The sequence below is a fragment of the Bradyrhizobium sp. CCGUVB4N genome (assembly GCF_024199945.1).
GTDB lineage: Bacteria > Pseudomonadota > Alphaproteobacteria > Rhizobiales > Xanthobacteraceae > Bradyrhizobium.
In genome coordinates, this window is the sequence record NZ_JANADP010000001.1 from 283,278 (window position 1) to 337,869 (window position 54,592).

Genomic DNA, 54,592 nt, shown 5'->3' on the forward strand with positions numbered 1-54,592 from the left:
GCAGCGCAGGCCCAGAACGTCCTTCGCTCCGGCGCGTTCATGTCGCGATAGAAGGCGAGAAGGCTGGTGTCCTCGATCTCGGCGCGTTCGATGCGCCCAGTCGGATCGGCTGTGGTCATGTGCGTTTCCCCGGCAAATTCGTTTGGCCGGGCGGTGGTAGCACGCGCGGCGGCCGGCGCAAGCCGGCGCGCGCGGTCGTGCCATGCAGGGACGGGGTTGCAGGGGCAGGGTTACTGTCCTGCCGCTTCCGCGCCGCGCGTGCGTGGATCGGGTGCCCCGAAGGGGCCGTTCGGCGTTATCGCAATCGAATTGGCCGAGGTCTGTCCCATCGGCTCGACGATGAGATGATCCATCGCCTTCAGCTCGAACAGCACATCGTCGGGAAAGCCGCGCTCGATGCGCACCTCGTCCGGCAGCCATTGATGATGCAGCCGCGGTGCGGCGACGGCGGCGGCGACGTCCATCTTGTAGTCGAGCACGTTCACGATCACCTGGAGTACGGTCGAGATGATGCGGCTGCCGCCGGGCGAGCCGGTCACCAGCACCGGCTTGCCGTCCTTCAGCACGATGGTCGGCGACATCGAGGACAGCGGCCGCTTGCCGGGCCCGGGCAGATTTGGCTCGTAGCCGACGAGGCCATAGGCGTTGGAGGCGCCGACGGCGGCGGTGAAATCGTCGAGCTCGTTGTTGAGCAGCACGCCGGTGCCATCGGCGACGAGTCCAACGCCGTAGCTGAAGTTGAGCGTGTAGGTGTTGCTGACGGCGTTGCCGCTGCTGTCGACGACGGAGAAATGCGTGGTGTTGCTGCCTTCACGCGGTGCGGGCGGAGCGGAAACGATCTCCTTCGACGGCGTCGCGCGATCGGTCGAAAGGCTCGCACGCAGTTTGGCCGCATAGTTCTTCGCGGTAAGCGTTTCGATCGGTGCATTGACGAAGGCAGGATCGCCGAGATAGCGCGCACGATCGGCATAGGCGCGCTTCATCGCTTCGATCAACAGATGCAGCGATGCCGGCGAGCCCTGTTTCAGATCCGGGAGCTGAAAGCCTTCGAGGATGTTGAGCGATTCCACCAGCACGACGCCGCCTGACGACGGCAGCGGCATCGAGACGATGTCGTAGCCGCGATAAGTGCCGCGCACCGGCGAACGGATCACGGCCTGATAGGCCTTCAGATCGGCTGGGGTCATGATGCCGCCGGCGTCGGACACGGCCTTGGCGAGTTTCTCCGCTACGGGGCCCTCGTAGAAGCCGCGTGGTCCCTGCGCTGCGACACTCGCCAGCGTGTCGGCGAGATCGCTCTGCACCAGCCTGTCGCCTTCGCCAAACGGCTTGCCATCCGGCTTTGCGAAAATTTTCGTTGAGGACGGCCAGCGTGCCAGCCGCGGGTACCAGCCCGGCAGGGTATCGGCGATGTCATCGGTGACGATGAATCCGTCGCGGGCGAGCGCGATCGCGGGTTCGAGCAATTGCGCCAGCGTGAACTTGCCCGAGCCGTACTTCTCGAGCGCCAAAGCGAGGCCGGCGACCGTGCCGGGCACGCCGATGCCAAGTCCGGAGTCGCGCGACTTGGCGGGATCAGGCTTGCCGTCGGCTCCAAGAAAGATCTGCGCCGTGGTCGCCGCCGGCGCGGTCTCGCGGTAGTCGATCGCGATGTCCTCGTTGCGTTCGGCGGAATGGATCACCATGAAGCCGCCGCCGCCGATATTTCCGGCGCGCGGGTAAGTCACCGCCATTGCAAAGCCGGTAGCGACGGCCGCGTCGACGGCATTGCCGCCACGCCGCAGGATGTCGGCGCCGACTTGCGCGGATATCTTCTCCTGCGCCACCACCATGCCGTGTTCGGCGGGAACGGCATGCACCGTGTCGAGCGCGGGCGGGACATAAGCCCGTCGCGCATCCTGCGCGGTCGCCGATGCAAGACCAAACGCCAGAGTGGCGATGACAGCGAAAAACGTCCGGCGTGTCGAAAATAGTGACATCATCAAATTTCCGCGGGGCCTTCAGGCCAATTCAAAGGTGTCGCTGTAATGCTATACGGTTTGCGCTAAGAGAGACAAAACTGTTTGTGATGGGGACTGCTTGATGACGACGATCGCCCCGGGGGCGCGCATGGCCGGCGCCTCGCGGACCTATCCGCCGCGCGCCGCTGTCGTCAGCTGGATCTTCTTCGATTGGGCCGCGCAGCCTTATTTCACGCTGATCACGACCTTCGTGTTCGCACCTTATTTTGCCACCAGCATCGCGCCGGATCCCGCCACGGGTCAATCGCTCTGGGGGTTTGCGATGGCAGCAGCTGGCATGGCGATCGCGCTGCTATCACCCGTGCTTGGTGCCATCGCGGATGCCGCCGGCCGCCGCAAGCCGTGGATCGCCGCGTTCGGCGCAGTGCTCGTGCTGGCCTCCTGCGCGCTGTGGATCGGCAAGCCCGGCAATCACGCCATCATTCCGCCGCTGCTGATCGCGGTCGCGCTGGCCAGTGTCGGCGCGGAGTTCGCCACCGTCTTCAACAATGCGATGATGCCGACCCTGGTGCCGCCGGAGCGCATCGGCCGTCTCTCCGGCACGGGCTGGGCCACGGGCTATATCGGCGGCATCGTCAGCCTGATCATCGTGCTCGGTTTCCTCGCGGCCAATCCGGAGACTGGCCGCACGCTGCTCGGCTTCACGCCGCTGTTCGGGCTCGATCCCGCCACCCACGAGGGCGATCGTGCCGCGGGACCGTTGACCGGGCTGTGGTTCATCGTCTTTGTGACGCCGATGTTCCTGTTCACGCCGGATTATCCGGCGAAGCGCCCGGTGCGCGAGGCGCTGCATGAAGGCCTGGCGGATCTGAAGCGATCGCTGAAGGATCTGCCGAAGCAGAAATCGCTCGCGGCGTTTCTGCTCGCCAACATGATCTATACCGACGGTCTGGTGTCGCTGTTCGCGTTCGGGGGCATCTATGCCGCAGGCACCTTCGGCTGGCACACGATCCAGATCGGCACCTTCGGCATCATCCTCGCCGTTGCCGGCACCTTCGGTGCGTGGCTCGGCGGCAAGCTCGACGACTTCCTCGGGCCGAAGCGCGTCATTGCCGGCAGCTTGCTGATCCTGCTGCTCGCGGTCGCGGCGATCCTGCTGGTCGACAAGGACAGCGTGCTGTTCGTCAAGGTCGCGCCGCCGGTCCCGGGCGGTCCGATGTTCGCCGCCGCCGCCGAGCGTGCCTATATCGTGCTGGGCTGCCTGATCGGCGCAGCCGGCGGCCCGCTTCAGGCGGCGTCACGCACGCTCCTGATCCATCTCGCGCCGAAGGATCGCATCGCGCAGTATTTTGGTCTGTTCGCGCTGACCGGAAAAGTGACGTCCTTCATCGGACCGCTGCTGATCGGCGTGATCACCGCGGCCACCGCGAGCCAGAAGGCCGGCATGGCCGTGCTGGTGGTGTTCTTCGTGACAGGGTTTGCGCTGCTGATGCGGGTGCGGGAGTCCTAGCTCCTCTCTTGCCCCATTCTCCGCTGTCGTCCCGGCGAAGGCCGGGACCCATAGCCACAGTGAGAAGTTTGACGCGAGAGCCCCACTCCGAGTCTTCGCCAAACGCCTCTTCGGGGGTATGGGTCCCGGATCAGCGCTCCGCTTCGCTGCGCTTGTCCGGGACGACGTGTGGCGAGATCAGTATCAGTGCCTGAAATGCCGGGTGCCCGTGAACACCATGGCGATGCCGTGCTCGTCGGCGGCCTTGATCACCTCGTCATCGCGCATCGAACCGCCGGGCTGCACCACGGCGGTGGCGCCGGCTTCGATGCAGGCCAGCATGCCGTCGGCGAACGGGAAGAATGCATCCGACGCGACGACCGAATCCTTGGTCAACGGCTCGGCGAGCTTCAGCTCGTTGGCCGCATCCTGCGCCTTGCGAGCGGCGATCCGCGCGGAATCCACGCGGCTCATCTGGCCCGCGCCGATACCGACGGTGGCGAGATCCTTGGCGTAGATGATGGTGTTCGACTTGACGTGTTTTGCGACCCGGAATGCGAACTTGAGGTCACGCATCTCGGCATCGCTCGGGGCACGCTTGGTCACGACCTTGAAGGTCATGTCGTCGACCACGGCGTTGTCGCGGCTCTGGACGAGCAGACCGCCTGCGACGGTTTTTGCGGTGAGACCGGCGGTGCGCGGATCGGGCAGGCTGCCGGCGAGCAGCAGGCGAAGATTCTTCTTCCCGCCGATGATGGCGATCGCTTCCTCGCTGGCATCAGGCGCGATGATCACCTCGGTGAAGATCTTCGTGATCTCGCGCGCGGTATCGGCATCGAGCGCGCGGTTCATCGCGATGATGCCGCCGAAGGCCGAAGTCGAATCGCAGGCCAGCGCCTTGCGATAGGCGTCGACGAGGTTCGCGCCTTCGGCGACGCCGCAGGGATTGGCGTGCTTGACGATGACGCAGGCCGCAGTGCGCTTGGCGTCGAACTCGCCGATGCATTCATAGGCCGCATCGGTGTCGTTGATGTTGTTGTAGGAGAGCTCCTTGCCCTGCAGCTGCCGCGCGGTCGAAACGCCGGGGCGCTTGTCGGGCGTCGCGTAGAACGCGGCGGTCTGGTGCGGGTTCTCACCGTAGCGCAGCGACTGGATCAGCTTGCCGCCGAAGGCGCGGAAATCGGGCGCGTCGATTTCGAGCTGGCGGTTGAACCAGTTCGAGATCGCAGCATCGTAAGCCGCGGTGCGCGCATAGGCCTTTGCGGCAAGCCGCCGGCGCAGCTTGAGCGTCGTTGTGCCCTTGTTGGCGGCGAGCTCGTCGAGCACGGCCTTGTAATCGTCCGCTTCGACCACGACGGCGACGTCGTCATGATTCTTGGCGGCGGCGCGGATCATCGCGGGGCCACCGATGTCGATGTTCTCGATGCAATCCTCGAAGCCCGCGCCTTTGTCGACGGTCGCTTCGAAAGGATAGAGGTTGACGACGAGCAGGTCGATCGGCGCGATGCCGTGCGCCTTCATCGCCTCGGCATGTTCCTTGTTGTCGCGGATCGCAAGCAGGCCGCCATGCACTTTCGGATGCAGCGTCTTGACGCGGCCGTCCATCATCTCGGGGAAACCGGTGAGGTCGGAGACGTCCTTCACCTTGAGGCCGGCCGCGGCGATCGCTTTCGCCGTGCCGCCGGTCGAGACCAGCTCGACATCATGCGCGGCAAGCGCCTTGGCGAATTCGATCAGGCCGGTCTTGTCGGAGACGGAGAGAAGGGCGCGGGTGACGCGGCGGGGATGGTCAGTCATGAGCAAGATCCTCTGTCTTAAGGAGTGTCTATGCCCAGGCGCGCGGCGGATATGTGTCGCGCTTCCCGATGGTGCTCCATCCAAGGTCGCCAGTCGCGCGAACGAGCGCTCGATAGCAGTTTTCGAGGCCCTTCACAACGATCAGATGGGACCGAATCGTGCCTGTTTACAACGGAAGTTCCGGTTCGCGCCGGGCGTTGCGGCGGGCATTGGTGACCGCCGGCGAGGCCGAGGAACGCACAAAGCTCCAGCGGATCGAGGGCCCCTGGCGCGCATCCTGGCGGATCACGATCTGCGCGGTGCGGCGGGGGCCGTCATTGCCGGCCAGGAACACGCTGTCCTCGAGATCGACCTTGTCGTCGAGCGCTTCGAAGGTCCAGACGTCGCGGTTCGGCAGCACCAGCATGACGCCGCGCGCATCCGACAGCCGGCTCGCCTTCACCGCGGGATGCAGATGGAAGCGCAGCGCGAAATCGGCGTCGGCGCCCTTGAGGCGCGCGCCCTGCGGCGGTGACAGCGTGTCCTCGCCGTCGATCCGCGCGCCGTCATTGGCGACCATCAGCACGCGGCGATGGATCACGCCGAACTTGGCGAGATAGCCGTCATGCGACGTCGTGAGCAGCGTGCCGTCCTGGACGACTTCGCGATAGCTCTCCACCTCACGGGGGCCGCTGATGATCGGTGCGCCGTGCAGCAGCCGCTTCATCGCCGACATCTCGACGAACTGGCAGGACGACGTCTCGTGATAGGTCAGCGTCGAATGCGCCGCGGTGCCGCGCGCGAACGGCCGCCAATTGTCGCGGCCGGTAGTCGGCATGCCGCAATTGGTGACGATGCGGCTGATGCCGGAGGACAGTTCGAACGACAGACAGCCGGCATGCGCGTCGTGGCTGACGCCGGGCGGCGGCGGCGGGCCGGTGTCGATGATCAGCGTGGTCGGGCCGGCGTCGAGCCGCTGGAAGCCGGTGTGCGGCATGTTCGCCATCGGCGCGCCATGGGTGTCGTCATAGGCAAGCAGCGTGGCGAGCAGATCCGACGGCGTCGCGCTCATGCCGTTGAACAACGCGAAATTACCGTCGCCGTGCCGGAAGAAGCGCAGCATCGGCATCATGCGGTCGATCGCATTGAGCAGCGCCGGCGGCGGCGCGATGTTGCGCGCGGCAAACGTCTGCCGCAGCGGCAACAGGTCGATCAGCAGCTCGATCAGCGCGCCCGGGTTGCGCGAGATGTGGCCGCCGTCGGGGAGAATCTGCCGCTGCAATTCGTCGGAGAGCTTTTTCGACGCGCTGCGGATGTGGCGGGCCTGGTTGGCGAGGCAGAGCGTCGTGTAGCACAGCGCGATCTGCACCTGGAGCTTCGGCACCCCGTCCGGGATGTTGACCATGGTGAAGCGCAGGAAGCGGATTTCCCGTGCCAGCGCGCGCAGATAACGGCGGTAGAATTTGTTGTCGGTGTCGTTGAGCACCAGCGGCGCCTGCGACAGTAGCGAGATGACGCGCCGCGCCAGCACATCGGCGCGGCGGGCGACGGGCCGGCGCTTGTTGGCGGGATTGCTGATCCAGTCCTCGACCAGCGCACGCGCATTCGCCCGGGTCAGCGCGGTGTCGGCCGCGCGCAGGTGCCGCAGCCAGCCGAAGCCGAGCAGCGCGACCTCCCAATCCTCCGAGGGCGGATCGAGATCGAAGATCGAGCGGCCGTGGCAGTTGACGATCTTGCCGGCGAAGACGAAGCGCCCGGCATAGATCTCGGCGGCGCGCGTCGCATCCGCGGTGCGCAGATCATGCGGCGCAATGATCAGCCGATCGGTGCGGCCGGGCCAGACCCGCGACAGCGCAACCGGACCGCCGCTCGCGCGCGCGAGCATGTTCCGCGCGAAGCGGTTCATCACCAGCGTCGAGATACGTCTGCGTTGAGCGACCGACACGCCTTGCCTTGAAGGGGGAGAGGATTCCGACGAATCCTTATTAATCCCAAAATCGGACCGCGGACACCACCTTGAATGGCCCCGAATCAGTCCAGTGGTAGCAAAATCCGGTGCAAAATCAGGATTTAACGAGCCGGGCCGCGAAAAATCCGTCGAGCCCGCCGAGCTTCGGGTCGGCGTGCGGCAGGTGGCTCGGCAGGGTCCGCAGATCGCCCTCGGCGGTGATGATCTCGCTGAGCCCGGAGACCTCGCTGGCCTCGATCGGCACGCGGCGAAGCGCAGGCTCGGCGGCGAGAAGCGTGGCGACGGCCCGCTCGCCTTCTTCGGGTTCCAGCGAACAGGTGCAGTAGACCAGCGTCCCGCCGGGCTTGAGCAGCGAAACGGATTTCTTCAGCAGCCGCTGCTGGAGAACCGTCATCGCGGCGACGTCGGATTCCTGCCGCAGCCACGCGACGTCGGGGTGCCGGCGGATCGTCCCGGTCGAGGTGCAGGGCGCGTCGATCAGGATTCCGTCGAGGCCATCCGCCGGGCCGGCCCATTCCACGGCGTCGGCGACGACAGTCTCGGCCTGGAGCGACAACCGGGTCAGGTTTTCGCGCAGGCGTGCCACCCGGGCGGGTGAACGGTCGATCGCTGTGACATGCGCGCCGGCCTGTGCCAGCTGCGCGGTCTTGCCGCCAGGTGCAGCACAGAGATCGGCGATGGATTTGCCTTTGATGTCACCGAACAGCCGGACCGGCAGCGCGGCGGCGGCGTCCTGCACCCACCATTGTCCTTCGGCGAAGCCGGGCAGCATGGTCACCGAGCCATGCAGCAGCGTCCGCACCGATCCCGTCGTCAGCACCTCGCCATGCAGCCGGCTCGCCCATTGTGCAGCGTCGGACTTCACGGTGAGATCGAGCGACGGTTCGTGGCCGAGCGCGAGCGCCATGTCCCGCGCAGTCGCCTCGCCGTAATGCGCACTCCAGCGCGTCAGCAGCCAGGGCGGCAGATCGAGCGATTGCGTCGAGACCTCCTCGACCAGCGCCTGGCCTTCGCGCGCGCAGCGGCGCAGCACGGCGTTGACGAGGCCGGCATAGCGCGCTGCGCGCCGGTCGGATTGCACCAGGCGCACCGAGAGATCGACCGCGGCATGATCCGGCACGTCCATCCAGAGAATCTGGGCAGCGCCGATCAGGAGCGCGCTCTGCGCGCGCGGTGCCTCGGAGGGAATGCCTTTGTCGAGCAGGCGCGACAGCACATGGCCGAGCGTGCCGAGGCGGCGCAGGATGGTTGCGACCAGCCGCCGCATCAGCGCGCGGTCACGGTCGGCGAGCGTCTTCAGTCCGGGATGGGCGCCGGAACCGTCGAGCTGGTCATCGAGCGTGCGGTGCTTGTGCAGGACGCCGTCGACGATGTCGGCAGCGATCCGCCGTGCCGCGAGACCAGGCACTTCGGACGGAGGGGCAAAACGTTGAGATGGCATGCGGAAGTAAGGTTCTGAGCGAGCGGCAGTTCCGCCAATATGGGCGCATGCCTTAAGAACACCAGCTGTGGCATGCGAATATGCCAAATGTAAGAATGGCCTCTGGCGATTTCAGCCCGTCGCGGCCATTTCAGCAATGCGTAATTGGACGTCGCGCATGTCGCGATCCTGCGCTAGGACCCGGATTATGAACGACCAGCCTCCCGCTCCCGATCGCAAACCGTTGCCGCCGGCCGCCCAGCGCGCGCTGGCCGAAGCCGAGGCGCGCCGGCAAGCCGCCGCTGTTCATGCCGAGGCGGCACCGAAGGAGTTGCAGGGGCCGAAGGGACCTGAGCCGACGCGCTACGGCGATTGGGAGCGCAAGGGCATCGCTTCGGATTTCTGAGACGCTGGTCTTTTCAAGCTGACTTGTCGATTTGGCCGACTCAGCCCTAGCGTGCGCGGATGCCGCGCTTCGATCCAGATAGCTCCTATCGGCCGCAGTTCGGCGGTTCGCCGTTTGGCCGTCGCTTCTCCGGGCTGTTGCCCTGGATGTTCGTGGTCGGCATCGTCATGGCGATCGTGCTGACCTTCCGGCACGGCACCGACTGGCGGATTCCGCATCCGGCTGACGAGCGCGCGCAGGATGCCGAGATCATCCTGCAGCAGTCCGGCAATCCCGACAGCCGCCTGCCGATCGACGTCATCCGCACCATCGATGGCGACACTTTTCTCGCGCGCGTGCATCAACGCGACGGGCGCGATCTCGTCGCACGGATTCGTCTGCGCGGCATCGATGCGCCCGAGATGAAGGCGTCCTGCCAGGACGAGCTGGACAAGGCGGAAGCGGCCACCGGGGCGCTGCGCAATCTGCTCGGCCAGGGCGGCGTCACCATCTACAATCTCGGCTCGGAGAAATACGGGCGCGTTCTCGCCGATGTCGCGACCAGACGGACCGCGAACGTTTCGGCGGCGATGCTCGCTGGTGGCTTCGCGCGGAGCTACAATGGCGGTCATCGCGACGGCTGGTGCACGCGCGGCTGGCGGTTCTGGTAACAAAAAAGCCGCGTCGAAACGCGGCTCTTTCAAACTCTGTTTGGGTTGCGACGATCAGCGCGCCACGACCACCGTGGTGCCGACGGAGACGCGGCTGTAGAGATCGGTGATGTCGTCGTTGAGCATGCGGATGCAGCCATAGGAGACGAAGCCGCCGACCGAACCCGGCACGTTGGTGCCGTGGATGGCATATTCACCACCGGCCAGCGTCATCGCCGCAACGCCCATCGGATTGTGCGGCGAGCCGCCCGGGATCACGTCGGGAAGCTGCGGCTTGTCGCGCTTCACCTCGGCGGGCGGCGACCAGGCCGGATTACGGTACTTGCCGTCGATGCGGGTGGTGCCGGCCCACTGCTTGCCGGACTTGCCGACGCCGACCGGATAGCGCACGGCGTGGCCGTCATCGAGAATGAGATAGAGCCGGCGCTCGCTGGTTTTGACCACGATGGTGCCGGGCGAATAGTTGGCGACGTGCGTTCCCACCATTTCCGGCCGCGCCTCGGCAGCCGTCGACATCAAGACCCCTGCCCCGATGGTGGCGGCCAGCGCCACAGCAACCTTCATCGACATCGATATTTCCCATCGTTCAAAATGACGCAAAAACCGGCAATCGCCCGCTCGCCCAGAGATTCTTAACCGCACCTGTTAACCGGATGGTTTCCACGCACGGCCGCCGAGGGCCAGCCAGCAGGGGGAACAAAGGAAATGTTCGAAACAAAGTAAATGACTTGAAAACAACACTCGGCGGCAAAGATGCCGCCGCGCCGGTGTCCGTCCTGACAAGTGCGTGAGGGCGTGAACGGGGGTTTGTTTGGGACGACGTTGGCGCGAAAGGCAGTCTCGTGTCCCGGACGCGCTGCAGCGCTCTTGCGCTGCTGCGCAGAGCCGGGACCCAGCTTCTTCTTTTCGTGGATAGATGGGCCCCGGCTCTGCAGCGCACCGCTGAAGAAGCGCTGCGCTGCGTCCGGGGCACGAGGCCGTTCCTACGCCGACTTCTTGTTCTGCCGGTTCTTCACGAGGTCGTCGACCACCGCGGGATCGGCGAGTGTCGAGGTGTCGCCAAGGCTGCCCGGCTCGTCCTCGGCGATCTTGCGCAGGATGCGGCGCATGATCTTGCCCGAGCGGGTCTTGGGCAGGCCGGGCGAGAACTGGATCTGGTCAGGTGCCGCGATCGGGCCGATTTCCTTGCGGACCCATGTGACGAGTTCCTTGCGCAGTTCGTCGCTCGGCTCGACGCCGGCCATCAGGGTCACATAGGCGTAGATGCCCTGGCCCTTGATGTCGTGCGGATAACCGACCACGGCGGCTTCCGACACCTTCTCATGCGCGACCAGCGCGCTCTCGACTTCCGCGGTGCCCATGCGATGGCCGGAGACGTTGATGACGTCGTCGACGCGGCCGGTGATCCAGTAATAACCATCGGCGTCGCGGCGGCAGCCGTCGCCGGTGAAGTACTTGCCCTTGTAGGTCGAGAAATAGGTTTGCTCGAAGCGTGCGTGGTCGCCATAGACCGTGCGCATCTGGCCCGGCCATGAACGGGTCAGGCAGAGATTGCCTGATGTCTCACCCTCCAGCACCTTGCCGTCGGCGTCGACGATCTCGGGCGCCACGCCGAAGAACGGCTGCGTTGCCGAACCCGGCTTGAGTTTTGTCGCGCCCGGCAGCGGCGTGATCAGAATGCCGCCGGTCTCGGTCTGCCACCAGGTGTCGACGATCGGGCAGCGGTCGTCGCCGACGACGCGGTGATACCACTCCCAGGCTTCCGGATTGATGGGCTCGCCGACCGAGCCGAGCAGGCGCAGGCTCGCGCGCGAGGTCTTCTTCACGGGCTCGTCGCCCGACTGCATCAAGGCGCGGATCGCGGTCGGTGCGGTGTAGAAGATGTTGACCTTGTGCTTGTCGATGACGTTCCAGAATCGCGAATTATCCGGGTAATTCGGCACGCCCTCGAACATCAGCGTGGTCGCGCCGTTGGCGAGCGGCCCGTAGAGAATGTAGCTGTGGCCGGTAACCCAGCCGACGTCGGCGGTGCACCAGTAGATGTCGCCGTCGTGATAGTCGAACACGTATTGATGCGTCATCGACGCGAACACGAGATAGCCGCCCGAGGTGTGCAGCACGCCCTTGGGCTGGCCGGTCGAGCCCGACGTGTAGAGGATGAACAGCGGGTCCTCGGCGTGCATGTGCTCGACCGGGCATTCGGTCGTCACCATGGCGGCCGCCTCGTGGTACCAGAGGTCGCGCGTCGGGTTCATGTCGATCTTGCCGCCGGTGCGCTTGACCACGACGACCCAGTCGACGCCGTCGGCCTTGGCGATCGCCGCGTCGACATTGGCCTTCAGCGGCACCTTCTTGCCGCCGCGCAGGCCTTCGTCCGCGGTAATGATGATCTTGGACTGGCAGTCGTTGATGCGCTGGGCGAGGCTGTCGGGCGAGAAGCCTGCGAACACCACCGAGTGGATCGCGCCGATCCGGGCGCAGGCCAGCATCGCATAGGCGGCCTCCGGGATCATCGGCAGGTAGATGGTGACGCGGTCGCCCTTCTTGACGTTGCGGGTGCGCAGGATGTTGGCCATCCGGCAGACTTCGTCGTGCAGCTCCTTGTAGGTGATGTGCTTGGACTGCGAGGGATCGTCGCCTTCCCAGATGATCGCGGTCTGGTTGCCGCGCTTGGCGAGATGGCGGTCGATGCAGTTATGGGCGACATTGAGGATGCCGTCCTCGAACCATTTGATCGAGATGTTGCCGGGCGCGAAGGAGACGTTCTCGATTTTCGTCGGTGCGTGCATCCAGTCGATGCGCTTGGCCTGCTCGGCCCAGAACGCGTTCGGGTCCGCGATCGAGCGGGCGTACATGTCCTTGTACTTGGCCTGGTCGACCCAGGCCCGTTTGGCCCATTCCGCGGGGACGTCGTAAATCTTCTCGGACATGTTTCCCTCCACATACGGCAAGCCAAACGCTGGCGATGCGCAAGCCGACTTGATCGTTGCACCGATTATGCGTCGGGCTAACCGGACCCGACAAGGAGCACAAGCTGGACCTTCGGTGATCGGCCGGCCATGCGGGAAATCAAGCGGCAAAGGCCGGCTGTCGCAAATCTGAAACAGGCCGGCGGAGGTTTTGGGCTCTTTACCCAGATCTCCGGAACAGGCCTGCGCAGGGCGCCCATGCGTCGCAGGAGGTATTTAGAAACCGCTTTTCACTGATTCGGGACTCGCAATGCGGTTCGGAACACCCTAAGTGGCTAACCCGGGTCCCAAAGAGGCCCCCCAAGCGAGGCTTGGAACAAACATCAGAACAGCGGCATTGAACGGTACCAGACAGGGCCAAGGCGTAAGACTATGATGGATCAGCAGAATCTCGGGACGATGCGGCCTGCCTCGGCCGATCCTGCTGCCATTGCGCTGGCCAAAGCCCTCGGACAATGGCCGAAACCGGCCGGTTCCACCCGTCCCAGCCCCAAAAAGGTGTTCGATTCCGCCTCCCCGGCGGCGGTCGAGGCGCTCGCCAAGGAACTCGGCCTGCGGCTCGGCGACCAGAACGAGCTGACCATCCGCCGCATCCGCCGCGGCAAGGGCTATTCCTTCGTCCGCCCCAACGGCGCCCATATCCGCGACGCCCGCACCATCCGCCGGCTCCACGCCATGGCGGTGCCGCCGGCCTATCGCGAGGTGCGCTACTCGGCCGATCCGAGCTCGCATCTTCAGGCGGTCGGTCGCGATGCCGCGGGCCGGCTGCAATATCGCTATCACGCCGACTGGGAGAAGGTCCGCGAGCACCGCAAGGCGCATCGCCTGGAAAAGCTCGTCGGCGCGCTGCCAAAGATCCGGCGCAAGGTCTCGGCGTTCCTGTCGGGCGACGAGCCGACGCGCGAATTCGCGCTTTCGGCGGTGATCGAGCTGATTGCGCGTACCGCGATCCGTCCCGGCAACGAATCCTATGCCCGCCTCAACGGCACCCGCGGCGCGACCACGATGCTGAAGTCGAACGTCACGCTCGAGGACGATTCTTTCGTGCTGACCTTCAAGGCGAAGGGCGGCAAGGCGGTGCGCAAGGAGTGCGACGCGGCCAAGCTGGTGCGCGCCATCGGCATCCTCAACGGCGTTCCCGGCAAGCGCATGTTCCAGTATCGCGATGCCTACGGCATCGTGCGCGCGGTCAGCACCACGCAGGTGAATGCGTTCCTGCGCGAGATCGCCGGCATCAAGATTTCGCTGAAGGATTTTCGCACGCTGATGGCCTCGGCCGTCGTCGTGGAATCGCTGTCGCGGATCACGCCGGCGACCAGCCAGCGCGGCCGCAAGAAGCAGGTGCTGGATGCGATCCGCGCCGCCGCCGACAAGCTCTCCAATACGCCGGCGATCTGCCGCAAGAGCTACGTGCACGACACCATCGTCACCGCCTTCGAGGACGGCATCCTCGAGCGTTTCGCGGCAACGATGAAGGGCCAGCGCTCGCAGGCCCGGCGCGAGCAGCTGTTGCAGCAGGTGGTCGCGACCGCGGCGGTGTAACCCGCCGCATCGCTACATATTGTCCGAAAGACCCTTGTCCGGACCGGGATCGCGGCCAGCGGCTGCGTTTGTGAGCCGTGCCAGATAATGCGCCCACCCTTTCGCGTGGGCGGCCACCTGTTCCTCGGTCGGCAACCCGCTATGGGTCATGCGCAGCAGCGTGCCGCCGTCGCGTTCGATCAAGTCGATCTCGATCAGGCTCGAGCCGGGCGGCACCTCCTGGCCGCCCTCCCAGCCGAACGTGTAGGCCAGGCGATGCACGGGTACGACCTCGCGGAAGGCGCCGCGGGCGACGCTGGCACGCGGGCCGATGCCTTTGAGCAAATAGAGCCCGCCGGGATGCGGCTCGGTGGTCGCATCCGAGCCCATCCAGCTCAGGATTTTCTCAGGATCGGTCAAATAGGCGAAGACGGTGGCGCGCGGGGCTGCGATCTGCGTCTCGCGTCGCAATACGAACGGCTCGGTCATCGGCGATCATCCCTGGGCAGATACTGGCACATGGCGGCGCCAAAGCAGCCCGTCAAGGATTGCCCGTGACAAACACCGCCGACCTTCGCCATCATCGTCTGATGCAACTTTCTCCGACCCTCGCCTGGCTCGTCGATGCCGCCTCGGATAGTCCCGGCGCCGATCGCCTGCTCGCGGAACTCGGCGCGCATCTGCTTGCCGATGGTGTGCCGCTTGCGGCAGGCAGCCTGACGCTGGAGGTGCCGCACCCGTTGATCGCGAAGCGGACATGGCTGTGGCGGGCGGACAACGGCCGGGTGATCGAGGCGCTTGGCTTTGCGCCCGGCGGGCTCGCGCCCGATTTGCCCAACGATGCCGGCCGCCGCTGGCTGCGCGACATCGCAGGCGGCGAAGTCCATGAAGACGTTGTCGGGCGCGATGGGCCGTTGCTCGGCTGGATCGGGCCGCGTCCGTTCACGGCTGGCGAAATCGAGCAATTGCGCCAGGCCGCGCGCTTTGCCGCGACGCCGCTCGCCGTGCTCGCTGGGCGCGCCACGTTGCGGGCCACGCTGGAGGCCTATCTCGGCAAGCGCAGCGCCGAGCGGGTGCTGGCGGCGCCGCTGCGGCGCGACCTCGGCGAGACCATCCAGGCCGCGCTGCTCTATGCGGATCTGCGCGGCTTCACCACCTTGTCGGAAGCCAGCCTGCCGGCCGATGTCATCGCGGCGCTCGATGCCTGGTTCGATCGCATCGCCGGTGCCGTTCATGCCTTCGGCGGCGAGGTGCTCAAATTCATTGGCGACGGCGTGCTCGCGATCTTTCCTGTGGTCGAGGCGTCACCGCGTCGCGCCTGCGAGGCCGCTCTGCGCGCGGCAGGTGCAGCCGAAGCCGGGATGGCGTATCTCAATGCCGAGCGCGGCGCGCAAGGGTTGCCGCCGCTCGCGTTCGGTGCCGCGCTTCATCTCGGCGAGATGCTCTGGGGCAATATCGGCGCCGCCAATCGGCTCGACTTCACGGCGATCGGTCCCGCCGTCAATCTCGCCAGCCGGCTCGAAGGCCTGTGCAAGCCGCTCGGCCGGACCGTGCTGGTGTCGGGCGCACTCGCCGCCGAGACGGACATGCCCCTGGTCGCGCTCGGGCTGCACAAGCTGCGTGGCATCGCCTCGCCATGCGAGGTGCTCACGCTGCCGGAGACGCACGGACGGACATCGTAACCCGGAGGGCGCAGCTTCTGCAGCCGGTCGTCGCGACCGCGGCGGTCTGAAAATCAGGTCGGCGGCAGCTCGCCGGGATTGCTCTTCGCAGGATCATTGTCTTTCACCTGCCCGCGCAGCCGATCGCGTTCCGACCTGGCGAAATCGTTGTCGGGCGCCAGCGTGACCGCGTTCTCCAGCGCCGTCAGGGCGTCACGCGGCTTGCCCGTGGTCTCGAAGATCACGGCCCGCGCCAGCAGGCCGCGCGGATCTTTCGGGGCGCGCTTGCTGAACTCGTCGAAATCGCGCAGGGCGGCGTCATAGTTCTCCTGAGCCTGTTGGGCCTCGCCGCGCGCCAAATAGTAGTCGGCATTGCCGGCCTGCCGCCTGATCGCTTCGTTCAGGTCGGCGACCGCCTTCGCATAATCTTTCAGCCCCAGGTAAGCAAAGCCCCGATAGTAGTAAGCGACGGCTGCGGTCAGCCAGGCGGTCGAAGGGCTGGCCGTCTTGTTCAGGTCCTGCAGCGCCGCGTCGTACTCTCCGCGAGTCATGTAGATCCAGGCACGGTCGTTGAGCGCCGCGGCGTAATCGGGCTGAATCTTCAGCGCGGCATTGAAGTCGGACATCGCGTTGTCCGGCTCTCTGTCGCGCTGCATGAAGCCCCGCTGGGTGTAGACTGACGCCAGCTTCGCGCCGGATATCTTGCCGCCATTGATCAAATCGGTGCAGGCGGTCTCCGAGGCGGTGCCGCGATTGGCAAAGCAACTCATCATCTCGAGATCGACAGGATTGACCGTCGTTGTCTTGACCGGCGTGGCGGTCGACGTTGCCGCCTTCTGCGCGATCGGCTTGGCCCAAGTACCGGCATTGGTACCGGCGTTGCCCCAGGCACCGGTATTGACCGGCTTGCTGATGAGGATCCAGCCGGTGATCAGCACGGCCATCGCGGCGGGCCATGCGTACCACGACCATCGATACCAGGGATCGATGCTCCACAATGCGCCGTGCAGCGCGACGATGCGGGCCGCGGTCGTCATGTCAGCTGTCCCGGATCGCCGATTGAATGTCGCTGAGCTCGAACTCGGCGACGCTCGCATTGGGGTCTCGCGACGTGCGCAGGGCATGCGCCTCGCGGGTCTTTTCGAGCAGCGTTCGCATCGAGCGCGCGTTGCCCCATTGTGGATCGTCGCGTTGCGAGTCGATCCATGGCGCGAGCGCCGCCTCGAAGCCGATCGGCAGCAGATATTGCTGCTCGGACGCCATGGCGCGGAAGATTTCGCAGAGCTCGATCGCGTCATAGGGCGGGAAGTCGATCGTCTTGGTGAAGCGGCTGGCAAGCCCCGGGTTGCTGGCGATGAACCGGTGCATTTCGGCGGGATAGCCGGCAACGATCACGACCAGGCGATCGCGGTGATCTTCCATGTATTTCAGCAGCGCCTCGATGGCCTCGCGGCCGAAATCACCCTTCCATTCCGCAGCGCTCAGGCTGTAGGCCTCGTCGATGAACAGGACTCCGTCGAGTGCGGAGCGGCAGACGTCGAGCGTCTTCGGCGCGGTCTGGCCGACATAGCTCGCGACGAGCTGGCTGCGATCGGCTTCGATCAGATGGCCTTTGCGCAGCACGCCGAGCGAGCGATAGATGTCGCCGATGGCGCGCGCCACCACGGTCTTGCCGACGCCAGGAGGTCCGGTGAACACCATGTGCCGGCTCGTTGCGAACACCGGCAGGCCCTGCTCGCGCCGCCGACGCTCGACTTCCAGGCTCGCGAGCAACTTGTTGATCTCGGTCTTGACCGAGGCGAGCCCGACCATCATGTCGAGGTCGTCAAGCGCATTGTCTGCGGTGCGCGTCACCATCCGGGTCTCGCCGGTCGCGGAATCGGTCGTCAGCCTGCGGCCGTAGGTGTAGCCGCTTCCGATCGGGACGAAGCCCGATGCCGCGGGGTCGGCTCCGAGGCGGGACGCGATGTAGCCGACGCTGGCCGCGGAGACCATCGTCAGCGCGACGCCGACGAAGCGTAGCGCGGTCATCTCGGAGAAGAGCGAGCCGATCCAGCCGAAAAAGCCGAGCTGCGGATTGAACAGCAGCGCGCTGACCCCTGCCGTCGCCACGCCGATCAGAATGAAGGCGAGAATGAAGCGCGCGTTCAGAAAATTCTGCATTCAAAACTCACTTGGAAATCTCACCTGCACGCAAATCTCACTTGCACGGCGGGCGCGCAGGCCATCGCACCGTGACGGTGCTGGAGCCGCTGACCGGCTCCATCCGTGCCGTCGGATAAAGGGATACGAGCAAACCCTTGGCGTCACCGTCCGCGGTCAGCGGGTCGAGCCCGCCGCTGTCAGGCAGCGGGTTTGGCAGGGCAATTCTCTGCGGCTGATCGGTGACGTGGAAGGAAGGCGAGCGGTACTTGCTGGTGCGAAACGTGACGGTTCCGCCGGCAGGATTGCCCGGCGTCGACACCGTGATGAAGGCGACCGGATAACGGCATTGCCGGCTGTCGGATTGCGCGACCCGCTGGCCATCCGGCGTCAGGGTCGGGATGGCGTCCGCCACCTGCTCCTGCGGCACCAGCGCGATGACGGGTGCGTCGGGCTCCGTGCGCGTCGTCAGGAACCATCCCATGATGGCCCCGATCATTGCCGCGCCAGCCAGCAGCATCGCCAGCATCGATGAAACATTTTGTCGGGGACGGAATGGAAACTCCCCTGTGGGGCCGTTCGTGGACCCTGGCGATTGCTCGCCGCCGTCCCTTTCCTGCATCGCCATGACGCGAGAAGACCCGTTGAACGTCCATTCCTCCGGCCGAATTTAGGAATTCTGTCGGCGGATATCAATGGTTGTGAGGGGATTGTCGCGCTATCACAATGCCGTCACAAGTCGGCCTTCAATCGGAGCGAATTACATCCCGCCCATCTTGCAAACCAGCTTCCATTCCTCGGCCGTCACCGGCTGCACCGAGAGTCGTGAATATTTCACCAGCGCCATGTCGGCGAGTTTTTTCTCGGCCTTGATCGCCGCCATCGTCACCGGTGTCTTCAGGGGCTTGTCGGCCTTGATGTCGACGCAGACGAACTTTTCGGTCTTGTCGGTGGGGTCGGTGTAGGCCTCCTTGATGATCTCCGCGATGCCGACGATCTCCTTGCCCTCGTTGGAATGATAGAAGAACGCCTTGTCGCCCTTCTTCATGTTCACGAGATTGATGCGTGCCGTGTAATTGCGCACGCCGGTCCAGGCCTCGCCCTTGGCGCCCTTCGCGACCTGCTGGTCCCAGGACCACACCGATGGTTCGGATTTCACCAGCCAATAGTTCATCGCAACCTGCCTCATTCCCGGATATGCGCGCCTCTCGTGCCGCGACCATACAGCCACGCGGATGCCTGCGACAAGCGCGGGCATCCGCTATCCATCGCGCGACTTACTCCTTCAGATATCGATCGAAGAATTTTGCGATATCGGTGAATGCCTCCTTCGTCTCCGGCACATTGATGTTGAACTGGTACTGCGCGTGAGACTGGCCTTCATAGACGTTGAGGTCGGCGATCACGCCGGCGCGGCGCAATTTGCGATGGGTGCGAACCGTGTTGCTCAGGAACAGATCGCGCGTGCCCGATGTCAGGATGGTCGGCGGAAAACCTTTGAAGTCGCCGTAGATCGGCGAGATGTAGGGATTCTTCAGATCTGTGCCGTTGGCATAGAGTTTTGCGGCGCGGCCAAGCCAGCCGTCCCAGGTCACCAGCACGTTGTCGACCCACTCGTTGCTGGCATAGGTGTCGCCGATCCTGTCGATATCGGCCCAGGGCGTGCCCGGTGCGATGGCGGCCGGCTTCGGCAGCTTCTCGTCCTTCGCCCGCAGCACCATCGCAAGCGTCATGGCACCGCCCGTCGACGTGCCGAAGATCGCCATCCGGCGGGCATCGTGATCCCTGGTGACTTCCTTCCAGACCGCCATCGCATCGTCCATCGCGGCGGGATAGGGGAAATCGGGCGGCATGCGGTAGTCGACCGAGATCACCTTGAAGCCGCCAAAGCCCGCCATCATGATCGCTTCCGGCAGTGCGGCTTCGCCCGGCCCGAACACATAGCCGCCGCCATGGACATGAACGAGCAGGCGACGCCGGTTTTCGGGCGCGATCCTGTTCGGCGTGACGATGAAGCAATGCACGCCGGCGATCTTGGTCTCCTCGACCTTGACGCCGAGCTTCTCCTTCATCGCGGGGATCCCGGCGATCGCCAGCTTGGCGCGGCGGTCGATCAGCTCCTTCCATTCCGCAGGGGTTTTCGGGTCGGCATTGAAATGCGGCGGAAACGGCGCGCCGATCATGGCCTGCATGTCGGCGCTGACGTCGTTGGAGGGATTGGCGATCGATTTGACGGGTGCGACCCGCTTGCCGTTGTCGGCATTGGCGGCCGCCTCGTTCTTGGCGAGTTCGTTATAGGAGATCGCCGCCTGGGCGTAGGCAGCGACGGGTAATGTCATGGCGGCAAGTGTGGTGATGGCGATCGAAACGATCGCGCGATGCGGTTTGCGCATGCGTTTTCCCCTGGGATCCGTTTCGTTGTTGTTGGACCGGGATCCTGCGGTGTGCCGCCAGGCTAGACCAGCGTGTACAGGCCGTGAAGTGCTACCTGAGATGCCGAGGTCGCCTTACTCCTCGGCCTTGAACGGCCGAGTCAGCAATCCCTCGATCGCGGCGTCGATCGTCAGCTGACCGTTCAGGATGGCAGCGACCGCTTGCGAGACCGGCATGTCGACATTCCCTGCGCCCGCGAGTTCAACTAGCACCGGCGCGGTAAATGCTCCTTCCGCCAGCTTGCCGGCGGGGGCAGCTTCTCCGCGTCCGAGCGCGATACCGAGTGCGAAATTGCGCGACTGCGCGGTCGAGCAACTGAGGAGGAGGTCGCCGAGGCCGGAGAGGCCGGAGAGCGTTTCAGTGCGCGCGCCATAGGCGCGGCCGAGCCGTGCGAGTTCGCTGAAGCCGCGTGTCGTCAAAGCGGCGAGCGCGGAGGCGCCGAGGTTGCGGCCGACCACGATGCCGGCGGCGATCGCGAGCACGTTCTTGGCCGCGCCGCCGATCTCGACGCCGCGGACATCCGTGGTGTGGTAGGGTCGGAAGGTCGCCGAGCCAAGGGCCTGCACCAGGGCGCTCGCCAAGTCCTCGTCCTTTGCCGCCAGCGTCACTGCCGTCGGCAGGCCGCGCGCGACGTCGTCGGCAAAACTGGGGCCCGACAGGATTGCTGGCTGCGCATGCGGTGCGGCCTCCGCAATCACGTCGGTCATGAATTTGTGGGTGCCGTGCTCGATGCCCTTGGCACAGGCGATGATCGGCACCGGCTTCGTGACGTGCGAGGCCAGCATGTTGACCGCGCCGCGCAAATGCTGCGCCGGCGTCGCGATCAGCAGCATGTCCGCGCGCGCCGCCAGGGCGAGCTCGCTCGTCACCACGATCTCGGGCGCCAGTTGCACGCCCGGCAGTCGCGGATTGTTGCGGGTCGATGCGATCCGCGCGGCGTGTTCCGCGTTGCGCGCCCACAATGTCACGTTCCGCCCCGCACGTGCGGCCACCGCCGCCAGCGCCGTACCCCAGGCACCCGCGCCGATCACCGCGACGGACTGGAACGCGGTCATTGCTAGTATCCCGCCCGCGTCTTGCCGTAGCCTGCGGGCGCGGTGGCGTTGGCGTCGAGCAGCCAGCGCGCGCGCGGCTGTGCCTCCATCGTATCGGTGATGCCGAGCGCCAGGCGTTCGGCGCCGGCCCAGGCGATCATCGCGCCATTGTCGGTGCAGAGTGCGGGCGGCGGCATGATCAGCTGCGTCTGCGCTTCGCTGGCGACGTCAAACAGTGCACCGCGGATCGCCTGATTGGCGGCGACACCGCCGGCCGCGACCAGCGCGCGCGGCGCGCCGAATTGGTCGCGAAACAGCCGGAGACCGACCCGCAGCCGGTCGGCCGTGGAATCCAGCACAGCGGCCTGAAAGCTCGCGCAGAGATCGTTGACGTCCTGCGGCGTGATCTCAGCCAGCCGGCTCGCTTCGGTGCGGACGGCCGTCTTCAGTCCTGACAGGGAGAAGTTGGCATCGGGACGTCCCTGCATCGGCCGCGGGAAAGCAAAGCGCCCCGCATCGCCGTTCGCCGCCGCGCGTTCGACCTGCGGACCGCCCGGATAGGGCAGGCCCAGCATCTTCGCGACCTTGTCGAAGGCCTCACCGATCGCGTCATCGACGGTGGTGCCAAGCCGCACATACTGACCGACGCCAGTGACAGCGACGATCTGGGTGTGGCCACCGGAGGCGAGGAACAGACAATAAGGAAATTCGATCGCATCGGTCAGGCGCGGCGTCAGTGCATGCGCCTCGAGATGGTTGACCGCAACCAGAGGCGTGTCGTGCACCATCGCGATCGCCTTCGCGGTGGTGAGCCCGACGATGACGCCACCGATCAAGCCCGGTCCCGCAGCGGCCGCGACGCCGTCGAGCTGGGCGTAGTCGATGCCGGCCTCGTGCATGGCACGGTCGATGATGCCGTCGAGCACGTCGACATGGGCGCGCGCCGCGATCTCCGGCACGACGCCGCCGAAGCGGGCATGCTCCTCGACCTGCGACCGCACGATATTGGACAGGATCCTGCCGCTCCCGTCAGGCGCGCGCTCGATCACGGCCGCGGCGGTCTCGTCGCAGGTGGTCTCGATGCCCAGTACCAGCATTGGCGAATTGTTATCCAATTTGCGCCCTTGCGCTCATCCGTAAAGCAGAGTTCTGGTAACGCGGTAGCATTCCGGGGTCGGCTTGCGCAATCGTCACGCGCAGCCATCCCTCGAATGCGTCACCGCCACGTGGTCCGGGAACACAAGCGATGTCCATTCTTGTCACACGGCCGCATCCCGACAATGAGGCGACGGCGGAAAATTTGCGCGTGCGGGGACATGTGGTGCTGCTTGCGCCAGTGCTCAAGTTCGAGCCGGTGGCTTTCCATGACGAGAGTGAGGCGGGCTACAGCGCCATCATCGTGACGTCGGCCAATGCGATCCGCGCCGTCGCGCCGCAATTGCGGGACCTCGGCCTCGTGGAGCTGCCGCTGTTCGCGGTGGGTGAGCACACGGCTGCGGTGGCGCGCGAAGTCGGCTTTGCGGATGTGATCGTCGCCGGCGGCGACGCCGCGTCCTTGCGCGACAAGGTGATGCAGAGCGCGCGCGACAAGGTGCTGAAGAAAAAGAGTACGCTGCTCTATCTTGCGGGCGCCGACCTGTCGCGGGATCTCGGCGGCGAGCTCGGCGCGGAGGGGTTTAGCGTGGTCACTCAGACGACCTACCGTATGGCCCCGGTCAAGCTTCTGCCGCGCGACGTCTGCGACGGCTTTGCCGCGCATGGTATCGAGGCGGTGCTGCATTACTCCCGGCGCAGCGCGCGGGCCTTCCTGGACGCGGCCCGGGACGAAGGCGTCGAAATCTCGGCACTGGCGATCCCGCAATGCTGCCTGTCCGAGACGGTCGCCAGCGTGCTGCGTGATGCCGGGGCATCGCAGGTCCTGGTGGCCGCGACCCCGGACGAAAATGCCCTGTTTGACGCCTTGGAGCGTGCTTTGCGGACCCGTTTGGCGTAAGAGGACGGGCCGAATCCGAGGCAATCGGGCTCGTCTCTGGTATGAAAGTGTGAGGAACCGTCACGATGGCCGACGACAAGCCGGAAGACGCAGGCAAGCGTGAAAACGTAGGACTCGCCCCCGAGTCCGGCCGTGCCAAGCGCACCCCGCCCACCATCGACCTCGAGGCGACCGAAGTCTCCACCCAGCCGCAGGATGTGGCGGCTGAGCCGGAGGCGCAGCCATCGGCCGAACAGGCAAATGCCGCGCAGACCGCTGCCGAAGACGCAGAAGTCGAGACGGCCAAGGTCGACACGGCCAAGGTTGAGACAGCCAAGACCGAGCCGGAGCCTGGCGAGGCGCAGGCTGCCGTTGCATCGAGCGCCATTTCGCCCTGGATCATCGCGCCATTTTCCGGCGCCGCCGCAGCCGCGGTCGTGATCGCGGTCGGTTGGGCATTGGGCTGGCCCGCGGTGCAAGCGCCGCCGGCCGCGCCGCAAGTGACCAGTGCCACGGTCGATGCGCTGAGCGGTCGCGTCGCCGCAGTCGAAGCCAAGGCGGGCAAGCCCGCCGCCGATCCGGCCATCGTCGCGCGGCTCGACGCGCTGGAGAAATCCGTCGGCACCCTGCGCGGCGACATCGCCGGCTTGCGCGCGCAATCCGACAAGACCGCGAGCGCATTGAACGATGCGAAATCCGCGCCGCGCGATGCAGCAGCCTCGTCCGGCCTCGCCGCCCTCGACGACCGCATCTCCCAGCTCGAGCGCGCCAGCACCACCGCACGCGCCGAGCTCGCGCAGCAGGGCGAAAAGATCGCCGACGCCAAAGCGGCGGACGACAGGCCGTTGCGCTACGTGATCGCCGCCACCCTGCTCGATGTCGCCGTCCGCCACAACGATCCCTATGAGGCACAGCTCACGGCTGCGCGGTCGTTCGCCGCCAAGCCCGAACTGCTGAAGTCGCTCGATGCGTTTGCGGCGTCGGGCATTCCGACGCCGGTCGCGCTGACCCGCGAGCTCCTCAACATCGTGCCGAAATTGGCGCCGCCGCCGGAGACGCCGAGCAGCAATGCCGGCATCGTCGAGCGCCTTCAGGCGGGCGCGTCGAAGCTCGTCCGTATCGAGCGCACCGACGGGGTCGGCAACGACCGCGGCGCCATCGTCGCGCGGATCACGGCCGCAGCGCTGCGCAACGATTTCGTCGAAGCGCGGCGCGAGCTGAAGACGCTGCCGGATGCCGATCGCGCGCCTGCGCAAGCCTGGCTCGACAAGGCCGACGCGCGCGATGCCGCGCTCGCGGCCTCCCGCAAATTCGCCGACGACGCTCTCGCTGGTCTCGCCAAGCCCGCTCAATAAGATTCGCGCAACAATCCGCGCGTATAGGAACAGTCATGCTTCGCATCGTCTTCTTCCTTGTTCTGATTGCGCTCGCAGGCGCAGGCGCGGCCTGGGTTGCCGATCAGCCCGGCGATGTCGTGCTGACCTGGGGCGGTTTCCGGGCCTCGCCGAGCATTCCGGTGTTCGTGCTCTGCCTCGGCATATTCGCCGTCCTGATCGTCTTGCTCTGGAGCATCGTGACGATGATCTGGCGCACGCCGGGGCGCATGCGCCGCCGCCGGCACGAGAAGCGTCACGCCCGTGGCCGCCACGCCATCACCCACGGCCTGCTCGCGATCGGTCATGGCGACACCGCGCTGGCTCGCCGTCACGCCGACGCGGCGCGGCGGCACGCGCCGAACGATCCGCTCGCGCTTCTCCTGCACGCGCAATCGGCCCAGCTCGACGGTAACCGCGACGAGGCCCAGCGCGCCTTCCGCGCCATGGCCGAGCGCGAGGATACGCGGCTGCTCGGCCTGCGCGGCCTGTTCATCGAGGCGCAGCGCGCCGACGATGCGGTCGGCGCCGTGATGATCGCGGAGGAGGCGATCAAGCTGTCGCCGTCCTCGACCTGGGCCTCGCACGCGGTGCTCGGCTTCCGCTGTGCGCGCGGCGACTGGAGCGGCGCGCTCGCGATCCTGGATTCGAATCTGTCCGCCGGCCTGATCGACAAGCAGGGCTATCGCCGGCAGCGCGGCGTGCTGCTGACGGCGCGCGCACTGGAGTTGGAGACGATGGACCGCGATGTCGCGCGCGAGAGCGTGATGGAAGCCGTCAAGCTCGCGCCGACCCTGGTGCCGGCCGCCGTGCTCGCCGCGAAATTCGAGAGCGAGGCGCACCAGGTGCGCCGCGCCATGAAGCTGGTCGAGGCGGCCTGGCTCGCCAATCCGCATCCCGACCTTGCCGATGCCTATGCGCATGTGAAGCTCGGCGATGCCGCGCGGCAGCGCCTGCAGCGGGTCGAGACGCTTGCGGCGAAAACGCCCGCCGACAAGGCCGGGCATGTCGAGGGACAGCTTGCGATCGCGCGTGCCGCGATCGATGCGACCGAGTTCGCCCGTGCGCGCGAGGTGCTGGCGCCTTACGTCAACGATCCGACCCAGCGCGTGGCGCTGCTGATGGCCGAGCTCGAACGCACCGAGCATGGTGACGGCGGCCGTGCCCGTGCCTGGACCTTGCGCGCGGTGCGCGCCCGTCACGACCCGGCCTGGACCGCGGATGGCTATGTCAGCGACCGCTGGCGTCCGGTCTCCCCGGTCACCGGCCGGCTCGATGCCTTCCAGTGGCAGACGCCGGTGGCGAGCCTGCCGTCCGACAAGGGCACCACGATCGAGTCCTCGGCCTTCGAGGAAGCCATGCTCGCCGCCCCGCCCCCGAAGCGGGTGACGGTGGTTAGCGAGGCGCCGGTGGAACCGGCCGTGATCGCAGAGGTCCCAGCCCCAGCCCCTGCCCCTGCTCCGGCCGCGCAGGACAACGCGCCCCCGGCGGCGACGGAAGAACCGGTGGTAGCACCCGCCGAGCCGATCAAGCCGGCCCCTGAGGCCGCCGAATCATCGCCGGTTGCGGCAACCCCGGTGTTCCGGACCCGTGCGGACCTCGGCAAGCCCACCCAGGCACCGATCCAGGCCGTCATCCCGATCGTCCGCGCGCCGGATGATCCCGGCATCGATGACGACGGCCCCAGCGATGAATTTACGGAACAAATCGGCACGCCCAGGGACCATGCGAAGGCCCAGGCCGGCGGTTGGCGCGGATTCTGGTCCCGTTGGGGCGCGTGAGGCCTATTTCGCCTGCCGCTTGTCCTTGCCAATTCGGGCCATGCCCGATATCAGGGGCGCGTGTATCGGGGCCGGCATCGCCCGGGCCCCGCAGGGTTCGCCGCAATAGCTCAGCTGGTAGAGCACGTCATTCGTAATGACGGGGTCGGGGGTTCGAGTCCCTCTTGCGGCACCATTTTCCGTTTTTCGACGCGGCATCTTCCACGCCCATGATCGGCGGTCGCTCGCGCGCCTGTTGCGCCGCGAGGAATTGATCATTTGCGCTGTGATGGTCGTGCCGCCTTGGGAGGATTTTCCTTCCGGCGTTTCGTATAAGCGCGCCGCGCTCGCTCGCGATTTCCGCACACCTCGCTCGAGCACCACAGCCGGGTGCGGTTCGGGCTCTCATCGACATAGAACCAGCCACAGCCGGCCGCTTGGCAGCAACCAATTCGTCCCGCGTCTGTCGACGTCAGAACGGCGCTCAAAGACCACAGCAACGGCCAAAGTGGTTCGCGGACATCACGCCCCGGAAGGTCGTGCAAGAACACTCCGCCGCGGTCAACAAGACCCGGCTGAGGCGGCGCTTGCGAGAGAAGCTCGTTCACGAGACCTAAGTCTGGCTGCCTATTGCCGCGCAGGGCGTCACAAATCTTCCAGATATCCTGACGCAAGGACACCAGTTCTGCCAGTGCCGCCGCCCCGGCGGATGGCTCCCGCTTGTCGGCCGAAATCAAACCCTCGACCGCCGACGCCGACATGATTCCGCGACGCGCGCACCATCCGAGGAACGCGGCGTAATCGGGTATCAGCTCCTGCGGGTCGTCAGATGTTCGCCAGTCAAGCGTGTTCCCGAAATCCAGGCAAACGCGCCCGCCAAAAAACTGCGTTGCTGCTCGGAGGGGATCCCTTGACATGGCTGCTGCGGTCGTGGCTTATCTAATGCCCATGGCCATTATAAACGAAGCCATCCCAGCGGCAAAGGCCCGCTGCTCGCGCGCCGGGTTCAGGCGTGGTTTCGTCAAGGCGTTGCCGTTCCTTCTCAGCAACGGTCTCGCGGGCGTGGTCATGGGTGTCGCCTATCGCGGTGTTGGACTGGGCTTTGTTCCAGCGGTGCTGTTCAGCGTCGTTGTCTACTCCGCCACAGCGCAGGCCGTCACGCTCGGAATGTGGGCTGCGGCCCCACCAATCATACCCATGGTCATCGCGTGCGTGGCGACCAACGCACGCTATCTGGTCATGGGGGCCCACCTCCATCAACTCTTCGGCAGGCTTCGCAAGCGTATCACGCTTCCGATCCTGTTCTTCTTGGCGGATGCGTCATGGCTGATGACGACCGCCGACGCGGAACGCAATGATGCCGATGCTGGCTATCTCCTGGGCGCGAGCGCACCGATGGCAATCGGTTGGGTGGGCGGAACAGCTTTAGGCTACGGCTTGCCTCTGCAACCTGACGGTCCACTCGCGATTGCCGCCGCGCTGTTGCCAGCCGCTTTCATCGCCACGCTGCTTCCAAGCCAGTGGCGTGGCAAGCGCTCTATACTTCCCTGGCTTTTGGCTGCCATCACCGCAGTCCTCGTCAGTCGCTTCATGGCGCCGAACTGGGCCATGCTCATCGGTGGCGCGGTCGGAACAGGATTCAGCATGTTGCGGGGGGATCATGCTTGATTGGCGAACTCTTGCGGCAATCGGCGTGCTCGGCCTCGTCAGTTACGTCATGCGGTCAGGTGGGTTTCTCGCCGCCGGGCTGATGCGCGAAGACAGGACGCTCGTGACATTCTTCCGACTGGCGCCGGGCAACCTTTTCGTCGCTTTCGTCGCGGCGGCCTGCCTCGAGGGCGGTTTTCCAAGCATCCTCGGCTGCGCCAGCGCATTCGGCGTGATGGCGGTGACCCAAAAAGAATGGGCGGCTCTGGCTGCAGGCTTTGCCACTGCCACGCTCGTCGCAATTTTTCATTCGAAGTAATTCTGCTGCGCCTCGCGGCCGACAGCCCCATCGGCGCGGATGCTGAGCTCGGCTTAAGGCGCAGGTCGGCCAGCGTGATTTCCATCACATAACCTCGCGCAGGCCTCCCGTACTGTCCCGGTCACGCAAACACGGGGAGATGTCACATGCGCAAGATCATTCTGGTTGCCGCCATGGTTCTGGTCTCTGCATCGGCTCAGGCAGGTGACCGCAGCCTGTCGCTGTCTGCGGTCACAGCCGCGCCACAAGCCACCACGACCACGCAAATCAGCGAAGTCGCCTCGGCGGTCGAAGCGCCGAAATATGTCGACCGCCCGCCGGCGATCCCGGCGGCGGAGCCCGCCGTGGCGACGGCTCCCGCCGCGACCACGACGACGGCCTCGGCGCCGCTCACGACGAGCAACCCTGCACCGAAGGCGAAGACGACGGCGAAGGCCGAAAAGCCCCGGCACAAGCGGTGGACCGAAGGGCGCATCATCGCCGAGCTGCATCGCCACGGCATCTATTGGTAATCAGCGCGAAGCTCTCGAAATAAAATGGCCGGGCTGAGCCCGGCCATCATGCTTATTGAGACCCGACGCGCCTAGCGCTGCGAGACCGTCTGCACCACGCTCGACACCGGGCGCGCGTTCGTCGCATTGGTCGCCGGCACCTTCAATTCCTTGAGCACGGCTTCGTCATACTCGGGCAGCGAGTCGAACGTCGTCTTCGCCTTGATCTGCACGACCTTGTAGCCGCCGGCCTTGAGACGGGCGAGCAGCGTCGGCAGCGCTTCGCCGGTGCGCTTCTGGAAGTCGTGCATCAGGATGATGCCCTTGCCGAGCTTGTCGAGCTTGGTCATCACGTTGCTGATGATCTTGTCCGGCGTGCTCTCCTTGCGGAAGTCGAAGGAGTCGAGGTCGGTCGAGAAAATCCCGACGTTGCGGCTGCCGAGATAGCTCACCAGCGCCGGATTCTGCTGAAGCTGCGGGAAGCGGAAGAACGGCGACGGGTTGGTGCCGAGCGCCCATTTCACCGCGCTGAAGCCCTTCTCGATCTCGTCCTTGGCCTGCTGCTCCGTCATCTTCTTGCCGTTGAGATTGAGGTGCGACCAGGTGTGCGTGCCCACCGTGTGGCCCTGGGCCAGAACCTGGCGCAGGATCTCCGGATGCCAGGTGGCGTGCTTGCCGACCGAGAAGAACAGGCCCTTGGTGCATTCATCGGCCAGGGCCTTCAGCACGGCCGGCGTGTTGTGCGGCCAGGGACTGTCGTCGAAGGTCAGCACGACCTCCTTGTCGGCCAGGAAATCGAACTGCTTGTACTGCTCGAAGCCGAAGCCCGGACCTCCGGTCGTGTCGATCTCGACCACGCGCGCGACGCCCAAGGCATTCGGATTGGTGCAGGTCGTCGTCTGCTGAACCGGCGCCACGGCCGGTGCCGGCGCAGGTGCGGACGCTGCGGCAGGAGCGGCGGGCTTGCCCGCGAGTGCCGCCGTGGTCTCGACGTCATCCTTGGCGGCGAGCTTGGCCTGTGCCGGGAGCGGATCGGCGGCACGGGCAGCTGTTGTCTTGGGAGCGCCCTGGTCGGCGCGAGAGGAATAAAAATACCAACCCCCGGCGATCACGACCGCCGCAAGGACACTGGCCAGCATCAGGCCCAACGCATTACGCATCGTTACTCTTTCCAAATACGCAACCAAACCGGCGGAATTTCCCGCGCGCCCGGTCATTAATGCGAAGGAACAGTTAACGTGACACCAACACGACAGCGGTTGCGGAGGAATTTCAGGCCGGTGCGCCAAAGTGACCGACCTCACGGAGAGCAGGCCGCCCGTGACGGTCATCACAGTGGAAAGGATTTTCCGGGAGCATGGTCATTCCCATCAACAACGGGCCCGCGTCCCGCGGTGCCAATGGGAGCTTCAAATGACCACCTCTCTGAACACCAAGTCCTTGACCGCCAAGATCCGCGACACCAGCCTGGCTCTGGGCTTTGCCGCCATCGTCTCGATCATCTCGACCACCTCGAGCTTCGCCTTCTCGGCCGAAGCGCAGCAGATGTGCACCGGCGATGCCTTCCGCCTGTGCTCGTCGGAGATCCCCAACATCCCGAAGATCACCGCGTGCATGATGAAGCATCGTTCGGATCTGAGCTCCGGTTGCCGCGCGGTGATGGACAAGGACCTCGCCAAGGGCGCCTCACGCAAGGTCGCTGACGCCCAGGACGGTCAGTAAGCGCGCAACGATCGCGTCGTTGCGTTAGTCAGCTCCCCTCGCGATGCGCCCCGGCGTCAAGCCGGGGCCACGCGGCGGCGCCAATCAGCCTGCAACGTCGGCCTGCCAATAAAGCCGTTGCGGCTAGGGGATCGTCGCACTAGCTTCGCCCGCATATCTACCGGCTACGAGGCATTACGCGATGACCAGATTTCTTTTCATTGTTTCTTTGGTTCTGTGCGCATCCGGCGCCTCGGCGCAGCAGCAGCCCGGCCACGACGCCTGCGCGCGCGACGTCACGCGTCATTGCCGCGCCGTGATGAACAATGGCGATAGCGCCGTGCTCGCCTGCCTGAAGCAGAACCGCACCAAGCTGAGCAAGGCCTGCGACAAGGTGCTGACGGATCACGGGCAGTAAGGCCTACGTGCTGCTTCCTGCCGCGGTCGCGACCACCGGCAGCACCTCGGCACTGGCGCGGTCCGGCGTTTCTTCCTTCCAGCGCACCGAACCGAACGGCCGCTCCAGCATGCGGCGGATCCGCACCGGATCGGGACCGATGTGGAAATCGATCGCTTGCTGATGCAGCGCGCGTTCGGACTGGGTCGAACGGTTGCGCTGGCGCAGATAATCGAACCAGGTCGGGCAGTGATAACGCTCGGTCCACAATTCCGGATCGGCGATGTCGCGCGCGATCGACCAGCCATAGGCGCCGTTGCGCTGCCGCGACAGCTGCACGTCCTGCATCACGTTGTGGAAGCCGCGGGCGTTCTCCTGGGCGACGCGATATTCGATCTCCACCACCAGCGGACCGCTGCGCCCGGTCAGTGACAGCTTGACCTCGGGATCGGCCAGCACATCCGCGTCTTCGTTGCGGGCGCCGACGCGAGGCATCGTCAGCCAGACGCCGAGCAAGGGCGAGACCAGCATCAGGCCCGCCGCGGTCAGCAGCGCAACCTCGACGCCGGCATAGTCGGTGAGATGACCCCAGCCCCACGCGCCGATTGCGATACCGCCGGAGATCGAGGCCTGGAACGCGGCGAGCGAGCGTCCCGCGACCCAGCGCGGCGCCGAAAGCTGCACGCCGATGTTGAACAGCGCCACCGCGGCCATCCAGACCGCGCCGGCCAGCACCAGCGCGGCCGCGGTCAGCACCGGCTCGCTGCTCAAGGCAATCGCCGCCATCGCGAACGCCATCGAGATCGTGCAGGCGCGGATCGCCGCCTCGCCGCTCATGCGCTTGCGCAATTCGTGGATGTTGAGCGCGCCGACCACCGCGCCCATGCCGAAGGCGCCGAGCATGATGCCGTAGGTCTGCGCGCCGCCATGCAGGAGGTCGCGGGCCACCAGCGGCATCAGCGCCATGATGGCGCCGCCGATCAGGCCCATCACCAGCGTGCGCAGCAGCACGATCTTGATCGGCGGCGAGTTGGTGATGTAGCGGAAGCCCGACACCATGGCACGATTGAGCTTCTCCCGCGGCAGTCGCGAGGGTTCGACCACGCGCCGCCAGAGCAGCAGCACCACCAGGAGCGGCAGATAGAGGATCGCGTTGCAGGCAAAGGCCGCAACCGCGCCGAGCGAGGCGACGATGACGCCGCCCACCGCGGGACCGAAGCTGCGCGCGATGTTGTAGCTGATGCCGTTCAGCGCGACCGCCGACGGCAGGGCTTCGGGCGGCACCTGTTCGCTGACCGAGGATTGCCAGGCCGGTCCGAACAGCGCATTGCCGCTGCCGACGACGAAGCAGAAGGCCAGCAGCGCTTCCGGGGTGATGAGCTTGAGCCCGGCCAGGATGGTGAGGGCGGATGCGCCGGTCAGCGCGATCATGAGCGAGACCAGCGTCACGATGCGGCGGTCATACATGTCGGCGATGGCGCCCGCCGGCATCGAGATCAGCATGATCGGGAGCATCAGGGCGGTCTGCACCAGCGCCACCTTGTCGGCGGAAGCCGCCATCTGCGTCATCGCCCAGGCCGCACCCACGCCCTGGATCAGGAGGCCGAGATTGGAGAGCAGGCTCGCGAGCCAGATGCGCCGGAAAATCGTGTACCGCAGGGGTGCGGTGATGCCGTCGGCGGACTGTCTCTGGCGGTTCGTCTGCTCGGTCATATCCTCTTCCAAGTCGTCTGGCAGAAATGGCTTCGATGATTCCGGCGTCGTCAGTGATGCCTGCGAAAGTCCTTCGCTGTCCAGTGGTTAGGCCGCTATAAGCAGTGCAAAGACGGGTTTTGCCGGGGAGGAGAAGATGATGCTGTCACGACGGACGATCCTGCAGGGTGCAGGTGGCCTGGCTTTCGCGGTTGCGAACTTTCGCAGCGATGCGCTGGCGCAAACATCGTCCGCGGCCAAAGATCCCGGCAGCAACCCTGAGGTGCCGCCGATCCTGTTCGTTCACGGCAATGGCGACTACGATGCGCTGTGGATGACGACGCTGTGGCGGATGGAATGCAACGGCATCGCGCGCGACCGGATGATGGCGATCAATTTCACCAATCCCACCGCGCGCGCCGACGATACGGTCGAGCAGGCCAACCGCTCCTCCACCGAGGATCAGCGCCGCGAGCTGGCGGCCGCCATCGCCGAGCTGAAGCGCCGCACCGGCGCGGCGCGTGTGGCGCTGGTCGGTAATTCGCGCGGCGGCAATTCCATCCGCAACGTCATCAAGAACGGCGGCGGTGGCGATGTCAGCCACGCGGTCCTGTGCGGCACGCCCAATCACGGCGTGTTTGCGCTCGATGATCTCCTCGGCAACGAGTTCAACGGACGCGGCCCCTTCCTGAGTGGCCTGAACGGCGGCGACAGCGAGGTGACGCCCGGCACGGCTTTCCTCACCCTGCGCAGCGACGGCATGGACAAATATGCGCAACCCGATGGCCGCTTCATGGGCAAGCCGGGCGTGCCGACCAATGTCACCGCCGAGGGACCGGAGCTGAAGGGCGCGACCAATCTCGTGCTCGGCACGATCGACCATCGCGAGACGGCGTATCACCCGCGCGCCTTCCGCGAGATCTACAAGTTCATCGCCGGCCGTGAGCCTGCACGCATCGCGATCACGCCGGAGCACACCGTCCAGCTCAGCGGACTGGTCACGGGCGCGGTGGACGGCGTGCCGACCAATCGCCCGGTCGCCGGGGCGGTGGTGGAGGTCAACTATGTCGACCGCGAGAGCGGCGAGCGCAGGGGCGTGGTGCATCGCTCGACGACGGGCGCCAACGGCCGCTGGGGGGTGGCCTCGGTCGATTCCACGTCGCCGCTCGAGATCGTCCTGACGTCGCCGGACGCCCCGATCACGCACTTCTACCGTTCGCCGTTCCCGCGCTCTTCCGACGTCGTGCATTTGCGCGCCGCGCGCCCGTTCCTTCCCGCGGACAAGGATGCCGGAGCGGTCGTGATCATGTCGCGCCCGCGCGGCTATTTCGGCCTGCCGCGCGATACCGTCCTGTTCGACGGCAAGGAGCCCGCCGACGTCCATCCGGGCGTGCCCACGGATGCGACAGCGACCTTGCGCCTTCCGGCCAGCGATGGCCGGCGTAACATCGTGGCCCAGTTCAACGAAGAACGAATTGTGGCCCGCGCCTGGCCGGCCGCCGAGAACAGGATTGCGGTTGCCGAGATGACTTATTAGCTAATTGCCTGCGTCGTATCTGCGGGAGAGAGCCATGAACATCGCCAGCGTGCGTCGGCCCATCATCCCCCCGACACCGCCGCGCGCGCCGGACAATCTGTCGTTCTTCGGCCGGCTGGCGGTGATCCGGCAGAACATGATCGCGACCTGGGGGCAGCGCGCCTATGAGGAAGAGATCATCCAGGGCCGCTTCTTCCTGCACAAGAGCTTCATCCTGAACCAGCCGGATGCGATCCGGCACGTTCTGCTCAGCAACTACCAGAACTACACGCGAACGCCGGCCGGCATCCGCATGCTGCGTCCGGTGCTCGGCGAGGGTCTCCTGCTCGCCGAAGGCCACGCCTGGACATTTCAACGGCGCACGCTGTCGCCGGCGTTCACGCCGCGCGCCACCGCCAATCTCGTCCCGCACATGACGGCGGTGCTCGACGAGACCATCGCGAAGCTGGATGTTCGTACCAATGAGCCGATTGATCTGCGCGAGGTCATGCAGCGCATGACGCTGGAGATTGCCGGACGCACGATGTTTTCGTTCGGCATGGACCGGCACGGTCCGACCTTGCGCAACTTCGTCATGGAATATGCCGAGCGGCTCGGGCGGGCCTACTTCCTCGACATGGTGCTGCCGGTCTCCTGGCCGACGCCGATGGATCGGGCTCGCGCCCGTTTCCGCACGCGCTGGACCGAATTCGTCGCGATGCTGATCGCCGAGCGGCGCGCGGCAGGCAAGCAGGACGGCGCGCCGCCACGCGATCTGTTCGATCTCATGGACGAGGCGCGCGACCCTGAAACGGGCAAGGGCTTTTCCGATGCGCAACTCGTCGACGAGGTCGCGACCATGATCCTGGCGGGTCATGAGACGACCGCGACCGCGTTGTTCTGGGCGCTCTATCTGCTGGCGCTCGATCCGGATACGCAGGAGGAGGTCGCCTCCGAGACCCGCGGCGAGCATCTCGACAGCATGGCCGATATCGACCGGCAAAAATTCACCCGCGCCGTGGTCGACGAGACCATGCGGCTCTATCCGCCGGCGTTCCTTGTCGCCCGCGCCGCGCGCGACAAAGACGTTGTGGCCGGCGCCGGGGTCAGCAAGGGCGACATCATCATGATCGCGCCATGGCTGCTGCACCGGCACGAGAAGCTGTGGGATCAGCCCAACGCGTTCATTCCCAAACGGTTCATGACGAAAGAGGCGCCCGATCGCTTCGCCTATCTGCCGTTCGGCGCGGGTCCGCGCGTCTGCATCGGCGCGCCCTTCGCGCAAGCCGAGTCCGTGCTGGCGCTGGCCCGGCTGATCGGCGCGTTCCGCGTCGAACTGGCGGATGCGACACCGGTCATTCCGTGTGGCGTCGTGACGACCCAACCTGACCACTCACCCCTGTTCCGCATCACGCGCCGGTGACAGGTTCTGGCCCTCGGCGTGATCCACCCCAAATAGAGTTGCGTCATGAGCGACATCCAGGCCCAGCTATCCGTTCTGAAGCAGACCGCCGACGCAAAGGTGGTCGATGCGATTGCGCGCCTCATCAAGGATGGTGAGGATCACGAGCTCAACCGCGTCAATGTGCTCGACTTCGCCACGCAGCACGGCGTCGATGAAGAGCACGCGATCTCCACCTTCCTGCATTCGGCGCGGCTCGGGTTGTTCGATCTCGGCTGGAACGTGCTGTGCCCCGGCTGCGGCGGCGTGCTTGGCGCCCATACGACGCTGAAGGCGCTCAAGCCGGACGATTATCACTGCGCGCTCTGCGCCTGCGGCTACAAGGCCTCGGTCGACGATCAGGTCGAGGTTTCCTTCACCGTGAATCCGCGCGTCCGGCGGATCGCCGCGCACGATCCCGATACGCTTCCGGTGTGGGAGTATTTCAAGCAGGTGTTCTGGAGCTCCGGTGTCGACTTCAACAAGGAATCGTTTGCGACACTGGCCAACGAGGTGACGCTGGATACGATGGAGCTGCCGGCCGGGGAGAAGGCGACGATGTCGCTGCAACTCCCGAACGACTTCATCATCATCTTCGAGCCGGTGACCCACGCCGCCCAGTTCATCGACGTCCAGGGCGAGCCGACCAAGGACCGCCAGCAGCTCTCGATCATGTACAACAAGGTGCAGGCGCCGACGGGAACCACGACGATGCGGCCGGGGCCGCTGCGGCTGTCGTTGGAAAACCAGGCCGGCGTGCGCGTGCTACCGTCGGTGTTCATCGCGGCCGAGGCGCTCCATCATCTGATCGGCCAGCGCAAGCCGTTCCTCACCGCCAAGCGCATGCTGTCGAACCAGACGTTTCGCGATGTCTTCAAGGCCGACAATCTCAGTCTCGACCAGCGGCTCCAGATCACCTCGCTGACCTTCCTGTTCACCGACCTGAAGGGCTCGACCGCGCTCTACGAACGCGTCGGCGATCTCGCCGCCTTCGATCTCGTGCGTGCGCATTTCCACGCGCTGCTCGAGATCATCTCGTCCGAGAAGGGTGCGGTGGTGAAGACGATCGGCGATGCCGTGATGGCCACCTTCGTCCGTCCCGAGCATGCCATCGTCGCGGGCCTGCGGATGCGGGCGGCGATGGATGAGCTCAACAAGCAGCGCGGCACCGATGATCTCATCGTCAAGATCGGCATCCATGAGGGCCCCTGCCTCGCGGTGATGCTCAACGAGCGGCAGGATTATTTCGGCCAGACCGTCAACATCGCCGCGCGTGTGCAGAGCCTGTCGACCGCGCAGGAGATCCATATCACCGGCCCAGTGCTGGATGCGCCGGCGGTCGCCGAGGTTCTGCAGCAGCGCGCCATCAAGCCGATCCAGAAGCAGGCGGCGCTGCGCGGCATCGCCGACAAGATGGTGGTGTACGAGATACCGTAGTTGGTCGTCCCGGCGAAGGCCGGGACCCATACCGCGTGATTTCTGAAATGGGCAGGATGGTCGTTGCCAGAGCCTTCGCCACACAGTGGCCTGTGGTTATGGATCCCGGCCTTCGCCGGAATACCGTCATCCAGATTGCCGAAACGTAATCAGCGCGCGGCACTGACGCACGTTGCGCCGGTTGGGTTTCCGCTCATATAAGGCTGGTAGCGGCCTCGCCGCCTCATCGATTTCGGTAGGATCTTATGCTCGACGGCCTGCGCCAGTTCATCGCCGACATTGTTGCACCTCACGCCCAGGACCGCGCCTTCGGCGACAGCGATTATCGGCTGGCGGCCACCGCGCTGCTGGTCCACGTGGTTTCGCTCGACGGCCAGCCGACGCAGGCTGAGCAGAGCAAGCTGCACAATCTGATCGAAAGCCATTTCAAGCTCGATCGGGGCACGGCCGACCGGCTGATTGCGGATGCGACCCAGGTCGAGGGCGAGGCTGTCGATCTCTATCACTTTACCAGCGTGATCATGCGCTCGCTCGACGAAGAGGGCCGCAAGCGCATCGTCCAGATGATGTGGGAGCTGGTCTATGCCGACGGCCAGGTCACCGAGTTCGAGGACAACGTCGTCTGGCGTGCCTCCGACCTGCTCGGGATCTCCCAGCGCGACCGGATCGATCTGAAGCATGCCGTCGCGGAGCGCGCCGGCGGTCAGGTCAAGGACAACGCCGTCGGCGGCTGAACGATCGCCAGCGCGGCATGATTCCTGGTTGTATGGACCACATGACGAAACTTTAATGTGACCACCGGACCTCCCGGTTCCGGAATCCCCTGTAAATCCGCCGTTTTTGCCGCTCCCTGTTGCCCGCTCAGGCCGCCATGCCGCCGGCGCCGCTTGCCTGTCGCGTGTGGCCTATGCTCCAGTTCCGCCATTACGGGGCCAAAAAACTTCAATTCAAGAGACTGCGATCGTGACTGAGCGGGTAACGTTGATCACCGGTGCCTCGGCAGGCATCGGCACGGAGCTGGCGCGTGTGTTTGCCGCGAACGGACACCGGCTCGCGCTGACGGCGCGACGTGCCGACCGGCTTGAGGCGCTCGCAAACGAGCTCACCTCCAAGTGCGGCAAGAAGCCGATCGTGATCGCCTGCGATCTGCAGCAGGCCGATGCCGGCGAAAGGATCGCCGCCGCACTCGCTGCCGAAGAGGTCGAGCTCGACAATCTCGTCAACAATGCCGGATTCGGCGTGTTCGGTGACGCCATCGAGCGCGACCGCGACGAGCAGGTCGGCATTGTCGACGTCAACGTCCGCGCGCTGACCGACCTGTCGCTGCGCTTTGCCGACCAGCTCATCAGGAACAAGGGCGGCCTGCTCAATGTCGGCTCCGTCGCGGGCTTCCTGCCGGGACCCGGCATGGCGGTCTATTACGCGTCCAAGGCCTATGTGATTTCGCTCACCGAGGCCTTGCGGGCGGAGCTCGCGCCGCGCGGCGTTCGCGTCACCGTGCTGTGCCCGGGACCGGTGCAGACCGAATTCCAGGGGCGCGCCGGCGTTGGCGCCGGCCACGATACGGCGATTCTCAATGTCCCGGCCGCCGATGTCGCACAGCAGGCCTATCGTGGCCTGATGGCGAACAAACGGGCAGTGCTGCCCGGTCTCGGTATCAAGATCGTACCGTTCGCGCTGCGCTTCTTCCCGCGCGGCTTCATCCTGTCCGCCACCAGCCGGTTTCAGCGGCAGAGGCATTAGATTCTGATTTTGACGTGTTTTCTTCACGCGAACCGGTGCGCACTTCGCTCGAAAACGCTCTGCAAGCCCCGTAGTGGCCCGGAGCTTGCTTCAATATCGGTGCGCGTGTGCGCAAACTCACACGATGTTAACCGTCGCTTAGCTATGCTGGCGGCTTGAACCGATAGCACTCGCAGAGGCCATGTCGTTTCGGACGGACAGGTTTGGTGGCGCAGAAGTGGTGCCCTTCCCCGGAAGGACGCCGAGCGCGGCCGCCTCCGAACCCCTCCTGCCGGTTCTGATCGTCCTGCACCAGGAATCCTCGACACCCGGCCGCGTCGGCAATGCGCTGCGCGCGCTCGGCCATCGTCTCGATATTCGCCGGCCACGCTTCGGCGATCCCCTGCCCGACACGCTCGACCGGCATGCCGGCGCCGTGGTCTTCGGCGGCCCGATGAGCGCCAATGACCCCGACGACTACGTTCGCCGCGAGATCGACTGGATCGAAATTCCACTTCGCGAACAGCGGCCGTTCCTCGGCATCTGCCTCGGCGCGCAGATGCTCGCGATGCAGCTCGGCGCACGCGTCGCGCCGCATGCGCAGGCGCTGACCCAGATCGGCTACTATCCGATCCGCCCGACCGCGGCCGGCCGCGCGCTCTGCCCGGACTGGCCGGCGCAGGTGTATCACTGGCATCGCGAAGGATTTCAGTTGCCGCGCGGTGCCGAATTGCTGGCGGAAGGCGATGATTTTCCGATCCAGGCGTTCCGCACCGGCAATGCCTTCGGCGTGCAGTTTCATCCCGACGTGACCTACGCGATGATGCATTGCTGGACCACGCGCGGCTATGACGGTCTCAGCGCGCCCGGCGCGCGCGAGCGGCATCATCATTTTGCCGACCGTGCAGTCCATGACGCCGCGGAACGCGCCTGGCTCGATCATTTCATCGATGGCTGGCTGGTGCGCCGCCCGGTGCTGGCGCAAGCCGCCGAGTAGATCGCGCTATTGCGCAGGTCTTTGGCATAAGTCCTTGGCGCAAGTCCTTGCCTCATCCCTTGATATGCTAGGCTCGCTGCCAACGAGCGCGCGAGAACGCGTGCCGGCAAAAAGGAAGAGCGCGATGGCCTATGAGCATATTCTCTACGAGGTGAGCGACAGGATCGCGACCATCACGCTCAATCGCCCCGATCGCATGAATGCGTGGACGCCGGTGATGGAGCGCGACGTACGCCACGCGATGGAAACCGCGAGCGCCGATGACAATGTCCGCGTCATCGTGTTGACAGGTGCGGGCCGCGCCTTCTGCGCCGGCGCCGACATAGACGCGCTGAAAGGGCTCGATCCCAACGACGTCAGGCGCGCCTCGAACCTGCCGCCGTTCGACATGAACCGTCGGCCGGATTGGCAAACGCGCTATGGCTTCTATCCGTCGATCGGCAAGCCGGTCATCGCCATGCTCAACGGCGCCACCGCCGGCATCGGTCTTGTCCACGCACTCTATTGCGATCTGCGTTTTGCCGCCGACAACACCGTGTTCACGACGGCCTTCGCGCGGCGCGGCCTGATTGCCGAGCACGGCATCAGCTGGATGCTGCCGCGCATCGTCGGTCACGCCAATGCGATGGATCTGCTGCTCTCGGCGCGCCGTGTTCCGAGCGAAGAGGCACTGCGAATCGGGTTGGTCAACCGGCTCTGCTCGCCCGAAAAGCTGCGCGAGGAGACTTACGCCTATGCCCGCGACCTCGCCGACATGGTTTCGCCGAGCGCGATGGCCGTGATCAAGCGCCAACTCTACGAGGTACCGTTCCAGACCCTGGCCGAGGCAACCATCGAGGCCAACCGGGAGATGATGGTGGCGCTGAACGGGAGCGATTTTCGCGAGGGCGTCGCGAGCTTCATGGAGAAGCGGCCGCCGAGGTTTACGGGGAAGTAGGGGGAGAGGAGCTGTCGATAGAGCCCGCCTTCGCCCTGCGGGCTTCGGCGCGGCAGCCTTCGCTCACTTCGCTACGAAGCAGCCAAGCTGGCTTGCCGAGCCGTAGCTCGCGAAGCGAGCGAAGGCTGGTGGAGCCAGGCGGGATCGAACCGCCGACCTCGTCATTGCGAACGACGCGCTCTCCCAGCTGAGCTATGGCCCCTTTGCTGGCCGCTCTGGTAAACGCGGCCGACAACCGGGCGCCATTTAAGTCCCCGCCAAGGTCAAGTCAAGGACGGGTGTAACCCGGTTTTAGCCATCCGGGCACCGACTTCCCTTGTTTGGGCCGGGGGGAACCGATATCTAGCCAAGACAACCTAAACACCACCCCAAACGCCGACCAACGACACAGGCCCAGAGAGTGTTTCGCTGATGCGCCCGATAGTCTTCATTCTGATCCAGATCATCAATCTCTACATCTACCTGCTGATCGCATCGGCAATCCTGTCCTGGTTGATCGCGTTCAACGTCGTCAACACGCGCAACCAGTTCGTCGGTGCCGTGTGGGAGTTTCTCTATCGGATTACCGAGCCGGTCTTGGGTCCGATTCGGCGCAGGCTGCCCGCGATGGGCGGGCTCGATCTGTCTCCGATCGTCGCCTTCTTCGTGCTCTGGCTGATCCAGCTCTATCTCGCCGAGTACGTCTATCCGAACGTGCCGTAGCCCGGCGGAACCGTGGCGGAGCCTCGATGGTCCCTTGATGGTTCCTTGGCGTACCTCCACCACGGGCGTCAGCATCGCATTGCGCGTGACGCCGCGTGGCGGGCGTGACGGCATCGACGGGATCGAGCAGCTCTCCGACGGCCGCAGCGTGTTAAAGGTGCGGGTGCGGGCCATCGCCGATGGCGGCGAGGCCAATCGCGCGGTTCTGGCGCTGCTGGCGAAGTCGCTCGGCGTGCCCAAGGCCAGCGTCAGTCTCTTGTCGGGGGCGACGTCGCGGTTGAAGCAAATCGCGGTCGCGGGTGATCCGGCACGGCTTACCGAGGCGTTGCGCGAGCTCGCTTCCGTCAAATCGACAGACCAAGGGAACTGACATGACGGCCAAGATCATCGATGGAAAGGTCATCGCGGCAGACCTTCGCGCCCGCGTCGCGGACGAGGTCGCCCGCGTCAAGCGCGAGCACGATCTGGTGCCGGGCCTCGCGGTGGTTCTGGTCGGCAACGACCCCGCCAGTGAAGTCTATGTCCGCTCCAAGCATACGCAGACGCAAGCCGCCGGCATGGCCTCGTTCGAGCACAGGCTGCCGGCCGACGTTTCGCAGGCCGATCTGCTGGCGGTGGTCGCAAAGCTCAACCGCGATCCCGCCGTGCACGGCATCCTCGTGCAACTGCCGCTGCCCAAGGGCCTGAACACCGAGGCCGTGATCAATGCCATCGATCCCGCCAAGGATGTCGATGGCCTGCATCCGAACAATGCCGGGCGGTTGGCCGGAGGCTTCGAGGCGCTGTCGCCCTGCACGCCGCTCGGCTGCATCATCCTGACCAAGAGCGTGCACCCGTCTCTCGAAGGCATGAATGCCGTCGTGATCGGCCGCTCCAATCTGGTCGGTCGCCCGCTGGTGCAATTGCTGCTGAATGAGAACGCGACGGTGACGATCGCGCATTCGCGCTCACGCGACCTGCCCGGGATCGTCAAGCAGGCCGACCTCGTCTACGCGGCTGTCGGCAGGCCCGAGATGGTGCGCGGCGACTGGCTCAAGCCGGGTGCGACCGTGATCGATATCGGCATCAACCGGATTCCCAAGGATGACGGCAAGACCCGCCTCGTCGGCGATGTCGCCTATCAGGAAGCGCTGGGCGTGGCCGGTGCGGTGACGCCGGTGCCGGGCGGCGTCGGCCAGATGACGGTCGCCTGCCTGCTCGTCAATACGCTGCGCGCGGCTTGCGCGATCGCGGGCCTGCCGAAGCCGGCGGTGTAGCCACCTCGCCCCGCAAGCGGGGCGAGGGAGCAAGGCTTACGCCTTCTTTTTCTTCTCGCGCTCGATGCCTTCGAGGATCAGCTTCTGGGCTTCCTCGGGGCCGCCCCAGCGCGTGATCTTCACCCACTTGCCCTTCTCGAGATCCTTGTAGTGCTCGAAGAAGTGCTGGATCTGCTGCAGCGTGATGTCGGGCAGGTCGGAATACGACTTCACCTTGTCGTAGCGCTGCGTCAGCTTCGACGACGGCACCGCCAGAATCTTCTCGTCGCCGCCGGCCTCGTCTTCCATGAACAGCACGCCGACCGGGCGCACGCTCATGACGGCGCCGGGAATGATGGCGCGGGTGTTGATGATCAGCACGTCGCAGGGATCGCCGTCATCCGACAGCGTGTGCGGGATGAAGCCGTAATTGCCGGGGTAGCGCATCGGCGTGTAGAGGAAGCGGTCGACGACGAGCGTGCCGGCTTCCTTGTCCATCTCGTATTTGATCGGCTCGCCGCCCACGGGGACTTCGATGATGACATTGACGTCCTCGGGGACGTTTTTTCCGATCGAGACCGCATCGATACGCATTAGAAAGGCTCCGTTATTTGCCGAAGTTAAATCTCGCCCGGCAGCGATTTTCGGCGCTGTCATACGCGGGCTTGGCCCGCTGATCCATCGTGTTTTTGTGAAATAATGAATCCAGCGATCACCGGCGCAGCAGGCGGACGGTATCGACGGATGGGTAGCGCTGCCGATTAAGCTTTCAGCAGCTCAATTGGTCCAAGCGAAGGCAACCTTGTCGAGCGACTTCGGCCCGAATCGCTCCGAGGAGCGCGCCACCATGCGGCCACCCAGCGCCCGGTAGAACTCGGTCGCGGGGTCGTTGTCCGAGAGCGCCCACACCACCATGCTCTTCAGATTGCTCTGCATGAGGTCGCGGCGCGCGGCGGTGAACAGGCGGCGGCCGAAGCCGAGGCCCTGGAATTCCGGACGCAGGTAGAGCTCGTAGATCTCGCCGTCGAAATGCAGGCTGCGGGCGCGGTTGCGACCGTAGTTGGCGTAGCCTGCGATCTTGTCGCCGAACACCAGCACGCTGACGCGGCTGCCCTTGCGGATCGCGCTGTCCCACCATTGCGGACCGCGGCGGTTGATCAACTTCTCCAGCTCGGCGCCGGGAATGATGCCCTGATAGGCCGAACGCCAGGCTTCGTCATGGGTGGACGCCACCGCAGTTGCATCTGCAGCTTTGGCCGGCCGGACCTCGATCAGGGTTGTGCTCATGGGCGTGATCAAACCAAGTCGCCGCGCCGGCGGCAAGACCTATCGTTAATTATCGGTTAACGTGTGGACTTTCTGCATCAGTATTTTAACCATGTTGTACCGAAAAAAGACAAGACGCCATTTCGTGCGGCAATGGACTGCCATGCGCCGGTGCAAAACTCCGCGGTCTCAACGAATGAACGCCGATGGCAACGCAGAAAGTCCGCCCAGAGTGATTCGTTCCGATTAGTCTCGCCTGCGTTATCCGTGTTCGCCCTCGGCCATTCATGCGGCTCTTCAACACAACTGCGCTCCTGTCTCTGCTGGTCCTGCTGACGGCGTCGCCTGTGTGCGCGCAGATCACGTTCGGGGCATCGGGCGCGGAGAGCGAGCCGTTTCGCCGCCAGGAATGGCGGGTGCCGTCGCCGGATGCCGAGATTGCCGCGCGCGCGCTGCTGTTTCGTCCCGCAGGCAGCGGGCCGTTCCGGCTTGCGGTGATCGCGCATGCGTCGACGCAGAACGTGCTGCGTCGCGCGCAAATGCCGCAGCCGGAATATCGCGCGCTCGCAGCGTTTCTCGTCGCGCGCGGCTTTGCCGTGCTGGTGCCGGAGCGGCTGGGCCATGGCGCGACCGGTGGCCGCTATGTCGAGGACCAGGGCGGCTGCGACGAAGCGGACTACGCCCGCGCCGGCCGCGCCACCGCGGAGGAAATTTCGCTCGCGCTGGACTATCTGCAGAAGCAGGATTTTATCCGCAAGGATGCAGCCGTCGTGATCGGACATTCCGCAGGCGGCTGGGGCGCGCTGGCGCTTGCCGATGCCGATCCGAAGACCATCTCCGCCATCATTGCGTTTGCGCCCGGACGCGGCGGTCACGCCAATGACGAGCCGAACAAGGTTTGCGCGCCCCATACGCTGCTCGCGGCTGCGGCCGAATTCGGCAAGGCGGCGCGCATTCCCGTCACATCGCTGGTCGCAGCCAATGACAGTTATTTTGCACCGGCCTTTTCGAAAGAGATCGCGAATGTGTTTCGCGGCGGCGGCGGCAAGGACGATGTCCGCATCCTGCCGGCCGTGGGCAGTGAGGGCCATTGGATGATCGAGCTGGATGCCGGCGTCCAGGCCGCAAGCAGCGAGCTCGCGCGCGCGCTGAACCTGCCAAAGCCTGTGGCGTCCAAGAAGCCATGACGCTGTATTTCCTGGTCAAATATCTGCACGTGCTCGGCGCCATCGTCATCCTCGGCACCGGAACCGGCATCGCCTTCTTCATGCTGATGGCCCATCGCTCCAACGACGCGGCGTTCATCGCACGCACGGCGTCCGTGGTGGTGATTGCGGACGCGATCTTCACGCTGTCGGCCGTGGTCCTGCAGCCGGTCACGGGCGGCCTGCTGATGATGCTCTCGGCGACGCCGATCACCGAGCGCTGGCTGCTGGCCTCGCTCGCGCTGTACATCTTTGCAGGCTTGTTCTGGATCCCCGTCGTCTTCATGCAGATCGAGATGCGCGATCTCGCGCGCAAGGCCGCCGAGCAGCGCATGGCGCTGCCGCAGCGCTATTTCAGCCTGTTCCGCCGCTGGTTCGCGTTCGGCTTCCCCGGCTTCGGCGCCACGATGGCGATCCTCTGGCTGATGATCGCAAAACCGTTTTGAAGGACGCGATGAACCAGCGAACCATTTTGGTGCTCGGCGCCTCCGGCCTGATCGGCCGCTTCGTCACCGACGATCTGCGCGCGCGAGGGTTTCGCGTGGTCGGTCTGGCGCGCAGCCTGTCGTCCGCGCAGGCAATGAGTGCGCTCGATATCGCGCTGCCGATCCTCAACATCGACGCCTCCGCGCTGACACGCCTGCTGAGTGAGTACGCAGTGGATGTGGTCGTGAACTGCCTCGGCGTGCTCCAGGATGGCCCCGGCAGCGATACCAGTGCCGTGCATCGCGATTTCGTCGCGCGCCTGCTTCAGGCCATCGCCGGCAGCGGTCGTGCGATCCGGCTGGTGCACATCTCGATTCCCGGAACGGCCGAAGCGGATCGCACCGCCTTCGCGACGACCAAGCGCGAGGCCGAGCGGCTGATTGCGACGTCCCACATTCCCCACGCCATCCTGCGGCCCGGCTTCGTGGTTGCGCCGTCTGCCTATGGCGGCAGCGCCATGCTGCGCGCCCTCGCCGCCTTTCCGCTCGATCTGCCGGATAGCGAGATGGCAACACGATTCCAGTCGGTCGCGGTCGAGGATATTTCGGCCACCATCGCCTGGCTCGCCGTGCGCGAGATCGACGATGCATCCGTGAAAGCGGTGAGCTGGGACCTGATGCAATCCGAGCCGATCACGATGGCCGGCGTCGTCAAGCAGTTCCGGCATGCGTTCGGCACGGCCGGCTGGCCGCATGTCGCGATGCCGTCCTTCATGCTCGATCTCGGCGCGAGGCTTGGCGATCTCGCCAATTACCTCGGCTGGATGCCGCCGATGCGCTCCACCGCCATCGCCGAGCTGCGCCGCGGCGTGAGCGGTGATCCCTCGGCGTGGATCGCCGCGACCGGCATCGTGCCGAAGACGCTGGCCGAGACGATCGGGCGTCATCCCGCCACCATCCAGGATAAGTGGTTCGCGCGGCTGTTCCTGGTCAAGGCGCTAATTGTAGCGAGCCTGGTCGTGTTCTGGATCGCCTCCGGCTTCATTGCGCTGTTCGTGTCGTATCGCGCCGCCGCCGGGATTCTCACCGCGCACGGCTTCCCGCCGGCGCTGGTCGCTCCCGTCACCATCGGCACCAGCCTGATGGACATGAGCATCGGCGTGCTGATCGCTTTCCGCCGCACGGCTGCGGTCGGGCTCGTTGTAGGCATCGTCGCCTCGCTCGGCTACATGTTCGGCGCAGCGATCCTGACGCCCGACCTCTGGATCGAGCCGCTCGGCGCGCTGGTGAAAACAGGGCCTGCTATCGTGCTCATGCTGGTCGCACTTCTGATGCTGGATAATCGCTGATGCCGAAATGGCCTGACGACGACGTGATCCTGTTCGACGGCGTCTGCATCTTCTGCTCGCGCTGGGTCCGCTTTGTCGCGCAGCGCGATAAAGCGAAGCGGTTTCGATTCACGCCGATCCAGTCGGATTATGGCGCGAAGCTCGCGCGGACGTTCAGCATCGATCCGGATGATCCTGATACCAATGCGGTCGTCCATGGTGGCGAGGCGTTCATGCAGTCCGATGCCGCGCTGACGGTGCTGTCGCTGCTTCCCGGCTGGGGCTGGGTGCGCGTGCTGTTCGCCGTGCCGAAGACGCTACGGAATGCGGCCTACAGCCTCATCGCGCACAACCGTTATCGCATCTTTGGCAAGTACGAGGTGTGTTTCGTGCCGGATGCAGATTTACGGGCAAGGGTGATCGAGTGACTCGATAGCGGCGCCACAAACTCGATGTCGTCCCGGCGAAGGCCGGGACCCATAACCACAGGCCCGAGTTTGGCGAAGGCTAGAAGTTAAGGCATCAATCCGCGGTACTGCGATCGAGGTTCATCCAGAGATCACGCGGTATGGGTCCCGGCCTTCGCCGGGACGACGCTGGGGATGGGCTAGCGCTTCGCAGCTAAAACTTCCTTCGCCGCCCGCTCCCCGCTATCCCGCGCGCCATGCGCCGTCGTGAAGAAATTCGGCGAGGTCGCCTCCCCGGCGAAGAACAACCGCCCATCCACCGGTGCGGCCAGCACCGCGCGGTCCCCCGCATGCCCCGGCAGCGCGTGCGAATAGGAGCCGCGCGCGAACGGATCATGCCCCCAGCGCGACTCGTACAGCGGCTTCAGCTTGCGGCGGATGTCGTTGCCGAGGAAGCCCGCGATCTCGTCGATGCTGTGCGCGGCGATGGCGCCATCGCCGGCGGCTTCCAGCTGGCGGGCAAAGCTGCCGCCGAAAAAGCCTTCGATGCAGGGCTGGCCGAACGGGCGGATGTGGTAGGTGCCCATCTCGGTGCGCATGGTGGCGCCGCGCAGATTGCCTTCTTTCGGGAAGGCTTCGGCATCGTCGAGTGCCAGTGTCACCTTGTCGTCGACGCCGAGCGGCAGGCCGCGCGCTGCATCGACTTTGACCGGCAGGGGCGGCGAGAAGCGGATCGCCTCATCGGCGATGAGGTTGGTCGGCACGGTGACGATCACCTTGGCTGCGGTCAGCGTGCCCTGTGATGTCTCGATGCGGATGCGCTTGCTCGAATGATCGATCAGCGTGACGTTGCAGTTCAGCGCGACGGGACATGGTGCGCCATAGGCTGCGACCAGCGCACCATAGCCGCGGCGGACGCGCCAGTTGAGCTCGCTGTCCTCGTAGGCGTCCCAGTCGAGCGTCGACATGTCCTTGAGTTCGCAGCCGTTGATATAGGTCGAGATCGCGTCGATCATCGGATTCCAGCGATTGCCGGGCTCGAGGCTCAGGCTCGCGGGCTGGTCCATGCCCTTCTGCGCGGCCTGCCAGAGCCGCTCGTAGAACGCGTCCATCGCGCGCATGAAATCGTCGCGGTCGCTTTGCGGAAACGCATTGCCATAGGCGCGCTCGCGCCAGGGCGGCAGGTCCTTGTTGAGCTCGAAGCCGAGCGCGCGTGCGATGGGAGCGAAGGAGTTCTTGTCGGCTGAGTGCAGCCAGCCGCAGCCGACGTCGAAAGTGACCTCAGGCGAGGCCTGCACGGTCCAGGCGCGGCCGCCGAGCCGGTCGCGCGCCTCCAGCACGATCACGGAGCGGCCGGAGCCTGCCAGCGCGTGTGCTGCGCCGAGGCCGGCGGCACCGGCGCCGATGATCGCGACGTCGACGGAGGAGGGGAAGGACATGGGTGGGCTCTAGCACGTTCGCTGGATGTGCTGAAGCCGGCCAGATATGCCGTTCTCGTGTCCCGGACGCGACGCAGCGCGCAGCGGTGCGGCGCAGAGCCGGGACCCAGGACGATGTCGAGGCGATGTGTGGGTGGTGAAGTAACTGGGCCCCGGCTCAGCAGCGCACCACTGGCGTGCTGCGCTGCGTCCGGGGCACGAGAGAGCGAAAGCCTTACGCCACCGCTTCCTTGGCCTTTTCGGCGCGCTTGCGCTCGTTCGGATCGAGATGCTTCTTGCGCAGGCGGATCGACTTCGGGGTGACCTCGACGAGCTCGTCGTCCTCGATATAGGCCAGCGCCTTTTCGAGGGTCATGCGGATCGGCGGGGTCAGGCGCACGGCTTCGTCCTTCGACGTCGTGCGGATGTTGGTGAGCTGCTTGCCCTTGAGCACGTTGATCTCGAGATCGTTGTCGCGGGTGTGCTCGCCGACGATCATGCCCTTGTAGACCTTCCAGCCGGGCTCGATCATCATCGGGCCGCGGTCTTCCAGCTTGAACATGGCGTAGGCCACCGCCTCGCCCTGGTCGTTGGAGATCAGCACGCCGTTGCGGCGGCCCTGGATCTCGCCCTTGTAGGGGGCGTAGCCGTGGAACAGGCGGTTCATGATCGCGGTGCCGCGGGTGTCGGTGAGCAGTTCGCCCTGGTAGCCGATCAGGCCACGGGTCGGCGCGTAGAACACCAGGCGCTGACGGTTGCCGCCCGAGGGCTTCATCTCGATCAGCTCGGACTTGCGCTCGCTCATCTTCTGCACGACGACGCCGGAATGCTCCTCGTCGACGTCGATCACGACCTCCTCGATCGGCTCCAAGGCGCCGCCGGTGGCTTCGTCCTTCTGGAACACGACACGCGGGCGCGACACCGAGAGCTCAAAGCCCTCGCGGCGCATGGTCTCGATCAGGATCGCGAGCTGCAATTCGCCGCGGCCCGAGACTTCCATCGCGTCCTTGTCGGCGGCCTCGACCACGCGCAACGCGACGTTACCCTCGGCTTCGCGCAGCAGACGATCGCGGATCATGCGGCTCGTCACCTTGTCGCCTTCGGTGCCGGCGAGCGGGGAGTTGTTGACGATGAATGACATCGACACGGTCGGCGGATCGATCGGCTGCGCCGGCAGCGGCACCTCGACGGTCGGATCGCAGAAGGTGTCGGCGACGGTGCCCTTGGTCAGGCCGGCAATCGCGACGATGTCGCCGGCTTCGGCTTCATCGAGCGGCGTGCGCTCGAGACCGCGGAATGCCAGGATCTTGGTGATACGCCCGGACTCGACCAGCTTGCCTTCGGCGTTCAGCACCTTGACCGCCTGGTTCGGCTTGAGCTGACCGGAGGAGATGCGGCCGGTGATGATGCGGCCGAGATAGGGGTTGGCCTCGAGAATGGTGCCGATCATCCTGAACGGACCTTCCTCGACCTTCGGCGGCGCGACGTGGCGCAGGATCAGGTCGAACAGCGGCTCCATGCCCTTGTCCTGAGGACCCTCCGGGCTCTCGGCCATCCAGCCCTGCTTGGCCGACCCGTAGAGGATCGGGAAGTCGAGCTGCTCCTCGCTGGCGTCGAGCGCCGCGAACAGGTCGAACACTTCGTTGATGACTTCGGTCGGGCGCGCGTCCGGACGGTCGACCTTGTTGATGACGACGATCGGCTTGAGGCCGACCTTGAGCGCCTTGGAGACCACGAACTTGGTCTGCGGCAGCGGGCCTTCGGCGGCGTCGACCAGCACCAGCGCGCCGTCGACCATGTTCAGGATGCGCTCGACCTCACCGCCGAAATCGGCGTGGCCTGGGGTGTCGACGATGTTGACGCGGGTGTCCTTCCACTGCACCGAGGCCGCCTTGGCCAGAATGGTGATACCGCGCTCGCGCTCCAGATCGTTGGAGTCCATGGCGCGATCCGTGACCTTCTGGTTCTCGCGGAACGTACCGGACTGCTGGAGGAGCTTGTCGACGAGGGTCGTCTTGCCGTGGTCGACGTGGGCGATGATGGCGACGTTACGAAGATTCATGAGTGAGCTTCTTTGCGGTCGGACAATGGGTTAAGCGCGATCTCGCCGGTCAAGCCGGGACCTCTTCTCGGACAACGCTGAAACGTGAAAAACGGGGCCTGCTACGCCCTAAAAGGAAACCCGGCCATATCGACCGGGTAGCCTATGCGTTTGCGGCGCAATATAGGGAAAAAACGCCAAAAAACAATGCGTTCTTTCGGGGTTGGTTGATTGAATTTTGTCCGGGAATCCCCGGAGCTTGGGCGATAGTGGGCCAAATCGGCCCTTTATTCGCGGGACGGCCGCCCCGGCTAGCCCTGGGGGGAGCTGCTGTTCGTCTCCTCGGTCGGATAGACCCCGCGCAGCACCTCCTCGAAGTGCATCTTCACGGCGTCGTTGCAGAGGCAGGCACGCAGGCGCAGGCCGTCATGGTTGCGGACCAGGATCGCGCCGCGCCTTGTGTCGAGCACGCCTTCGGCCTTGAACGATTGCAGCACGCGGCTCGCATAGCTGCGCCCGACCCCGAGCAAGGTGGCGAGTTGCTCATGCGTCAGCGGCACGCTGCTCTCGTCGCCGGTCCGCTCCATCGCCGCGATGATCCATTTGGCCGTGCGCTGCTCGATCGAGTGGATGGCGTTGCAGGCGGTCGACTGGAAAATCTGCGCCAGCATGCAGTCGGCGTAGCGTGCGAAGATATTGCGCAGCGACGGCGAGCGCGCCTTGGCCGCCTCCAGCTTGCCGACGTGAATGCGTGCAAACGGGCCGCCGAATTTCACGCAGATGCGGGTATAGGCCGGCAGAAATCCCTCGCTGACGATGCCGCCCACCGCGCCTTCGCGGCCAACCAGAATGGTCTCGACATCGCGGCCGTCTTCGTTCGGGACGAGGAACGTCGCAAGCGACGGCCCGCAGGGAAAGTGCACGACCTGGACATCGTCGCCGGGACTGTAGAGCAAATGGTTCGCGCCGACGTTGTCAACGCCAACATGCGGCGCGAGCAGCGCATAATCCGCCGGATTGAGGCGGCGTAGCAGATTGTTGGCAGGGCGGCTGTCGATCTCGTTTGTCTTGCTGATCCGCACGTCCATCGCAAATCCCCTGCTCTCCTTCCCAACTCTAGTCAGTTCCGTCCGTCCGTTGTGTGCACATGTGGACAGACGTCAAAACTGTTCTGTGGTGAGTTTCGTTCCGGGAACCCTCCGATGCGCTGGGCGCAGGCGTCGGTATGAGGCTGTCCAGATCGGTAGAAAAATGCAGCCCTCGATAGCAGCCAGGATCATGATACCTGTTTCCCCCGACGGCGCGGCCGCCATCCCTGCCGACGTCTTGATCGTCGAGGATGATCCGATCATCGCGATCGATTTCGAGGATCGACTGCTCGGCTTTGGCGTGACCAACGTGCGCACCGTGGGTTCGGTGGCGCAGGCGCTGAATGCGATCACGACGCGCGCGCCCGACTTCGCACTGCTCGACGTCGAATTGATCCGCGAGAAGAGCTTTGCGATCGCCGAGCGGCTCGCAGCCCTCGAGATTCCCTTCGTCTTCGTCACCGGCTACGGCGCGGAGACCAGCATCCCGGCGCAATTTGCCGCGCGTCCGCGGCTGCAAAAGCCGTGCTCCAGCGATGCGCTGGAGGCGGCGTTGCAGGCGCGCGGCGCGTGACGGCGCGGTAGTCTCAGGCGAACTTCGGATCGAGCGTAGTCGACCACAGCGCGACGTCGGCGCGGTCGCGCAGCGTCACCGTCATCTGGCCGGAGGCGCCGTCGATCTTGACGTGACCGAAGAACTGCATGCCGGCGGACGGCGGCAGGTTCTGCTTGTCGAGGCCCGGCGCCTTGATGAAACGCACCTCGGGTCCGAACGTGTTGTCGAGCTCGTTCGGACCGAACGTGCCGGCGTGCAGCGGGCCCGAGACGAATTCCCAGAACGGCTCGAAATCCTGGAATTGCGCCTTGTTCGGATCGTAGTAGTGCGCGGCGGCGTAGTGCACGTCCGCCGTCAGCCATACCGTGTTCCTGATCGGCGCCATCTTGATGAAGCGCAGGATGTCGGCGATCTCCAACTCGCGACCGCGTGCCGGGCCGTCGCCTTGCGCGAACGCTTCCGAACCCTTCTTGTTGGTGGCATCGTCATAGACGATCAGGCTGAGCGGCATGTCGGAGGCGATCACCTTCCACGTCGCGCGCGAGTTGAGCAGCTCGCGCTTCAGCCAGGCCATCTGCTCCGGCCCGAGGAAATAGCTGGCCGGGCCGTACTCCGTCTCGAGATTGGCGCCGTTGCCGCCGCGATAGCTGCGCTCGTCGAGCACGAACACGTCGAGATGCGGCCCGTAGGAAATCTTGCGATAGACCCGGCCCGGTTCGACGATGCTCTCGCGCATCGGATACATCTCGTGGAACGCGCGCCCCGCGCGCGCGGCGAGCAGCGAGATGTCGCGCACCTTGTAGGTCGAGGGCAGATCCTTCGACAGCGACCAGTTGTTGGTCACCTCGTGATCGTCCCACTGCACGAAGATCGGCACCTCGGCATTGAAGGCGCGGACATTGTCGTCGGTGAAATTGTATTTGTGCGCGGCGCGGTACTCGTCCAGCGTCTCGGCGACCTTGGCCTTCTCGGGGATGGTGACGTTCTTCCAGACCTTGCCGTCGGCAAGCTTGACCTCGGAGGGGATCACGCCGTCGGCGTAGATGGTGTCACCGGAATGCAGCAGGAAATCCGGCCGGTGCTTGCGCATGGCTGCGAACGTGACCATGCCGCCGTCATCGGGATTGATGCCCCAGCCCTGGCCGGCGACGTCGCCGCCCCAGACGAAGCTGACGTCGCGGCGGTCGGCCGGCGCGGTCCGGAAGCGGCCGACCACCGGCTCGCCTTCGATGGCGGTGTGGGAGAGATCGCGGAAGCGGACGCGATAGAAGATGTCCTGGCTGGCAGGAAGATTGTCCACCAGCATCTTCGCGGTGAAGTCGGTCTCCGGCAGCGCCGCGATCGGCGGCAGTGCGCGGGCATCCTTGAAGGTATCCGTCGTCGCCACCTCGACCAGCATCTGCGCGGGCCGGTCGGTGCGCGCCCAGACCACGCCGCCGTCGACGGTGACGTCGCCGGATTGCACGCCGTGGGTGACCGCAGGCCGGTCGGCCGCGCGCGACAGATGCGGCATCGCGATCGCGCCGAGCGCACCGGCGCTGGTGGTGAGGAAACGACGGCGGGAGAATTTGATCTTCATGGCGATGCTCTCGATATCGCGCGGCGGGCCCGCCGAGACGGCGGTGGCCAGGATGAAGTCCGACGCTATATTGAGACAATGTGACGCGGCAATTACGCGCGCAAGCGCTTATGCGTTGCCGGCGGCGCGGAATTGCGCGCCGGTGCGCTGCAGGTTCTGCGGCAGGCTGAACAGCACCGCCTTGCGGTCGGCGACCGCGGCGTGGAATTGGTCGAGCACGATGTTGAAGGCGGTCAGTGCGCCTTCCTCGATGGCGCCGTGGTCGTAACAGCGCAGCGTGTCGCGCAGGATCTCGTCGGCCTCGGCCTGCATCTGGTCGAGCTCGTCGGCCGTCTCGCTCTTGCGCGCGGCGGCGAGCATGTCGAGCAGGCGTTCGCGCAGATGGCTGTTGTTGTCGCGCTCGTCCTTTTTCAGATAGCCCGCGAACCAGGCGCCGATCGAGCCCGTGGCCGAAAGCGCCATCAGGCTCCACCAGATGTAGTCGCTGTACTTGTCGAGGAAGGTCTTCT

General features: G+C 65.4%; 53 protein-coding genes, 2 tRNA genes and 1 riboswitch (2 of these 56 only partly in view). Of the genes, 29 read left to right on the forward strand and 26 right to left on the reverse strand.

What is annotated here, in order from left to right:
- Together NLM31_RS01320 and ggt are read right to left on the reverse strand one after the other, a co-directional pair.
- Positions 1 to 119 carry the beginning of an MFS transporter gene (locus NLM31_RS01320; protein WP_254127462.1) on the reverse strand. It extends 1,177 nt beyond the left edge of the window, so the window shows 119 of its 1,296 coding nt (coding positions 1–119); its start codon is at positions 117 to 119; the stop codon falls past the left edge of the window.
- A 111-nt stretch (positions 120 to 230) separates the two neighbouring features.
- Positions 231 to 1,982, reverse strand: coding sequence for a gamma-glutamyltransferase (gene ggt, locus NLM31_RS01325; protein ID WP_254127463.1), 1,752 nt, complete (start codon positions 1,980 to 1,982; stop codon positions 231 to 233).
- 100 nt (positions 1,983 to 2,082) lie between these two features.
- Between ggt and NLM31_RS01330 the strand changes: the two genes are divergently transcribed.
- The gene (locus NLM31_RS01330) at positions 2,083 to 3,471 is read left to right on the forward strand and encodes an MFS transporter (protein ID WP_254191236.1); all 1,389 of its coding nucleotides are present in this window, start codon (positions 2,083 to 2,085) and stop codon (positions 3,469 to 3,471) included.
- Positions 3,472 to 3,654: 183 nt separating this feature from the next.
- Here NLM31_RS01330 and purH read toward each other — a convergent pair whose 3' ends face one another.
- From purH to NLM31_RS01345, 3 genes are all read right to left on the reverse strand, one after another.
- Positions 3,655 to 5,247, reverse strand: coding sequence for a bifunctional phosphoribosylaminoimidazolecarboxamide formyltransferase/IMP cyclohydrolase (gene purH / locus NLM31_RS01335; protein ID WP_254127465.1), 1,593 nt, complete (start codon positions 5,245 to 5,247; stop codon positions 3,655 to 3,657).
- 25 nt (positions 5,248 to 5,272) lie between these two features.
- A riboswitch (ZMP/ZTP riboswitch) is annotated at positions 5,273 to 5,354 on the reverse strand.
- Positions 5,355 to 5,413: 59 nt separating this feature from the next.
- On the reverse strand, positions 5,414 to 7,132 hold the full coding sequence (locus NLM31_RS01340; RefSeq protein WP_254135180.1) for a heparinase II/III family protein: 1,719 nt from the start codon (positions 7,130 to 7,132) through the stop codon (positions 5,414 to 5,416).
- A 157-nt stretch (positions 7,133 to 7,289) separates the two neighbouring features.
- A complete protein-coding gene (locus NLM31_RS01345) occupies positions 7,290 to 8,636 on the reverse strand; it encodes an RsmB/NOP family class I SAM-dependent RNA methyltransferase (protein ID WP_254127466.1) in 1,347 nt (448 codons plus the stop codon).
- Between the two features lie 187 nt (positions 8,637 to 8,823).
- On the opposite strand from NLM31_RS01345, the gene NLM31_RS01350 reads away from it, so the two are divergent.
- Positions 8,824 to 9,021, forward strand: coding sequence for a DUF1674 domain-containing protein (locus NLM31_RS01350; RefSeq protein ID WP_254127468.1), 198 nt, complete (start codon positions 8,824 to 8,826; stop codon positions 9,019 to 9,021).
- Between the two features lie 59 nt (positions 9,022 to 9,080).
- On the forward strand, positions 9,081 to 9,671 hold the full coding sequence (locus NLM31_RS01355) for a thermonuclease family protein (RefSeq protein WP_254127469.1): 591 nt from the start codon (positions 9,081 to 9,083) through the stop codon (positions 9,669 to 9,671).
- Positions 9,672 to 9,725: 54 nt separating this feature from the next.
- Here the strand turns inward: NLM31_RS01355 and NLM31_RS01360 are convergent, their stop codons facing one another.
- Positions 9,726 to 10,241 carry a L,D-transpeptidase gene (locus NLM31_RS01360; RefSeq protein ID WP_254127471.1) on the reverse strand — a complete coding sequence of 172 codons (516 nt, stop codon included), beginning with the start codon at positions 10,239 to 10,241 and terminating at the stop codon, positions 9,726 to 9,728.
- A gap of 413 nt (positions 10,242 to 10,654) precedes the next feature.
- The gene (acs, locus tag NLM31_RS01365; protein ID WP_254191237.1) at positions 10,655 to 12,601 is read right to left on the reverse strand and encodes an acetate--CoA ligase; all 1,947 of its coding nucleotides are present in this window, start codon (positions 12,599 to 12,601) and stop codon (positions 10,655 to 10,657) included.
- 411 nt (positions 12,602 to 13,012) lie between these two features.
- Here acs and NLM31_RS01370 point away from each other — a divergent pair, with 411 nt between their 5' ends.
- The gene (locus NLM31_RS01370; protein WP_254191238.1) at positions 13,013 to 14,182 is read left to right on the forward strand and encodes a DNA topoisomerase IB; all 1,170 of its coding nucleotides are present in this window, start codon (positions 13,013 to 13,015) and stop codon (positions 14,180 to 14,182) included.
- A 12-nt stretch (positions 14,183 to 14,194) separates the two neighbouring features.
- On the opposite strand, the gene NLM31_RS01375 is transcribed toward NLM31_RS01370, so the two are convergent.
- On the reverse strand, positions 14,195 to 14,650 hold the full coding sequence (locus NLM31_RS01375; protein ID WP_254127477.1) for an SRPBCC domain-containing protein: 456 nt from the start codon (positions 14,648 to 14,650) through the stop codon (positions 14,195 to 14,197).
- Between the two features lie 101 nt (positions 14,651 to 14,751).
- Between NLM31_RS01375 and NLM31_RS01380 the strand changes: the two genes are divergently transcribed.
- Positions 14,752 to 15,843: an adenylate/guanylate cyclase domain-containing protein gene (locus tag NLM31_RS01380; RefSeq protein WP_254196119.1), complete on the forward strand. Its 1,092-nt coding sequence runs from the start codon at positions 14,752 to 14,754 to the stop codon at positions 15,841 to 15,843.
- Between the two features lie 53 nt (positions 15,844 to 15,896).
- On the opposite strand, the gene NLM31_RS01385 is transcribed toward NLM31_RS01380, so the two are convergent.
- The 7 genes from NLM31_RS01385 to tsaD form a co-directional block, all read right to left on the reverse strand.
- Entirely contained in the window at positions 15,897 to 16,859 is a 963-nt protein-coding gene (locus tag NLM31_RS01385) for a tetratricopeptide repeat protein (RefSeq protein ID WP_254191239.1), read from the reverse strand.
- Between the two features lies 1 nt (position 16,860).
- The gene (locus NLM31_RS01390; protein WP_254191240.1) at positions 16,861 to 17,985 is read right to left on the reverse strand and encodes an AAA family ATPase; all 1,125 of its coding nucleotides are present in this window, start codon (positions 17,983 to 17,985) and stop codon (positions 16,861 to 16,863) included.
- Between the two features lie 37 nt (positions 17,986 to 18,022).
- Positions 18,023 to 18,493, reverse strand: a complete 471-nt coding sequence (locus NLM31_RS01395; protein ID WP_254191241.1) for a hypothetical protein — start codon at positions 18,491 to 18,493, stop codon at positions 18,023 to 18,025.
- A 231-nt stretch (positions 18,494 to 18,724) separates the two neighbouring features.
- Positions 18,725 to 19,138 carry an EVE domain-containing protein gene (locus NLM31_RS01400; RefSeq protein ID WP_254135182.1) on the reverse strand — a complete coding sequence of 138 codons (414 nt, stop codon included), beginning with the start codon at positions 19,136 to 19,138 and terminating at the stop codon, positions 18,725 to 18,727.
- 103 nt (positions 19,139 to 19,241) lie between these two features.
- Positions 19,242 to 20,357 carry an alpha/beta hydrolase gene (locus NLM31_RS01405; protein ID WP_254127479.1) on the reverse strand — a complete coding sequence of 372 codons (1,116 nt, stop codon included), beginning with the start codon at positions 20,355 to 20,357 and terminating at the stop codon, positions 19,242 to 19,244.
- 114 nt (positions 20,358 to 20,471) lie between these two features.
- Positions 20,472 to 21,452 carry an NAD(P)H-dependent glycerol-3-phosphate dehydrogenase gene (locus NLM31_RS01410; RefSeq protein ID WP_254127481.1) on the reverse strand — a complete coding sequence of 327 codons (981 nt, stop codon included), beginning with the start codon at positions 21,450 to 21,452 and terminating at the stop codon, positions 20,472 to 20,474.
- A 2-nt stretch (positions 21,453 to 21,454) separates the two neighbouring features.
- Positions 21,455 to 22,528: a tRNA (adenosine(37)-N6)-threonylcarbamoyltransferase complex transferase subunit TsaD gene (tsaD, locus tag NLM31_RS01415; protein WP_254191242.1), complete on the reverse strand. Its 1,074-nt coding sequence runs from the start codon at positions 22,526 to 22,528 to the stop codon at positions 21,455 to 21,457.
- 149 nt (positions 22,529 to 22,677) lie between these two features.
- On the opposite strand from tsaD, the gene NLM31_RS01420 reads away from it, so the two are divergent.
- From NLM31_RS01420 to NLM31_RS01435, 4 genes are all read left to right on the forward strand, one after another.
- Entirely contained in the window at positions 22,678 to 23,424 is a 747-nt protein-coding gene (locus tag NLM31_RS01420) for a uroporphyrinogen-III synthase (RefSeq protein ID WP_254191243.1), read from the forward strand.
- 65 nt (positions 23,425 to 23,489) lie between these two features.
- On the forward strand, positions 23,490 to 24,758 hold the full coding sequence (locus NLM31_RS01425; RefSeq protein WP_254191244.1) for a COG4223 family protein: 1,269 nt from the start codon (positions 23,490 to 23,492) through the stop codon (positions 24,756 to 24,758).
- 35 nt (positions 24,759 to 24,793) lie between these two features.
- Complete coding sequence (locus tag NLM31_RS01430; protein WP_254191245.1) at positions 24,794 to 26,557, forward strand: heme biosynthesis protein HemY; 1,764 nt, start codon at positions 24,794 to 24,796, stop codon at positions 26,555 to 26,557.
- A gap of 99 nt (positions 26,558 to 26,656) precedes the next feature.
- Positions 26,657 to 26,732 (forward strand) — tRNA-Thr (locus tag NLM31_RS01435).
- 79 nt (positions 26,733 to 26,811) lie between these two features.
- On the opposite strand, the gene NLM31_RS01440 is transcribed toward NLM31_RS01435, so the two are convergent.
- Positions 26,812 to 27,453: an ABATE domain-containing protein gene (locus NLM31_RS01440; protein WP_254191246.1), complete on the reverse strand. Its 642-nt coding sequence runs from the start codon at positions 27,451 to 27,453 to the stop codon at positions 26,812 to 26,814.
- On the opposite strand from NLM31_RS01440, the gene NLM31_RS01445 reads away from it, so the two are divergent.
- From NLM31_RS01445 to NLM31_RS01455, 3 genes are all read left to right on the forward strand, one after another.
- Positions 27,452 to 28,204, forward strand: coding sequence for an AzlC family ABC transporter permease (locus NLM31_RS01445; RefSeq protein ID WP_254191247.1), 753 nt, complete (start codon positions 27,452 to 27,454; stop codon positions 28,202 to 28,204). The genes NLM31_RS01440 and NLM31_RS01445 overlap by 2 nt on opposite strands.
- Positions 28,197 to 28,502: an AzlD domain-containing protein gene (locus NLM31_RS01450; RefSeq protein WP_375143513.1), complete on the forward strand. Its 306-nt coding sequence runs from the start codon at positions 28,197 to 28,199 to the stop codon at positions 28,500 to 28,502. Before NLM31_RS01445 ends, NLM31_RS01450 begins: the two co-directional genes overlap by 8 nt.
- Before the next feature lie 146 nt (positions 28,503 to 28,648).
- Positions 28,649 to 29,014, forward strand: coding sequence for a hypothetical protein (locus NLM31_RS01455; RefSeq protein ID WP_254191248.1), 366 nt, complete (start codon positions 28,649 to 28,651; stop codon positions 29,012 to 29,014).
- Positions 29,015 to 29,085: 71 nt separating this feature from the next.
- Here NLM31_RS01455 and NLM31_RS01460 read toward each other — a convergent pair whose 3' ends face one another.
- Positions 29,086 to 30,153, reverse strand: coding sequence for a polysaccharide deacetylase family protein (locus NLM31_RS01460; RefSeq protein WP_254127496.1), 1,068 nt, complete (start codon positions 30,151 to 30,153; stop codon positions 29,086 to 29,088).
- Between the two features lie 253 nt (positions 30,154 to 30,406).
- On the opposite strand from NLM31_RS01460, the gene NLM31_RS01465 reads away from it, so the two are divergent.
- Together NLM31_RS01465 and NLM31_RS01470 are read left to right on the forward strand one after the other, a co-directional pair.
- Positions 30,407 to 30,715, forward strand: coding sequence for a hypothetical protein (locus NLM31_RS01465; protein WP_254191249.1), 309 nt, complete (start codon positions 30,407 to 30,409; stop codon positions 30,713 to 30,715).
- 181 nt (positions 30,716 to 30,896) lie between these two features.
- Positions 30,897 to 31,112 carry a hypothetical protein gene (locus NLM31_RS01470; RefSeq protein ID WP_148775584.1) on the forward strand — a complete coding sequence of 72 codons (216 nt, stop codon included), beginning with the start codon at positions 30,897 to 30,899 and terminating at the stop codon, positions 31,110 to 31,112.
- 3 nt (positions 31,113 to 31,115) lie between these two features.
- Here the strand turns inward: NLM31_RS01470 and NLM31_RS01475 are convergent, their stop codons facing one another.
- Positions 31,116 to 32,804 carry an MFS transporter gene (locus tag NLM31_RS01475; protein WP_254191250.1) on the reverse strand — a complete coding sequence of 563 codons (1,689 nt, stop codon included), beginning with the start codon at positions 32,802 to 32,804 and terminating at the stop codon, positions 31,116 to 31,118.
- A 136-nt stretch (positions 32,805 to 32,940) separates the two neighbouring features.
- Between NLM31_RS01475 and NLM31_RS01480 the strand changes: the two genes are divergently transcribed.
- From NLM31_RS01480 to NLM31_RS01510, 7 genes are all read left to right on the forward strand, one after another.
- Positions 32,941 to 34,320 carry a hydrolase gene (locus tag NLM31_RS01480; RefSeq protein WP_254191251.1) on the forward strand — a complete coding sequence of 460 codons (1,380 nt, stop codon included), beginning with the start codon at positions 32,941 to 32,943 and terminating at the stop codon, positions 34,318 to 34,320.
- 34 nt (positions 34,321 to 34,354) lie between these two features.
- Positions 34,355 to 35,722: a cytochrome P450 gene (locus NLM31_RS01485; protein ID WP_254127504.1), complete on the forward strand. Its 1,368-nt coding sequence runs from the start codon at positions 34,355 to 34,357 to the stop codon at positions 35,720 to 35,722.
- A gap of 45 nt (positions 35,723 to 35,767) precedes the next feature.
- Complete coding sequence (locus NLM31_RS01490) at positions 35,768 to 37,177, forward strand: adenylate/guanylate cyclase domain-containing protein (protein ID WP_254127506.1); 1,410 nt, start codon at positions 35,768 to 35,770, stop codon at positions 37,175 to 37,177.
- Between the two features lie 245 nt (positions 37,178 to 37,422).
- Positions 37,423 to 37,911, forward strand: a complete 489-nt coding sequence (locus NLM31_RS01495) for a TerB family tellurite resistance protein (protein WP_254127508.1) — start codon at positions 37,423 to 37,425, stop codon at positions 37,909 to 37,911.
- A 229-nt stretch (positions 37,912 to 38,140) separates the two neighbouring features.
- Positions 38,141 to 38,920, forward strand: coding sequence for an SDR family oxidoreductase (locus NLM31_RS01500; RefSeq protein ID WP_254127510.1), 780 nt, complete (start codon positions 38,141 to 38,143; stop codon positions 38,918 to 38,920).
- Positions 38,921 to 39,101: 181 nt separating this feature from the next.
- Positions 39,102 to 39,896 carry a glutamine amidotransferase gene (locus tag NLM31_RS01505; RefSeq protein ID WP_254191252.1) on the forward strand — a complete coding sequence of 265 codons (795 nt, stop codon included), beginning with the start codon at positions 39,102 to 39,104 and terminating at the stop codon, positions 39,894 to 39,896.
- 124 nt (positions 39,897 to 40,020) lie between these two features.
- Positions 40,021 to 40,833, forward strand: coding sequence for an enoyl-CoA hydratase (locus NLM31_RS01510; RefSeq protein ID WP_254191253.1), 813 nt, complete (start codon positions 40,021 to 40,023; stop codon positions 40,831 to 40,833).
- Positions 40,834 to 40,959: 126 nt separating this feature from the next.
- On the opposite strand, the gene NLM31_RS01515 is transcribed toward NLM31_RS01510, so the two are convergent.
- Positions 40,960 to 41,035 (reverse strand) — tRNA-Ala (locus tag NLM31_RS01515).
- Between the two features lie 209 nt (positions 41,036 to 41,244).
- Between NLM31_RS01515 and NLM31_RS01520 the strand changes: the two genes are divergently transcribed.
- The 3 genes from NLM31_RS01520 to folD are packed head-to-tail and all read left to right on the forward strand — an operon-like array spanning position 41,245 to position 42,791.
- Positions 41,245 to 41,535 (forward strand): YggT family protein, encoded by a 291-nt coding sequence (locus NLM31_RS01520; protein WP_148752825.1) that lies wholly within the window; start codon positions 41,245 to 41,247, stop codon positions 41,533 to 41,535.
- Between the two features lie 37 nt (positions 41,536 to 41,572).
- A complete protein-coding gene (locus tag NLM31_RS01525; protein WP_254191254.1) occupies positions 41,573 to 41,905 on the forward strand; it encodes a DUF167 domain-containing protein in 333 nt (110 codons plus the stop codon).
- Position 41,906: 1 nt separating this feature from the next.
- The gene (gene folD / locus NLM31_RS01530) at positions 41,907 to 42,791 is read left to right on the forward strand and encodes a bifunctional methylenetetrahydrofolate dehydrogenase/methenyltetrahydrofolate cyclohydrolase FolD (protein WP_254127518.1); all 885 of its coding nucleotides are present in this window, start codon (positions 41,907 to 41,909) and stop codon (positions 42,789 to 42,791) included.
- Positions 42,792 to 42,827: 36 nt separating this feature from the next.
- Here the strand turns inward: folD and ppa are convergent, their stop codons facing one another.
- Both ppa and NLM31_RS01540 read right to left on the reverse strand, forming a co-directional pair.
- Complete coding sequence (gene ppa / locus NLM31_RS01535) at positions 42,828 to 43,364, reverse strand: inorganic diphosphatase (RefSeq protein WP_254127520.1); 537 nt, start codon at positions 43,362 to 43,364, stop codon at positions 42,828 to 42,830.
- A gap of 183 nt (positions 43,365 to 43,547) precedes the next feature.
- Positions 43,548 to 44,057: a GNAT family N-acetyltransferase gene (locus NLM31_RS01540; protein WP_027533231.1), complete on the reverse strand. Its 510-nt coding sequence runs from the start codon at positions 44,055 to 44,057 to the stop codon at positions 43,548 to 43,550.
- Positions 44,058 to 44,323: 266 nt separating this feature from the next.
- On the opposite strand from NLM31_RS01540, the gene NLM31_RS01545 reads away from it, so the two are divergent.
- Genes NLM31_RS01545 through NLM31_RS01560 form a run of 4 tightly spaced genes read left to right on the forward strand, consistent with a single transcriptional unit; the run spans position 44,324 to position 47,422 of the window.
- Positions 44,324 to 45,223, forward strand: coding sequence for a dienelactone hydrolase family protein (locus NLM31_RS01545; protein ID WP_254191255.1), 900 nt, complete (start codon positions 44,324 to 44,326; stop codon positions 45,221 to 45,223).
- Positions 45,220 to 45,687, forward strand: coding sequence for a DUF2269 domain-containing protein (locus NLM31_RS01550; RefSeq protein WP_254191256.1), 468 nt, complete (start codon positions 45,220 to 45,222; stop codon positions 45,685 to 45,687). The genes NLM31_RS01545 and NLM31_RS01550 overlap by 4 nt, the downstream gene beginning before the upstream one ends.
- An 8-nt stretch (positions 45,688 to 45,695) precedes the next feature.
- Positions 45,696 to 47,015, forward strand: coding sequence for an SDR family oxidoreductase (locus NLM31_RS01555; protein WP_254191257.1), 1,320 nt, complete (start codon positions 45,696 to 45,698; stop codon positions 47,013 to 47,015).
- Positions 47,015 to 47,422 (forward strand): thiol-disulfide oxidoreductase DCC family protein, encoded by a 408-nt coding sequence (locus NLM31_RS01560; RefSeq protein ID WP_254191258.1) that lies wholly within the window; start codon positions 47,015 to 47,017, stop codon positions 47,420 to 47,422. Before NLM31_RS01555 ends, NLM31_RS01560 begins: the two co-directional genes overlap by 1 nt.
- Before the next feature lie 179 nt (positions 47,423 to 47,601).
- On the opposite strand, the gene NLM31_RS01565 is transcribed toward NLM31_RS01560, so the two are convergent.
- The 3 genes from NLM31_RS01565 to NLM31_RS01575 form a co-directional block, all read right to left on the reverse strand.
- Positions 47,602 to 48,840, reverse strand: a complete 1,239-nt coding sequence (locus tag NLM31_RS01565; RefSeq protein ID WP_254191259.1) for an NAD(P)/FAD-dependent oxidoreductase — start codon at positions 48,838 to 48,840, stop codon at positions 47,602 to 47,604.
- A gap of 214 nt (positions 48,841 to 49,054) precedes the next feature.
- The gene (typA, locus tag NLM31_RS01570) at positions 49,055 to 50,881 is read right to left on the reverse strand and encodes a translational GTPase TypA (protein WP_254191260.1); all 1,827 of its coding nucleotides are present in this window, start codon (positions 50,879 to 50,881) and stop codon (positions 49,055 to 49,057) included.
- A 290-nt stretch (positions 50,882 to 51,171) separates the two neighbouring features.
- Positions 51,172 to 51,948: a Crp/Fnr family transcriptional regulator gene (locus tag NLM31_RS01575; RefSeq protein WP_254191261.1), complete on the reverse strand. Its 777-nt coding sequence runs from the start codon at positions 51,946 to 51,948 to the stop codon at positions 51,172 to 51,174.
- 190 nt (positions 51,949 to 52,138) lie between these two features.
- On the opposite strand from NLM31_RS01575, the gene NLM31_RS01580 reads away from it, so the two are divergent.
- Positions 52,139 to 52,522: a response regulator gene (locus NLM31_RS01580; RefSeq protein WP_254191262.1), complete on the forward strand. Its 384-nt coding sequence runs from the start codon at positions 52,139 to 52,141 to the stop codon at positions 52,520 to 52,522.
- A 13-nt stretch (positions 52,523 to 52,535) separates the two neighbouring features.
- Here the strand turns inward: NLM31_RS01580 and NLM31_RS01585 are convergent, their stop codons facing one another.
- Together NLM31_RS01585 and NLM31_RS01590 are read right to left on the reverse strand one after the other, a co-directional pair.
- On the reverse strand, positions 52,536 to 54,083 hold the full coding sequence (locus NLM31_RS01585) for an alkaline phosphatase (RefSeq protein WP_254191263.1): 1,548 nt from the start codon (positions 54,081 to 54,083) through the stop codon (positions 52,536 to 52,538).
- Positions 54,084 to 54,191: 108 nt separating this feature from the next.
- Positions 54,192 to 54,592, reverse strand: the 3' end of a protein-coding gene (locus NLM31_RS01590) for a TAXI family TRAP transporter solute-binding subunit (RefSeq protein WP_254191264.1). The gene runs 1,045 nt beyond the window's last position; only the last 401 of its 1,446 coding nucleotides appear in the window; its start codon lies beyond the right edge, outside the window; its stop codon occupies positions 54,192 to 54,194.

Excerpts from the sequence above, each read along its gene's own strand:
- NLM31_RS01545 (WP_254191255.1), top strand. The coding sequence starts at position 44,324 with ATGCGGCTCTTCAACACAACTGCGCTCCTGTCTCTGCTGGTCCTGCTG.
- NLM31_RS01430 (WP_254191245.1), top strand. The coding sequence starts at position 24,794 with ATGCTTCGCATCGTCTTCTTCCTTGTTCTGATTGCGCTCGCAGGCGCA.
- NLM31_RS01405 (WP_254127479.1), bottom strand. The coding sequence starts at position 20,357 with ATGCGCAAACCGCATCGCGCGATCGTTTCGATCGCCATCACCACACTT.
- NLM31_RS01370 (WP_254191238.1), top strand. The coding sequence starts at position 13,013 with ATGATGGATCAGCAGAATCTCGGGACGATGCGGCCTGCCTCGGCCGAT.
- NLM31_RS01525 (WP_254191254.1), top strand. The coding sequence starts at position 41,573 with ATGGTTCCTTGGCGTACCTCCACCACGGGCGTCAGCATCGCATTGCGC.
- NLM31_RS01445 (WP_254191247.1), top strand. The coding sequence starts at position 27,452 with ATGGCTGCTGCGGTCGTGGCTTATCTAATGCCCATGGCCATTATAAAC.
- tsaD (WP_254191242.1), bottom strand. The coding sequence starts at position 22,528 with ATGCTGGTACTGGGCATCGAGACCACCTGCGACGAGACCGCCGCGGCC.
- NLM31_RS01490 (WP_254127506.1), top strand. The coding sequence starts at position 35,768 with ATGAGCGACATCCAGGCCCAGCTATCCGTTCTGAAGCAGACCGCCGAC.
- NLM31_RS01410 (WP_254127481.1), bottom strand. The coding sequence starts at position 21,452 with ATGACCGCGTTCCAGTCCGTCGCGGTGATCGGCGCGGGTGCCTGGGGT.
- typA (WP_254191260.1), bottom strand. The coding sequence starts at position 50,881 with ATGAATCTTCGTAACGTCGCCATCATCGCCCACGTCGACCACGGCAAG.
- ggt (WP_254127463.1), bottom strand. The coding sequence starts at position 1,982 with ATGATGTCACTATTTTCGACACGCCGGACGTTTTTCGCTGTCATCGCC.
- NLM31_RS01340 (WP_254135180.1), bottom strand. The coding sequence starts at position 7,132 with ATGAACCGCTTCGCGCGGAACATGCTCGCGCGCGCGAGCGGCGGTCCG.
- NLM31_RS01575 (WP_254191261.1), bottom strand. The coding sequence starts at position 51,948 with ATGGACGTGCGGATCAGCAAGACAAACGAGATCGACAGCCGCCCTGCC.
- NLM31_RS01465 (WP_254191249.1), top strand. The coding sequence starts at position 30,407 with ATGACCACCTCTCTGAACACCAAGTCCTTGACCGCCAAGATCCGCGAC.
- NLM31_RS01380 (WP_254196119.1), top strand. The coding sequence starts at position 14,752 with ATGCAACTTTCTCCGACCCTCGCCTGGCTCGTCGATGCCGCCTCGGAT.
- NLM31_RS01385 (WP_254191239.1), bottom strand. The coding sequence starts at position 16,859 with ATGACGACCGCGGCCCGCATCGTCGCGCTGCACGGCGCATTGTGGAGC.
- NLM31_RS01560 (WP_254191258.1), top strand. The coding sequence starts at position 47,015 with ATGCCGAAATGGCCTGACGACGACGTGATCCTGTTCGACGGCGTCTGC.
- NLM31_RS01345 (WP_254127466.1), bottom strand. The coding sequence starts at position 8,636 with ATGCCATCTCAACGTTTTGCCCCTCCGTCCGAAGTGCCTGGTCTCGCG.
- NLM31_RS01390 (WP_254191240.1), bottom strand. The coding sequence starts at position 17,985 with ATGCAGAATTTTCTGAACGCGCGCTTCATTCTCGCCTTCATTCTGATC.
- NLM31_RS01520 (WP_148752825.1), top strand. The coding sequence starts at position 41,245 with ATGCGCCCGATAGTCTTCATTCTGATCCAGATCATCAATCTCTACATC.
- NLM31_RS01455 (WP_254191248.1), top strand. The coding sequence starts at position 28,649 with ATGCGCAAGATCATTCTGGTTGCCGCCATGGTTCTGGTCTCTGCATCG.
- NLM31_RS01550 (WP_254191256.1), top strand. The coding sequence starts at position 45,220 with ATGACGCTGTATTTCCTGGTCAAATATCTGCACGTGCTCGGCGCCATC.
- NLM31_RS01420 (WP_254191243.1), top strand. The coding sequence starts at position 22,678 with ATGTCCATTCTTGTCACACGGCCGCATCCCGACAATGAGGCGACGGCG.
- NLM31_RS01460 (WP_254127496.1), bottom strand. The coding sequence starts at position 30,153 with ATGCGTAATGCGTTGGGCCTGATGCTGGCCAGTGTCCTTGCGGCGGTC.
- acs (WP_254191237.1), bottom strand. The coding sequence starts at position 12,601 with ATGTCCGAGAAGATTTACGACGTCCCCGCGGAATGGGCCAAACGGGCC.
- NLM31_RS01375 (WP_254127477.1), bottom strand. The coding sequence starts at position 14,650 with ATGACCGAGCCGTTCGTATTGCGACGCGAGACGCAGATCGCAGCCCCG.
- NLM31_RS01450 (WP_375143513.1), top strand. The coding sequence starts at position 28,197 with ATGCTTGATTGGCGAACTCTTGCGGCAATCGGCGTGCTCGGCCTCGTC.
- NLM31_RS01395 (WP_254191241.1), bottom strand. The coding sequence starts at position 18,493 with ATGCTGGCGATGCTGCTGGCTGGCGCGGCAATGATCGGGGCCATCATG.
- NLM31_RS01330 (WP_254191236.1), top strand. The coding sequence starts at position 2,083 with ATGACGACGATCGCCCCGGGGGCGCGCATGGCCGGCGCCTCGCGGACC.
- NLM31_RS01555 (WP_254191257.1), top strand. The coding sequence starts at position 45,696 with ATGAACCAGCGAACCATTTTGGTGCTCGGCGCCTCCGGCCTGATCGGC.
- purH (WP_254127465.1), bottom strand. The coding sequence starts at position 5,247 with ATGACTGACCATCCCCGCCGCGTCACCCGCGCCCTTCTCTCCGTCTCC.
- NLM31_RS01425 (WP_254191244.1), top strand. The coding sequence starts at position 23,490 with ATGGCCGACGACAAGCCGGAAGACGCAGGCAAGCGTGAAAACGTAGGA.
- NLM31_RS01350 (WP_254127468.1), top strand. The coding sequence starts at position 8,824 with ATGAACGACCAGCCTCCCGCTCCCGATCGCAAACCGTTGCCGCCGGCC.
- NLM31_RS01440 (WP_254191246.1), bottom strand. The coding sequence starts at position 27,453 with ATGTCAAGGGATCCCCTCCGAGCAGCAACGCAGTTTTTTGGCGGGCGC.
- NLM31_RS01540 (WP_027533231.1), bottom strand. The coding sequence starts at position 44,057 with ATGAGCACAACCCTGATCGAGGTCCGGCCGGCCAAAGCTGCAGATGCA.
- NLM31_RS01480 (WP_254191251.1), top strand. The coding sequence starts at position 32,941 with ATGATGCTGTCACGACGGACGATCCTGCAGGGTGCAGGTGGCCTGGCT.
- NLM31_RS01585 (WP_254191263.1), bottom strand. The coding sequence starts at position 54,083 with ATGAAGATCAAATTCTCCCGCCGTCGTTTCCTCACCACCAGCGCCGGT.
- NLM31_RS01360 (WP_254127471.1), bottom strand. The coding sequence starts at position 10,241 with ATGTCGATGAAGGTTGCTGTGGCGCTGGCCGCCACCATCGGGGCAGGG.
- NLM31_RS01355 (WP_254127469.1), top strand. The coding sequence starts at position 9,081 with ATGCCGCGCTTCGATCCAGATAGCTCCTATCGGCCGCAGTTCGGCGGT.
- folD (WP_254127518.1), top strand. The coding sequence starts at position 41,907 with ATGACGGCCAAGATCATCGATGGAAAGGTCATCGCGGCAGACCTTCGC.
- NLM31_RS01510 (WP_254191253.1), top strand. The coding sequence starts at position 40,021 with ATGGCCTATGAGCATATTCTCTACGAGGTGAGCGACAGGATCGCGACC.
- NLM31_RS01505 (WP_254191252.1), top strand. The coding sequence starts at position 39,102 with ATGTCGTTTCGGACGGACAGGTTTGGTGGCGCAGAAGTGGTGCCCTTC.
- NLM31_RS01475 (WP_254191250.1), bottom strand. The coding sequence starts at position 32,804 with ATGACCGAGCAGACGAACCGCCAGAGACAGTCCGCCGACGGCATCACC.
- NLM31_RS01565 (WP_254191259.1), bottom strand. The coding sequence starts at position 48,840 with ATGTCCTTCCCCTCCTCCGTCGACGTCGCGATCATCGGCGCCGGTGCC.
- NLM31_RS01495 (WP_254127508.1), top strand. The coding sequence starts at position 37,423 with ATGCTCGACGGCCTGCGCCAGTTCATCGCCGACATTGTTGCACCTCAC.
- NLM31_RS01485 (WP_254127504.1), top strand. The coding sequence starts at position 34,355 with ATGAACATCGCCAGCGTGCGTCGGCCCATCATCCCCCCGACACCGCCG.
- NLM31_RS01580 (WP_254191262.1), top strand. The coding sequence starts at position 52,139 with ATGATACCTGTTTCCCCCGACGGCGCGGCCGCCATCCCTGCCGACGTC.
- NLM31_RS01470 (WP_148775584.1), top strand. The coding sequence starts at position 30,897 with ATGACCAGATTTCTTTTCATTGTTTCTTTGGTTCTGTGCGCATCCGGC.
- ppa (WP_254127520.1), bottom strand. The coding sequence starts at position 43,364 with ATGCGTATCGATGCGGTCTCGATCGGAAAAAACGTCCCCGAGGACGTC.
- NLM31_RS01400 (WP_254135182.1), bottom strand. The coding sequence starts at position 19,138 with ATGAACTATTGGCTGGTGAAATCCGAACCATCGGTGTGGTCCTGGGAC.